The organism is Algibacillus agarilyticus (genome assembly GCF_003286125.1).
GTDB classification, from domain to species: domain Bacteria; phylum Pseudomonadota; class Gammaproteobacteria; order Enterobacterales; family Alteromonadaceae; genus Algibacillus; species Algibacillus agarilyticus.
In genome coordinates this window covers 1-57,671 of sequence record NZ_QMED01000020.1, presented here as the reverse complement: position 1 = coordinate 57,671, position 57,671 = coordinate 1, and the positions used below count along the sequence as shown (strand labels likewise).

The 57,671-nt window shown below is 38.2% G+C and carries 42 protein-coding genes; 9 read left to right on the top strand and 33 right to left on the bottom strand.

Features of this window, described 5'->3' with window-relative positions; genetic code table 11:
* Window position 1: 1 nt before the first annotated feature.
* Window positions 2-820, bottom strand: a complete 819-nt coding sequence (locus DPX34_RS14985) for a LytR/AlgR family response regulator transcription factor (protein ID WP_111979264.1) — start codon at window positions 818-820, stop codon at window positions 2-4.
* Complete coding sequence (locus DPX34_RS14980; protein ID WP_111979263.1) at window positions 813-1,904, bottom strand: sensor histidine kinase; 1,092 nt, start codon at window positions 1,902-1,904, stop codon at window positions 813-815. The genes DPX34_RS14985 and DPX34_RS14980 overlap by 8 nt, the downstream gene beginning before the upstream one ends.
* Before the next feature lie 208 nt (window positions 1,905-2,112).
* On the opposite strand from DPX34_RS14980, the gene DPX34_RS14975 reads away from it, so the two are divergent.
* The 4 genes from DPX34_RS14975 to DPX34_RS14960 all read left to right on the top strand — a co-directional run bounded on the left by DPX34_RS14975 (window position 2,113) and on the right by DPX34_RS14960 (window position 8,671).
* A complete protein-coding gene (locus tag DPX34_RS14975) occupies window positions 2,113-3,828 on the top strand; it encodes a DUF4856 domain-containing protein (RefSeq protein WP_111979262.1) in 1,716 nt (571 codons plus the stop codon).
* 396 nt (window positions 3,829-4,224) lie between these two features.
* Window positions 4,225-5,481, top strand: coding sequence for an imelysin family protein (locus DPX34_RS14970; protein WP_111979261.1), 1,257 nt, complete (start codon window positions 4,225-4,227; stop codon window positions 5,479-5,481).
* Window positions 5,481-7,679 carry a TonB-dependent receptor family protein gene (locus DPX34_RS14965; protein WP_111979260.1) on the top strand — a complete coding sequence of 733 codons (2,199 nt, stop codon included), beginning with the start codon at window positions 5,481-5,483 and terminating at the stop codon, window positions 7,677-7,679. The genes DPX34_RS14970 and DPX34_RS14965 overlap by 1 nt, the downstream gene beginning before the upstream one ends.
* A 41-nt stretch (window positions 7,680-7,720) precedes the next feature.
* On the top strand, window positions 7,721-8,671 hold the full coding sequence (locus DPX34_RS14960; RefSeq protein WP_111979294.1) for a sterol desaturase family protein: 951 nt from the start codon (window positions 7,721-7,723) through the stop codon (window positions 8,669-8,671).
* Between the two features lie 28 nt (window positions 8,672-8,699).
* Here DPX34_RS14960 and DPX34_RS14955 read toward each other — a convergent pair whose 3' ends face one another.
* Both DPX34_RS14955 and DPX34_RS14950 read right to left on the bottom strand, forming a co-directional pair.
* The gene (locus DPX34_RS14955; RefSeq protein WP_111979259.1) at window positions 8,700-9,692 is read right to left on the bottom strand and encodes a CobW family GTP-binding protein; all 993 of its coding nucleotides are present in this window, start codon (window positions 9,690-9,692) and stop codon (window positions 8,700-8,702) included.
* Window positions 9,693-9,698: 6 nt separating this feature from the next.
* Window positions 9,699-11,672 (bottom strand): monovalent cation:proton antiporter family protein, encoded by a 1,974-nt coding sequence (locus tag DPX34_RS14950; protein WP_111979258.1) that lies wholly within the window; start codon window positions 11,670-11,672, stop codon window positions 9,699-9,701.
* A 165-nt stretch (window positions 11,673-11,837) separates the two neighbouring features.
* Between DPX34_RS14950 and DPX34_RS14945 the strand changes: the two genes are divergently transcribed.
* On the top strand, window positions 11,838-12,737 hold the full coding sequence (locus DPX34_RS14945) for a GGDEF domain-containing protein (protein WP_111979257.1): 900 nt from the start codon (window positions 11,838-11,840) through the stop codon (window positions 12,735-12,737).
* A 512-nt stretch (window positions 12,738-13,249) separates the two neighbouring features.
* Here the strand turns inward: DPX34_RS14945 and DPX34_RS14940 are convergent.
* The 6 genes from DPX34_RS14940 to DPX34_RS14915 form a co-directional block, all read right to left on the bottom strand.
* Complete coding sequence (locus DPX34_RS14940) at window positions 13,250-15,655, bottom strand: beta-galactosidase (protein ID WP_111979256.1); 2,406 nt, start codon at window positions 15,653-15,655, stop codon at window positions 13,250-13,252.
* A gap of 148 nt (window positions 15,656-15,803) precedes the next feature.
* Window positions 15,804-16,517: a SapC family protein gene (locus DPX34_RS14935; protein WP_111979255.1), complete on the bottom strand. Its 714-nt coding sequence runs from the start codon at window positions 16,515-16,517 to the stop codon at window positions 15,804-15,806.
* Between the two features lie 14 nt (window positions 16,518-16,531).
* Window positions 16,532-18,082, bottom strand: coding sequence for a tryptophan halogenase family protein (locus DPX34_RS14930; protein ID WP_111979254.1), 1,551 nt, complete (start codon window positions 18,080-18,082; stop codon window positions 16,532-16,534).
* 134 nt (window positions 18,083-18,216) lie between these two features.
* Complete coding sequence (locus DPX34_RS14925) at window positions 18,217-20,301, bottom strand: hypothetical protein (protein ID WP_111979253.1); 2,085 nt, start codon at window positions 20,299-20,301, stop codon at window positions 18,217-18,219.
* A gap of 64 nt (window positions 20,302-20,365) precedes the next feature.
* Complete coding sequence (locus DPX34_RS14920) at window positions 20,366-24,058, bottom strand: TonB-dependent receptor domain-containing protein (RefSeq protein ID WP_111979252.1); 3,693 nt, start codon at window positions 24,056-24,058, stop codon at window positions 20,366-20,368.
* Window positions 24,059-24,281: 223 nt separating this feature from the next.
* Window positions 24,282-24,890, bottom strand: coding sequence for a GntR family transcriptional regulator (locus DPX34_RS14915; protein WP_111979251.1), 609 nt, complete (start codon window positions 24,888-24,890; stop codon window positions 24,282-24,284).
* A 256-nt stretch (window positions 24,891-25,146) separates the two neighbouring features.
* On the opposite strand from DPX34_RS14915, the gene DPX34_RS14910 reads away from it, so the two are divergent.
* Complete coding sequence (locus DPX34_RS14910; RefSeq protein WP_111979250.1) at window positions 25,147-26,016, top strand: hypothetical protein; 870 nt, start codon at window positions 25,147-25,149, stop codon at window positions 26,014-26,016.
* 368 nt (window positions 26,017-26,384) lie between these two features.
* On the opposite strand, the gene DPX34_RS14905 is transcribed toward DPX34_RS14910, so the two are convergent.
* From DPX34_RS14905 to DPX34_RS14830, 16 genes are all read right to left on the bottom strand, one after another.
* The gene (locus DPX34_RS14905; RefSeq protein WP_111979249.1) at window positions 26,385-26,942 is read right to left on the bottom strand and encodes a hypothetical protein; all 558 of its coding nucleotides are present in this window, start codon (window positions 26,940-26,942) and stop codon (window positions 26,385-26,387) included.
* A gap of 286 nt (window positions 26,943-27,228) precedes the next feature.
* Window positions 27,229-28,131: an AgmX/PglI C-terminal domain-containing protein gene (locus DPX34_RS21770; protein ID WP_157964742.1), complete on the bottom strand. Its 903-nt coding sequence runs from the start codon at window positions 28,129-28,131 to the stop codon at window positions 27,229-27,231.
* A complete protein-coding gene (locus DPX34_RS14895) occupies window positions 28,131-28,658 on the bottom strand; it encodes an ExbD/TolR family protein (protein WP_111979247.1) in 528 nt (175 codons plus the stop codon). The genes DPX34_RS21770 and DPX34_RS14895 overlap by 1 nt, the downstream gene beginning before the upstream one ends.
* Entirely contained in the window at window positions 28,655-29,188 is a 534-nt protein-coding gene (locus DPX34_RS14890; protein ID WP_111979246.1) for a biopolymer transporter ExbD, read from the bottom strand. The genes DPX34_RS14895 and DPX34_RS14890 overlap by 4 nt, the downstream gene beginning before the upstream one ends.
* Before the next feature lie 5 nt (window positions 29,189-29,193).
* Window positions 29,194-29,847, bottom strand: coding sequence for a MotA/TolQ/ExbB proton channel family protein (locus tag DPX34_RS14885; RefSeq protein ID WP_111979245.1), 654 nt, complete (start codon window positions 29,845-29,847; stop codon window positions 29,194-29,196).
* A 38-nt stretch (window positions 29,848-29,885) separates the two neighbouring features.
* Window positions 29,886-30,266: a hypothetical protein gene (locus tag DPX34_RS14880; RefSeq protein WP_111979244.1), complete on the bottom strand. Its 381-nt coding sequence runs from the start codon at window positions 30,264-30,266 to the stop codon at window positions 29,886-29,888.
* Window positions 30,263-31,090 (bottom strand): tetratricopeptide repeat protein, encoded by an 828-nt coding sequence (locus DPX34_RS14875; protein ID WP_111979243.1) that lies wholly within the window; start codon window positions 31,088-31,090, stop codon window positions 30,263-30,265. Before DPX34_RS14875 ends, DPX34_RS14880 begins: the two co-directional genes overlap by 4 nt.
* Window positions 31,068-34,109, bottom strand: a complete 3,042-nt coding sequence (locus DPX34_RS14870; RefSeq protein WP_111979242.1) for a tetratricopeptide repeat protein — start codon at window positions 34,107-34,109, stop codon at window positions 31,068-31,070. Before DPX34_RS14870 ends, DPX34_RS14875 begins: the two co-directional genes overlap by 23 nt.
* Window positions 34,106-36,286, bottom strand: coding sequence for a tetratricopeptide repeat protein (locus DPX34_RS14865; RefSeq protein WP_111979241.1), 2,181 nt, complete (start codon window positions 36,284-36,286; stop codon window positions 34,106-34,108). The genes DPX34_RS14870 and DPX34_RS14865 overlap by 4 nt, the downstream gene beginning before the upstream one ends.
* Before the next feature lie 6 nt (window positions 36,287-36,292).
* Window positions 36,293-36,868: an AraC family transcriptional regulator gene (locus tag DPX34_RS14860; RefSeq protein ID WP_111979240.1), complete on the bottom strand. Its 576-nt coding sequence runs from the start codon at window positions 36,866-36,868 to the stop codon at window positions 36,293-36,295.
* Window positions 36,869-36,879: 11 nt separating this feature from the next.
* Entirely contained in the window at window positions 36,880-38,022 is a 1,143-nt protein-coding gene (locus DPX34_RS14855) for a DUF3570 domain-containing protein (protein ID WP_232824759.1), read from the bottom strand.
* Window positions 38,009-38,236 (bottom strand): DUF4266 domain-containing protein, encoded by a 228-nt coding sequence (locus tag DPX34_RS14850; protein WP_232824758.1) that lies wholly within the window; start codon window positions 38,234-38,236, stop codon window positions 38,009-38,011. The genes DPX34_RS14855 and DPX34_RS14850 overlap by 14 nt, the downstream gene beginning before the upstream one ends.
* The gene (locus tag DPX34_RS14845; protein ID WP_111979237.1) at window positions 38,229-38,711 is read right to left on the bottom strand and encodes a TlpA family protein disulfide reductase; all 483 of its coding nucleotides are present in this window, start codon (window positions 38,709-38,711) and stop codon (window positions 38,229-38,231) included. The genes DPX34_RS14850 and DPX34_RS14845 overlap by 8 nt, the downstream gene beginning before the upstream one ends.
* 30 nt (window positions 38,712-38,741) lie before the next feature.
* On the bottom strand, window positions 38,742-39,404 hold the full coding sequence (locus DPX34_RS14840) for an outer membrane beta-barrel domain-containing protein (protein WP_111979236.1): 663 nt from the start codon (window positions 39,402-39,404) through the stop codon (window positions 38,742-38,744).
* Window positions 39,374-40,150, bottom strand: coding sequence for an SH3 domain-containing protein (locus DPX34_RS14835; protein ID WP_111979235.1), 777 nt, complete (start codon window positions 40,148-40,150; stop codon window positions 39,374-39,376). Before DPX34_RS14835 ends, DPX34_RS14840 begins: the two co-directional genes overlap by 31 nt.
* A 9-nt stretch (window positions 40,151-40,159) precedes the next feature.
* Entirely contained in the window at window positions 40,160-42,847 is a 2,688-nt protein-coding gene (locus DPX34_RS14830) for an HzsA-related protein (protein ID WP_111979234.1), read from the bottom strand.
* Between the two features lie 263 nt (window positions 42,848-43,110).
* Between DPX34_RS14830 and DPX34_RS14825 the strand changes: the two genes are divergently transcribed.
* From DPX34_RS14825 to DPX34_RS14815, 3 genes are read left to right on the top strand one after another with little or no spacing between them, the layout of a single operon-like run.
* The gene (locus DPX34_RS14825) at window positions 43,111-44,319 is read left to right on the top strand and encodes a hypothetical protein (RefSeq protein WP_232824757.1); all 1,209 of its coding nucleotides are present in this window, start codon (window positions 43,111-43,113) and stop codon (window positions 44,317-44,319) included.
* A gap of 2 nt (window positions 44,320-44,321) precedes the next feature.
* Complete coding sequence (locus tag DPX34_RS14820) at window positions 44,322-46,766, top strand: LamG domain-containing protein (RefSeq protein ID WP_111979233.1); 2,445 nt, start codon at window positions 44,322-44,324, stop codon at window positions 46,764-46,766.
* Between the two features lie 9 nt (window positions 46,767-46,775).
* A complete protein-coding gene (locus DPX34_RS14815; RefSeq protein ID WP_111979232.1) occupies window positions 46,776-48,386 on the top strand; it encodes a general secretion pathway protein GspF in 1,611 nt (536 codons plus the stop codon).
* A 107-nt stretch (window positions 48,387-48,493) separates the two neighbouring features.
* Here the strand turns inward: DPX34_RS14815 and DPX34_RS14810 are convergent, their stop codons facing one another.
* The 7 genes from DPX34_RS14810 to DPX34_RS14785 all read right to left on the bottom strand — a co-directional run bounded on the left by DPX34_RS14810 (window position 48,494) and on the right by DPX34_RS14785 (window position 57,328).
* Complete coding sequence (locus DPX34_RS14810) at window positions 48,494-50,053, bottom strand: sulfatase family protein (RefSeq protein ID WP_111979231.1); 1,560 nt, start codon at window positions 50,051-50,053, stop codon at window positions 48,494-48,496.
* Window positions 50,053-52,059, bottom strand: a complete 2,007-nt coding sequence (locus DPX34_RS14805; RefSeq protein ID WP_232824756.1) for an arylsulfatase — start codon at window positions 52,057-52,059, stop codon at window positions 50,053-50,055. Before DPX34_RS14805 ends, DPX34_RS14810 begins: the two co-directional genes overlap by 1 nt.
* A gap of 1 nt (window position 52,060) precedes the next feature.
* Complete coding sequence (locus DPX34_RS14800; RefSeq protein WP_111979230.1) at window positions 52,061-53,743, bottom strand: sulfatase family protein; 1,683 nt, start codon at window positions 53,741-53,743, stop codon at window positions 52,061-52,063.
* A gap of 384 nt (window positions 53,744-54,127) precedes the next feature.
* Window positions 54,128-54,259, bottom strand: a complete 132-nt coding sequence (locus DPX34_RS22320; RefSeq protein ID WP_269815532.1) for a hypothetical protein — start codon at window positions 54,257-54,259, stop codon at window positions 54,128-54,130.
* A gap of 90 nt (window positions 54,260-54,349) precedes the next feature.
* The gene (locus tag DPX34_RS14795; RefSeq protein ID WP_111979229.1) at window positions 54,350-55,351 is read right to left on the bottom strand and encodes a cytochrome d ubiquinol oxidase subunit II; all 1,002 of its coding nucleotides are present in this window, start codon (window positions 55,349-55,351) and stop codon (window positions 54,350-54,352) included.
* Window positions 55,348-56,727 carry a cytochrome ubiquinol oxidase subunit I gene (locus tag DPX34_RS14790; protein ID WP_111979228.1) on the bottom strand — a complete coding sequence of 460 codons (1,380 nt, stop codon included), beginning with the start codon at window positions 56,725-56,727 and terminating at the stop codon, window positions 55,348-55,350. The genes DPX34_RS14795 and DPX34_RS14790 overlap by 4 nt, the downstream gene beginning before the upstream one ends.
* A gap of 61 nt (window positions 56,728-56,788) precedes the next feature.
* Entirely contained in the window at window positions 56,789-57,328 is a 540-nt protein-coding gene (locus DPX34_RS14785) for a GbsR/MarR family transcriptional regulator (RefSeq protein ID WP_111979227.1), read from the bottom strand.
* Window positions 57,329-57,671 lie beyond the last annotated feature (343 nt).

Sequence of the window (57,671 nt, the reverse complement as noted above, 5' to 3'; positions counted from 1 at the left end):
TTTATTTTATCGCTTGCTTAATGCGATCACGATAACTTCGACTCACTTTAAGCTCTTTGTTATTTTCTAACACGATATAATAGTCGCCATTTTCATGGGTATATAATTTTACAACCTGATTAATATTAACAATAGCAGAGCGATGAATACGGATAAACGTTTTAGGATTAAGTTCAATTTCTAACTCTTTCATCGTTTTACGTAATATATGAGTTTTATCCGCTTCATGAACACACATATAATCACCCGCAGCATCTATCCATTCTATATTTCGAACCTTAACGCGTGTAATTTCACCGCCATCTTTTATCGCTAACACATCGGAATATTCACGTGCCGTGAGTGGTTTGCCTTCTGCAAGTTGGCGTAGTATTTCTTCACTGTTTTCACCGGTCACCTCTGAGATTAACTTAACCAGATCAGCTTTGTGTTGTGCGTCTTCTTGTTGCTCGATATACCCACGTACTTTAACAAGGGTTTCTTCTAATCTGACTTCATCTAATGGCTTAAGTAAATAATCAAGTGCATGAACTTCAAATGCTTTTAAAGCGTAATGATCAAAAGCCGTAACAAATACAACTAACGGTAAAGGTTGATCAAGCTCTTCCATTTTTTTAAGAATATCAAAACCGCTTAATTCGGGCATTTGAATATCAAGAAACAGTAAGTCAGGCTCATGTTCTTGAACTGCGACCAATGCTTCACGTCCATTACGGCATTCGGCAATCAGCTCGATATCTTCAAAGGCTTGTAAACGAATACTCAACCCTTTTCGAGCAAGCGGTTCATCATCAACCAATATGGTTTTAATCTTATTCATCTGAATTCCTTGTGTATTCTAAAGGCATTTTTATCGTTACTTTAACGCCTGTCGGTTTATTATTTTCAATTTCAAAACTGTGATCATTATCATACAGTGACAATAATCGATCACGGATATTCGGTATCCCCACCCCACCTTGCCTAACAAACTGGCCTTTACTTATCGGCGTGCCAGGGCCGTTATCCATTAATTCTAACCAAAGTTGGTTTTGATGTTGTTTAGCAGAAACCGTTATCGTTCCTCCATCAATTAATTGTGATACACCGTATTTAATTGAGTTTTCAATTAATGGCTGTAATAACAAGCTAGGCACTAAAGCGTCTTTGCAAGATGGCTCAATATCCCAATTAACTTGTAGACGATCTTCAAATCTCACTTTTTCAATATCTAAATAAAGTTTTAGGGCCTGTACTTCTTGAGAAAGTTCAACTTTTTTAATCGGGTCACTATCGAGTGAATATCTTAAAAAGTCGCTTAATCGCGTGACCATGTTATTCGCTGTTTTATTTTCTTGCATTAACACTAACGTTGAAATTGCATTTAGCGTGTTAAATAAAAAATGAGGATTTAATTGGTATCGTAACATTTTAAGTTGTGCCTGATGCGCCATCGTTGTGGCTTGCAACGCCTTTTGCCGCTCTAGCTGCAGCAGTTGATAATATTTAATACCAAAATATAATCCAGACCAACACAAAATATTGTAAAAAGACCACGTTGCATTACTAAAATAATGCACCCAAGCATCGGGACGATATCCATATTTATAAATTTCCCAGTACCAGAAATTTTTTACGACCGCCCAAATCGAACCAATAACATAAGAAGATAACAAGATAGTCAGGATTATTTTCCACGGGGCTTTATTCCACACTGATTGGAAAATATAACGAAGAGGCAGTGTTAAAAACCAACCCGCCCCAGCACTCATCATGATCACGACCCAAAATATATCGCGCATTTCATGCAATAAAGAACCCAAATAATGAACTAAGCAGTAACCGACCCAACCCGATGTTTGTAAAAACCAAAACAAACGTTCTCGGTCATCTATGAAGTTATGCCATTTATCAGCCCAGCTCAAATTATTAAACCCTTTAATGCAATAAAATATAATTCTAGAAACTATAACCCTGTTTTTAAGCTTAATCACTGCTTTCGGCCAGTTACATTTGGTTATTCATCTCACTTATAATAAGGATACAATAAATAATGATATTGATTCTCATTAATATATGGATATAATACAAACATTAAATAAAAACTATTCTCACTTCGTTTAAGGTTTACTGATGTTATTCATTAAAAATCAAAAAAATATTTTATCATTAGCAGTTGCGGCTGCATTAACAGCAAATTTAGTTGCCTGTGGTGGCGGTAGTGATTCGCCTACCGTTGAAAATACAGCGCCAAGTAATATCGAACTTTCGGCTACCGCCGTTAAAGAAAACATGGCTGGTGTTGATGTAGCGACTATTACGGTGACAGATAGTGACGCCAATGATACTTTTTCTATCACGGTTGATAATGCCGATTTTACCGTTTCAGGTACGACTTTAAAGTTAGCGACTAACGCTGCTTTATCATTTGCCGATGATGCGGTTGAGCAAATTAATTTAACCGTTACTGATAAAGCCGGTGCTACCTTTACAAAAGCATTTGATATTACCGTTTTAGTTGAAGCACCAACAACTTATACATTTGAAAGCCAGCTAACAACGGGCTCAAGTGTTTCTTATAGTGGGCAAGTCGCTCGTCATGCGTTAATTCAAGAATTAACTAATTTTATTGGTTCGATGAATGTTGATGATTATTTAACAAAACAAGCGGCTGTTGACGCCTTAAATGTTTATTTTATCGATACCGATGATGCTGCAAGTGATAAACCGCTTACAATCTCAACAACACCAGGGGTTTTACAAGCAACAGTTAGAGAGATCTCTGATGGTAAAAACATCGTTGGTAAAATTGCAGGTAATGACACGGCGGGTCAATATAAAGATTGGTCTACTGACCTTATTGGTTGGGGCGCTAAAGGTTCAGTAACACCTCAAGGTTTAGTTGAAGAATTTATCGGTTTAATTGCTGACCAAATTGTTAATAAAAATGGCGTTAATGATCGAGTTGATCCAGCCGGTAATCCAATTACTTCACACTATGTAACCACTAGCGGTTTAGACTTAAAGCAATTAACTCAAAAATTCTTATTAGGTTCTGTCGCGTACTCGCAAGGTATTGATGATTACCTCGACAGCGATTTAGCCGGTAAAGGTTTATTATCTGATAATGTTCAAGACGGAACGAAACCTTATACTAAACTAGAACATCAAGTTGATGAAGGGTTTGGTTACTTTGGCGCTGCACGTGATTATGCTAGTTATACTGATTCAGATTTAGCGGGTAAATCAACAGGTGATAATGCACGTAGTTTTTATCATGACACCGATACAGACGGTTCAATTGATTTAAATTCAGAGTATAATTTTGGTAACTCAACCAATGCCGGTAAACGTGATTTAGGGGCGACGGTCGCTACTGACTTTTCTCAAGATGCTTTTGATGCGTTTTTAACATTAAGAACGATGGCTAATAATCTTGCAAAAAATGCTGGTGAGCCAGCCAGTGATGAGCAAATTGCAGCCATGCAAGCTGAGTCTTTAAAAGCATCAAACGCGTGGGAATTAGCTATAGCGTCTACTGTTGTACATTATATCAATGATGTTGTGAATGACGATTTACCTTTAATCAAAGCCGGTGCATATAGTGCAACTGATTTTGCTAACTTAGCAAAACATTGGTCAGAACTTAAAGGTTTTGCGTTAGGTTTACAATTTAATCGCTTCTCACCGCTTAGCGAGGCTGACTTCACACAGTTCCATAGTTTAGTGGGTGATGCACCTGTTATTGAAAGTGCTAACGTAGATGCTTATATTGCCGACTTAAAAACAGCTCGCGGCTTGTTAGCAACCGCTTATGCATTTGATTCACAAAATGTTGAAAACTGGTAAATATAGTCTTCTCGCTCAGGTTTTATGGTTCATTGTCTGCGCTTACTCGCCCCAATCACATAGTAGAGCATATGCTCATGGCGTCTCGAAGCTTGACGGCTTCCCCTAAAACCCGATCGCTTTGACTATAGTAAATGACAAATTGAGTACTCCTTAAAAGGCTTGGTTATATAACCAAGTCTTTTTATATGCTTTCTTTATATTGTTACCCCTAAAAAACCACGCAAACTCATACCCAATTTAAACCACTATTAAGTAATCATCTTTCTTATAATAAGCCGATCTGTCTAGCCTCTCTTTCAACAAGGTTTCAGCTAGATTGTTTAACTTGTTTAGGTATATAATCAAATGAGTATTTAAATAGTAATTATTATCAATAACTGGAATATCAAACCCATGAATTTACACCAATCGTCTTTAGCTGTCGTATTTGCTATTTCGATCTTATCTGGCTGTGGAGAGAAAAGTAGCAGCACTTGTGGCAGTGCTTTTAATCATTGTTCATCCACAACGTCGACAACACCGGTTGCAGACTCCAATACCCATCGTGAATTTATGACTAATGTTGTTGATAATATCATTTTACCCAACCAAACAAATTTCGTTAATTCACTGGCGACAACTCAACAAGCCGTTAATCATTATTGCGACGCTTTAACCAATAATACGGCTGATATTGAGAGCAATCTAAAGAGTGCGCAAACAGCATGGCGTGATTCAATGGCAACCTGGCAGCAAATTGAAGCTATTCAGCTCACGCCTTTATTGCAGAACGACCAAGAATTGCGAAACTTAATTTACTCATGGCCAACAACTAGCTCATGTGGTGTTGATCAAGATGTGATATATCATAAAAACGGTTTTATTAATTCGACACCTTATAACATCGATAATCGTTCTATTTCACGCCGTGGTTTAGATGCGCTTGAATATTTACTTTTTTCAACCGATTTAAATCATAGTTGTAGTGCTAATTCTGGGATCGTGGCTGATTGGAATAACCAGAGTGAGGCAGATAAAACCATTGCACGTTGTGAATATGCAGCTACCGTTACCGCCGATTTAACAACGCACGCCAATACCCTCTCACAACACTGGTTAGGCACTGATTCAGTTGTCGGTTTTGCCAGCCAATTTAAAACAGCCGGTTTAGAAAATAGTCCCTTTTCCACCACAACTGAAGCCGTTAATTTAATAAGTGATGCCCTTTTTTATATTGATTCAATGACCAAAGATTTAAAAATTGCTAGCCCTCTTGGTTATTTTGGTAGTTGTGGCACCGTAAACTGTGAACTCACGGTTGAATCTCTTCATAGCCAAAATTCATTATCAAATATAGAAAATAACCTAATTACATTACAAGCTGTTTTCTTAGGCACCGGTAGTGATACGGCCAGTACTGTTGGCTTTGATGATTTGCTACTCGGTTTAACTGATCAAGAAACGGTCGACTCAATGACGGCTAATATTGCACAAGCGCTTCAAACAACCCAACAATTACAAGGCTCATTAAGCGATAAAATATTGACTGATAATTCGGCCATTATTGCTTTACATGCCGACATCAAACAAATTACCGATATCATGAAAACACAATTTATTGCCAGTTTAGCCCTTGATTTACCCGCCACGTCTGCAGGAGATAACGATTAATGCAACATTCTTTGATCTCTCTCTCGATATTAGCGGCATTAGCAAGCTCAGCGGTTTTTGCGCAAGAACAAAAAGAAGATGAAGCCAACGACAAATATACAGATCGCATTCGAATTTTAGGTTCAAGTGACAAACTTAGAACGTTAGGCGGAGCCGCGAGTTTAATTGGTGAACTAGAATTAGAATCTTTTGAATTTGACGATATTAACCGAGTATTATCAACCGTCCCTGGCGTTAATATACGCGAGGAAGACGGTTACGGTTTACGCCCTAATATTGGTTTACGCGGTTCAACACCTGAGCGCAGTAAAAAAATCACGTTAATGGAAGATGGCGTATTAATTGGCCCATCACCTTATTCTGCACCCGCAGCTTATTATTTTCCGATGATCAGTAAAATGACGGCGGTAGAGGTTTTTAAAGGCCCTGCCGCTATCAAGTATGGCCCGAATACGGTTTCGGGTGCTATTAATTTAGTCACCCGCGAAATACCTGAAGACTTTGATATGGGCATTGATCTAGCTTACGGTAGTGATAATTATACTAAGGCGCATGCTTTTCATGGCGAAACGGCAGGTAAATGGGGTTATCTTGTTGAAGGCTTATTAACCCAAGCTGATGGCTTTAAAACGATTGATAATAGTGATGCCGATACTGGCTTTGATAAAACCGATTTAATGGCCAAACTTAAATATGATTTATCGAGCACAAACACCGATCAATTTATTGAACTCAAAGTGTCTAAAACAGCCGAAACATCAAATGAAACCTATCTAGGTTTAAGTGATGATGACTTCAACCAAAATCCGTATCGCCGTTACGCCGCATCACAAGTTGGCTTAATGGATTGGGATCACGATACAATCCAATTAACCCACTTTATCGACTTTCAATCAGTTGATGTGACAACAAGAGTATATCGACATAAATTCAGCCGCTCGTGGCAAAAAGTGAAAGGGTTTGGTAATAATGCGCCGTCCATTCAAACCGTTTTACTCGACCCCGATGCATCCGGTAACCAAGACTATTATTTACGCTTATCCGGCCAAGAAGACGGTAAAATAGTCGTCGGCAATAACGATCGTCGTTATGTCTCGCAAGGCATACAATCAGATTTTGGTTTTAAATTTAATACCGCTCATATTGAACACATAATTGATGCTGGTATCAGAGTTCATCAAGACGAGATATTGCGTGACCATTTTGAACAAGACTTCAATATGCTTGCTGGCACGATGCAAAATCCGCAAAATAAAATATTTACAACGGTTGATCAAGAAAAATCAACCACCTTGGCGTTGTATATTCAAGACACCATAAAATTAGATAATTTAACACTCACAACCGGGGTTAGACGCGAATATATAAAAACCCACTATCAAAATAGATCGGATAATGCTAACGCCAAAGACGATTGGTTAGATAAAGAGTTTAGTATTATTTTACCAAGTGTCAGTGCATTTTATGCAATGAATAACGATTGGGGTCTATTTGCCGGTGTACACCAAGGCTTTGTGCCTAGTAGCCCTAAACAAAATGATGTTGATGTAGACGCTGAAAAAAGTGTTAATTATGAACTTGGCTTACGATTCGCCATGCAAAACACCAGTGGCGAGTTTGTCACGTTTTTTAATGATTATAGTAATTTAAAAGAAAGTTGCTCTTTCTCTAATGCGTCAGCTAGTCAATGTCCTATTGATACCGATTTTAATGGCGGTAATGTTGATGTATACGGTTTAGAAGCCAACCTTAAACATAACTTTGCATTAACAACAGATTTAGAATTACCGATTGTCTTTACCTATAGTTACACTCACTCCGCATTTAAAGAAAGTTTTAATTCTGATTTCCCGCAATGGGGCAACATCACCGCCGGTGACGAAGTGCCTTATATGCCAAATCATCAATTATCGGTATTAGCCAGTATAGTACATGGCCAATGGCAGCTTAATTTATTGGCTAAGTATACGGGTGAAATGCAAGAAGCCGCTGGGAGTGGTGTTGAATTATCAGATAAAGTAATAGAAGCCCATACTACATTTGATTTATCAGCCAATTATTCGTTATCAGCACAACATTCGCTATATGCCAAAATTGACAACTTAACCGATGAAGATCACTTAGTGAGTCGTCGTCCTGACGGTGCACGCCCAACTAAACCTCGCCAAGGTGTTATTGGCTATAAGTTTAGATTTTAACTATTTAAACGTAGCACTCAGTGCTACGTTTATTTTATTTTATGATATTTGAATTCTTACAAAGCCAATTTTTGTCGTTAGCACAATACGTTACTGATGCTAACAAGCGTTTATATTTTGGTTATGTATTTAGTGCCTTTATTATTGCCCTTGTTTTATATCTTCGGGACTATTCTTTTACACAAACACTGCAAAAATTGTTTAATCAACGGATTTGGCTAAGCCATACAGCAAAACAAGATTATGCTATTTTAATTTTAAACAAATTATGTAGAGCCTTATTCATAACGCCTTTCTTATTTGCCATGTTACCCATTGCCTTAACGGTAACAGATGGATTAACTTTTATTTTTGGTCACCTACGAGCAATACAATTACCAAGAGAAACTATATGGTTCGTTTTCACGTTTGTACTGTTTATTATTGATGATTTAACTCGATTTTTATTACACTTAGCTCTACACAAAGTGCCCGTTTTATGGGTATTTCATCAAGTTCATCATTCAGCTGAAACACTCACCCCGTTTACTGTTTATCGGAGTCATCCTATTGAAAACGCACTTTATGCAGCCAGAATGATATTGGCACAAGGCTTAGCTGTGGGTATTTGTTATTATGGCTTTGGACCCAAACTAAAAATGGTCGATATATTAGGTGCAAATTTATTCATTTTTATTTTTAATATGTTGGGCTCTAACTTAAGGCATTCACATGTATGGTGGCATTGGGGGGTTCTAGAAAACATCTTTATCAGCCCCGCTCAACACCAGTTACACCATAGTGACAATAAAATGCACATTGATTGTAATTTAGGCACCGCATTATCTATTTGGGACAAGTTTTGCGGTACAAGCATAAAATCGACTCAGAAAAAACCGACCGATTTAGCCTTTGGCTTACATAACAATACGATTAAACGCAGTCTGTTTGCGCTATATACCCAACCCTTTACTGATTTAATCAAGCGTTTGTTTAATACCAATTCGAATTAATAAGTGATCGCTGAGTGGGCACTGATTATTACGAATGGGTATAAACCAGACAACGTTGAAAACGTTGTTTTAGATCAGGTGGAATAAATAGCGCAATAATTTCTATAGATGTATCGTTAGGCTTATTTGAGTCTAATTTGTGACCTAAACTTTCTTTGTTTTTAGTTAAATTAAAAAGGTATACACCTTTATCTGTCTGGATAATGCCTTTAAAACGTTCGAAAGAGAGGTTATTAATTAAAGCCGTTATCTTTTCGAAATCAAAAACACATTGGTGTTCAAACTCAAAAGGCTGAGTGATAAAATCAAAATTAAGCTTATTGCCTTCTGCAATGACTATTTCACTAGATGTTATGTCTAACACCTGTTCATTAACCAGTTTATCAGACGGCAAGTTTACGGAGACTTTGTCTAACCAAGCGGATTCTACCTTACCATGTGCAATAGCTGAGATCGGAATATTAGGTAAATGATAAGTGTTACATAAAGTATCGTATTCGATTGGCATATTATGTTGATCAAGTTTATTAATGATTAATCTATCGGCAACTTGTATTTGCTGCTGATAGAGCTCGTGATTTTGGTAGCGTGGTTCTTTTAAATGAGCCATATCGATTAAAGTTAAAACGCTTTCAACTTGAAGTACGCCTGAATATAAATCGTCATTTAGAATGTCTAAAACGTTTTTGGGGTGACCTAAACCACTAGGCTCAATTAAGAGACGGTCAGGTTTAGCCGATTTTAATAATGCGTTAAGTTGTGTGCGCATAACCACATTTGCAGCGCAACACATGCAACCTCCCGCAATTTGCTTGATAACAATTTTTGTTGACGATTCATCATCAAGCTTTTGCCGGATAATATCAGCGTCTAACCCAACATCGCCAAACTCGTTAACTAAAACGGCCCAAGTTTCGTTTTTGGGCTTAGTTTTAAGTAAATGCAAAATAGCGGTCGTTTTACCCGTACCTAAAAAACCGGTAATAAGGTTAGTTTTGACATGACTAATGGTTGATAACAAAACGAATTAACCTTCTAACAAAAATCGTTCAGCACGCTCTACTCTACTCGGCTTAGAGCGAATAATTAATACATCATCATCAATAAGTTCCATATGCGGATCTGGGTTTTCGATTTCTTCGTTATTACGTCTAACACCAACGATCTCAACCTTAAGAGATGTAAAGTCTAATTCACTTAATGTTTTACCAATTGCGTAGGCTTTTTGATGTAATGCAATCGCATGTAAAAATTCAATTTGGTCACGTTTATCATTTCTAAAATCTAAATTTTCACCCGGAAAAAAGCCATGCATAAAATTGTATTGGTTGCGACGTTCACGTCGGATCCGACTGAATATACGTTTAATGGGTACACCTGAACGATGAAGTACATGCAGTACTAACATTAAACTCCCTTCAAGTTTCTCAGGTACCACTTCTGTTGCACCCACCTCTTTTAATTGAACTAGATGTTCATCATCAGAGGTACGGACGACTATATTGGCATCAGGATTTAATACCTTAACTTGTTGCACGACGGTTTTAGATTTAATCGCATCATCTAACGTAATAATAATAAGGTTGGCTGATTCAATATTAGCGGCCTTTAAAATAGTGGTATTACGCACATCACCAAAGTGGACTCGTTCACCCGCAACCTGTGATTCTTGTACACGTACAGGATCAAAATCTAATGCAACATAGGGTATCGCTTCATCTTTCAAAAATCGTGCAACCGTTTGCCCTACTCGGCCAAAACCACAAATGATCACATGGTCACTCTGTTCAAATTGAAAACCTGGCATCTTATCTTCTTGGTTAAATTGTAAATGACCAAATAAAATAAGGTTGCAGATTTTTTCAACATTACTCACTAAGAATGGCGTTATCGCCATACTCACAACACCAATACCGATTAATAATGACGCAGTTGCCGTATCAATTAACTGATTCTCCAAAGCAAGCGATGACAAAACAAAACCAAATTCACCCATTTGACATAACATGATCGCAGCGGCTAATGCATCTGTTGGTTTTTCTTTTGTTAGCTTGCACGTAAAGTATATGACACTCGCTTTAACCAATATCAAGCCGGTCACGGCCAATATTAGCCAATGCAGAGACATCCAGAGTTCATAAATATCTAATCGCATACCAACGGTGGTAAAGAAAAGCCCCATTAAAATATCTTTAAATGGTCGAATATCGGCTTCTAATTGATGTTTATATTGGCTTTCGCCTAACATCATGCCCGCTAAAAATGCGCCTAAAGCCATTGATAAGCCAAACAAATGCGTTACACCACCGGCTAATAAAGCAACCAATAATGTGGTTAACACAAAAAGCTCATCACTACGCGCTTGTCCAATTTCAGCAAATACCCTGGGCAATAACCATTTACCAGCGCCAATTAATAAAACAAATACACCGATGCCTTTAAGTAATGCCATTAATAAAGCCAATGCAATTTCTGAATCACCGCCTTGACTTAAGATCGGAAAGGTAATTAAAAATGGTACAACCGCAATATCTTGAAATAACAACACAGAAACTGCTAGTTGCCCTTTCCTACTTTTTAAACCGTTTGACTTTTCAGCGAGCTGTTTAATAACAATGGCGGTGGAGGACAAAGCTAAAATAGCGCCAATAGCAAAGGCTGTTGTTGTGGGTAAGCCTAACGTTAAACAAAGCAACATGATGACAATCAAAGTAACAGATACTTGAACAGAGCCTGTTCCTAATACCATCTTGCGCATCGCAATTAATTTGGGAAAAGAAAACTCTAAACCGAGTGAGAAAAGTAACAGTACAATACCTAATTCCGCAAGGTGGCTAATTTCATCAGACGTAGAAATCCAACCAAGAACTGAAGGTCCAGCAACTAAGCCTGCGGCTAAATACGCCAATATAGGTGTTAAATTTATACGCCTGAAAAGCGAAATCATAAATACCGAAGTGGCGAGCAATAATAACATTTCTTGAAAAATTGAGTCTTCCATACATTCTTATTTTTTAATTAAAATTTTGACAGTGGTTAAAACACTATCGAGTCAGCGTCAATAATAAAACACATTACACATTAAAATATTGTTTTAATTGGTTTTTTTAATATTGGTACGATTCTAGCTTTGTAAAGTTCAATAGTTAAACGAAAAGGTGACAATGTGGAAAACAGCAACCATTTCAATTTGAATTGTACAGACAATGTAATGCACTTGCCTACTTCAAGTGTAGCAGCACTTCGCACTGAATTTGAACCTAATTTCAATCATTTAGTTGAAAGACTGCATACTAGCTTGTTAGTTAATGACATACTACAGATGTATGCCGAAGAAGCGGCAAAATATGTAGCTATTAGCGGCATACATTTTCAAACGACGGATGAAACCTATCAAACACCTGATTACAAAATGGGTGTTGTGAGTCACCTTTCAGAAATTACTTTATTTGACGATCGTTTAGGTTTAATGACCTATGCATGTAATGAACCGTTAGATGAAGAAAACCAGCAAATATTAAATTTAATTCAAACTAAATTAGCTTACCCGATCAGAAACGCGTTAGCCGTTGCCGAATTGAAAAAGCAAGCATTAAATGACCACTTAACCGGTTTAGGTAATCGTGGATTTTTTGATGAAAAATTTGATAAGTCAGTCTATAAAGCGAGAGCGAGCAACACGGATTATACGTTGATTTTATTAGATTTAGATAACTTTAAAAAAGCCAATGATAATTGGGGGCATGCGCAAGGCGATCAAGTGTTGATGCATTTTGCGAGAATTTTAGAGCAATCAATCCGTAAAACCGATTTAGCCTTTCGATTTGGCGGTGACGAATTTGCCATTATTCTTGAAGGCGCAAATGAACTAGCGGCAACCCGTGTAGCAAAGTTAATTAAAAAAGCGACTAATACATCTGAACTCATGAATAAAATGGGCGTATCAGTCTCAATTGGTTACAGTCAGTTACTTGAAAACACTGAGCCTAAAGCGTTATTTAATAAAGCTGACAAAGCGCTCTACTTAGCTAAAAGAGCCGGTAGAAACTGTGCACGGTCGGCTTAAAAACGCTTTTCAAACTTAACCACGACATTAATCAACTCCCCCCTTTAGCGACTTAATTTGAGTCGCTAGATTTTTTAACGTTATCATTTAGCTATTCACGCTCAATATATACCTGTTATCTACTTATACTTAGCGTAAATATAGTCAAAGCGATCGGGTTTTAGGGGCAGGTTTCTAGTTCCAGACGAAACCTAAGTACTTACATCCATGTAATCAAAGCCGTCAAGCTTCGAGACGCCATGAGCATATGCTCTACTATGTGATTGGGGCCGCCTAAATGGATTTAGGTGTTAGAACGACGCAGGAGCCAAAGTCGAGAGTAAGCGCTGACAATGAACCATAAAACCTGAGCGAGAAGACTATAACTTCAAACACGTGCGGAATGTCGATTCTAGTCTGAACAACTTTACCTAAACCACAGACAATAAAAAATCGCTTTTCAAATTAATGAAAAGCGATTTTTATAAAACAACTTTATAATTTATTTTTTAATTAAAGCATTATAAACCGTTTTATTTTTTCTCTAAGTCACCAAAGCGTCGTGTATAAACGTCTTCGTGAACTTCTTTGGCACGTTTAACCATCGCGTTATATGGTACATCGGTTACAGATACAAAACCAACATTGTAGTTTTCACCATCATATGCTCGACCTGTAATAGGTGAATCTAAATATTGGAACCAATGAGCGCCAATAAAGTAGTCATTATCAATGATCGAATGCATATAATCTTTATACATTTTTGCGCGATCTTCTTGATTCGCTGCATGTACAAGCCCCGGGTGGAAGAATCCAGATGCAGTTGTACCCATATGGAATTCACCGATAATGGTCGGCATATCAAGCTTTTCTAAGAACTTCCATTTGTTCTTTGTTAAACCTTCTTTATATAAGTTAAAGCTAACAACATCGGCATATTTAGCTGAAGCTTGTACCACTTCTTTAGGCATACCCCAATCAGCAAAACGAACACCTAAATACATATGGTTTGGCATATATTTATTTAGTGCGCCATCAACAATGCGGAAGTATTCAGACGCGTATTCACCTAAAAGGAAGCCATAGTCAGCGGCTTGCTCGTCATTAACAATTTTAGAATCAAAACCACCTTTTTGGAATGCATCCCAAGACGCAATTGAGGTTCCCCAAACCGCGTTAAGTTTTTCAATCTTTTTGTACTTAGCTTTCATACGTTGTGTGAACATATTCTTGGTCGGTACATCCGCGCCATCACGTGTTAAGGTATGAATAACAATACCGTATTCAGTTGATTTAGATTCTGGACGGCCCCAGCTCTTTTCGTTATCAATAAACACCCCTACACACCAAGGGTTATTTTTAACTTCACTAGCAACTTGTTTTGCTGTTGCTAAGGCGCGTTCTTCAAATAATGGGTCAAATACATCAGGTAATCCTCCCCAAAAATCATTACCACTCGAAACCGTTTTATAATCCCCGTTAATCCAACCATTAGCAAAATAAGGAATACGGTTATTCGCGTAATACATTGGGTCAGTCCAATTACCTAAAGACGTAAAGCCCCAATTAAGCATACGATTGACGGTGGTTTCTTGCCAATCTTTCATAAATGAAAATGGCGTTGTTTCTCCGTATTTACGCTCAAGATTAGCACTGTAAAAACTATAAACTTCACCACGTTGTAAAGGCCCTGAATGCGCCGAACGTCGATACCCATAGTGGTTAGCTAGTGGATCGTTATAATCTTTTGGTAACCATTCAAACATATCCGCACGCGTTTTTGATACTAAATGACGGGTAGGATGCGCGGCTCTAGGGGCGGTGTTTAAACCTTGTGAATCTTCAGGGACTAATTCATCGCTTGAACGTTGATTGATTGCTGTTTGATCAAAATCATAACCCGTTAATGTGGTTGAATTTGCTAAGCGAATAATATCGATACCCGTGGCAAAGTATAAATACCCTTCTGGATCAACTAATGACCATTTATCACCTACTTTTTCGGTACGAAAATAACCGGTTGCTTTTAATTTGGGACCATTTTTCCAACCGCTGTATTTTGAACGGTCATCCATTGGCTTGCCACCATTGAGCTCTTTGGCTTCTCGATCTCGCTGAGCAATCAATTCAGCTTCTGAGTGGATCTTTTCTTCAAAATCTAGTTTTGTGCTTTGACCAAATTTATCAACAATATGGGTTAAATATTCTTCATTCATTTTGGGGTGTGGCATTAAGCGAATGTTATCAAGCGTGACTTCTTTATTATGCAAATTAAATTGCACACTTAGCGATACTTTAGCAATACCTTTTGTATCAAGGTGTTTTGCTCCCCACATCCAGACAAACTGAGTGTCATCTGAGTCCCAGGTTGCCGGGTTTGAGCGTAATCCTGAACTTAAATTCAGTTCAACTTTGTCATCACCACCTGGGCTACCTAAATCATGCCCTTCTAATTTTGAATAATAGGTTTTTGAGCCGCCAACAGGTACCGATACACTGCGGGTATAAACCTTACCATTATGATCAAAAACGTTTAAGAATAACTGAGTTGAATGCTCACCTTCATTGGCTATATCAAATGCAATACTAAAATCGTCTAAATTGCTCCAGTCCCATGGATTTTCAGGTTTGAAATCTATCGCAGCGTACTCATGGGCTTTAGAGTTCATTTTAACACGTAAAGCTTGTTTACCTTCTGTTACACCTTTTGAACTTGTAACCAATTCACCGGTTGAATTTATAAACTTGACGGTTGTTGGAATGGTTGCCGTTTCAAAATTATAGATAGAAACTTCGTTATCTGTTGCATCAGCCGCTGTGTTTTCAACCGTTGATTCATTATTAACACCTTGGCAAGCCGTTAAGGCTAAAGCAGAAAGTGTAGCTGCGAGCAGGGTCTGTATTTTAAACTCTCTTTTACTATTATGAATAATTTGCATTATATAAACCTTTTTGAGCGTTGTTATCATTTAGAAAGCATTGATATATGTATCTTTCTACAATCGATTAACATTGTAAACAATTTACAAATAAAATATAGAACAGAATCGCATTGCAAGCAATAAAAAAACGGTTAAAGTCTATTTTTTATTGCTCGTTTACCCAATTGACTAATTTATCTAAATGAATAACCGAGCTGAGTAGTGCATAACACACTTGCAAGCAACCTGACTGGTGGCACTCTTCAAGATCTTGACCGCTTAATTCACCTAAGGTTTTTCGATTAATCGAATACAAGCCATTTAAACCGGGAGTGGATTGACCTTTAAGTTCGAAATCGATACTGACAGGTTCTATTAAATTCAATTCGTTGGCTTTTTGTAAAATAGCCTTAGATTGTTGAGTCCCAGCATATAGCTGAGCGAAATTTTGATTAATTCGATTAAGGTAAGCACTCGGTTTTCCGTCATCTTCAAACAACGCTTCACCTTTTTCTGTTTGCACGAGTTCACTTGCAATATCCAGCGCTATTCGAGATGTTGTATTCTCGCCCTCACCCGCAAGTGCCGCCTGAAAAGGTCTTCTTAATATATCTGTTGGTATAAAACGTGCGTTCCACTTTCCATTTTGCAAAAACAGGTTTTCACCCGATTTGAACCCCATTATCGCACTCAATTGAAATTGCCCATCTCGTGGATTTTTAGTGATAAACACCGGGTATTCATTAACTAATGTGCTCAATTCAATAACAGTAACATAAGCCGCATTAATTCGATTGTGAGCAACATCATAATTGGTCACATCTACTTTAAGATTTCGGTGTTTATTTATATCTACTATTTCTACCGTTTCAATTTTCATATTCATCTCTTTTATTAAATTTTAGCTAAACCAAATTCCATAATTTTATTTATTAATTCTCTATTTGTGGGTAACCCGTTAAGCAGTTGAGCCGTTTTAGCCTGATTATCTTTAATTTGTTTATCTATAAGTTGATCGAGTCTAGGGTCAAGCTGATAGGTAGGCCGGCTTCGAAAAGCGCTACCGTATAATACAAATTGGTAACTTGCCGCTTGGAATAACTCTCCACCTTGTTCAAAGTCAGAGTATTTAGGTACATCATATTGCCAAAGTTGCATTAACTCTTTTAGACGTTCTGGGACAGAAGCCTCAGCCCGGTTATCTTGCCAAAATGAAGTGCTGCGTTCGCTGACTAAATAATGAAGTTTCAAAAATTCAATCGCTCGCGACCAATGATAATTAAATTTTTGATTAAATCGCTTTGCTCTAATCGGTAATTCGTCATGTGTATTCGGTAATTGTTCAGCAATCATGGCAGCAGATAATTCAACTAGCACAATCGCAGAGGCTTCTAACGGCTCTAAAAAACCGGCAGATAAACCGACGGCAACACAATTTTCTTTCCAAAACAATTCACGGTGCCCAGCGGTAAACTTTATTTCTCGAGTTTCAATATTTTTTACATTTGAACTGCTAGATTTTATATATTGGTGAAGGTCCTGTGTCGCCGTTTGATGATCGGTGTACTGACTTGAATAGACATAGCCGACACCCCGCCGACACGGCAAACCAATATCCCATATCCACCCAGCTCGTTGTGCGGTGGAAAGAGTAAATGAGGCAATAGGTGATTGGTTATTTGTATAATCTACATGAGTCGCCAAAGCCGTATCTGCAAATAAGATGTCATCAACTTTTTTAAATTTAACGCCGAGAGACTCGCCTAATAGTAACGATTTAAATCCGGTGCAATCTATAAATAAATCACCGGTTAGATCCCCTTTTCCAGCTAAATAAACAGACGTTATTTGCCCCGATGTCGCTAATTTAACGTCTTCAACTTCAGCTAAAATATGTTTAATATTTAGATGTTTAACGCAGTGTTTTTGTAAAAAAGTTGAAAATTTTGTGGCATTGAGGTGATAACCATAATTGGCATATTTGGCATATTCAGCCGTTGAAATAGTTTTAGGTGCCAAGCCTGCATCACCTAAATTTTCTTGTGTTGTAAATGTTTGAGCAAAAGAGTGCGGGTATAAATTTGAGTTCCATTGATGGGCTAAAAATCCATCAAGGCCAAATTCAGGAAGATCAAATGGATGAACATATGAACCCGATGATTGCTCATTGCCCCAACCAACAAATTTCGAACCTTGCTTAAAAGAAACGTCACACTCTCGAATAAAATCAGTTTCCGAAATACCCAAACTGCGCAACGTTTCAGGCATTGTGGGCCATGTGCCTTCCCCTACGCCTACAATTGGAATATTCGGTGATTCGCACAACGTAATACTCAATTCACCACTTTGAACTCGAGATTTTAGTTTAGAAGATAAAATACCGGCAGTTAACCAGCCAGCAGTTCCCCCGCCAATAATAACAATGTCTTTAATTAATTTACTCATATACTATTCCACTAAAACAGGACAAATTAAGTATGTGATAAATATGATATAAATCAATCATATATACTAAAACTTTAAAATAAAAAAGCCCCATATGTTTATGAGGCTTTTAAGTTTTATTTAGTTAAAGTTAACTATTCAACTTCAACCAACATCACGTTGTCGATGATTAACTCACCCTTACCAGTCCATGAGCTTGGGCTAATATTAATTCTAACTGCTTTAGTATCCCAATCAGCTACGTCATTAAATTTAGCTGTATCAATAAAACGTTCTTCACGGAATGTTTCACCTAAACCAACTTTAATAATATTACGACCTCTTGGAAAAGCTTTAGTACTGATAGGCGAACCTAAAACTGAGCTTGCGCCGTCTGCCGTTTCGATATCAACACGAATTGGGCTCTGACCGTCGCCATCAAATGCTGAATGACGCGCATCAAACGCTAATAAGTATTTTTTATCATTTTTAAGTGTACCAGCTGGTAATGCTAAAGTGCCGCCCCATGCAGAAACAACCGCACTGGTTGTACCCGATAATATTTGATCAGCATCCGTTGTAACGGCAAAACTGCCACTCCAGCTACCCACAGTACCATCTTCAAAATCAACACTATTTTGACCGGCTTGCATCACTAAGTTATTCGCAGGATCTGTTGAATATTTGTAAGCAAACACACTATCTAATTCAATTGCACTCACAGTATAAGTGATCGTTTTAGAACCATTCTCTGTTGCAGTGAATGAAGACGCTTGATACTTATAATCACTCCAAGGTTGGGCTATATTGTCAGCATTATATGAAGGATGAAAATTAAATGGGCGTGCTTTATCATCTAAAACAGCTGAATAACTACCCGCCCAAACACCGGCTGCCAATGTACTTCTATCTGTTTGTCTTACGTAGTAGCCTGCATTCGCTTCTACATTGAAAGAAGTGCTTGCTGTGCTATCGGCCGCTGTAGAAACAAGCATGTGACCGCCTTCAAACGCGTCGCCTACCGCTTGCACATTAATAAGGGTATCATCGTTAACTGTCCAGCCTGTTAAATCTCCTGTTTCAAAACCGCCGTTAGCAATTAAGTTAACCGGTGTTGCTTTAGTTACGGTTACACTAAAGTTAACATCAACATTATGGCCGCCTTGTCCTTCGGTTGCTGCTGCACCATCATCGACTGGGTACGTATAAGTAAAAGTTTTTGTCTCGCCCGCGGTTAAATAACTCGAAAAATCAATCGGGTCAACCGCAAGTGTTGCACCTGAAGATTTATTAAATTTAAGGGCTGGCGCGTCACCAACGGCAGAAATATTTGATAAATCAATATTAATTGTATCGCCATTCCAATCGATGATGTAATCAACACCAGAAAGGTCAACATACTGAATAGAATCATTTGTATTGACTACAGCTTCATAGTTTTTAACAACTTCTGGCGCACGTGGTTCGGTTAATACATTGCGTAATATAAATGTCGAAGTCCGTGTTAAAGCATTATTATGGTCATTAACTTTATAGGTAAATACATAGGTTTCTTCCGCCCCAACTGCTAAACCTGCCGTTGTTGCATCAACATCAAGGGTCAGCGTTGAGCCACTCATTGTATAAATCGCTTTGTCACTATCAACCGTAACATCAGTGATAAAAAGCGTTTCGCCATCTTCGTCAACAACACCTTCTAATAAATCAACCACAACTGAACTTTGGCTTGTTCTATGAGATGTTTTTGAATCAACAAAAACAGGGGCGAAATCTTCACCTTCTATATTTATTGTCATTTTACGTGATGTCGACTTCTTTCCATCACTAATTTCATAATTATATTCAATGGTGCGTGTTTGACCTGAATCTAACTCATCCATGAGCATCATCGGTGCGACACCCACTTGAACACCTGAAACTAATTTATGGCCAACCGTTTCAGATAATTCACCTAGTGTGCTATCAGTGATTTTAGTTGTCACATTTTGTATGAAAACGGGATCGCTTTCATAATCTATAACCACGCCTTCACCTGTATTACCTTCACCGTACTCACCTTTAATTGAGCCTAATAAATGTAAATAAGTCCCCGCATCTTTCTCGCTTAAAGTCACTTCAATATCACCACCATGAACTGGGGCATTGTTAAAACTTGTATCTTCGGGTTTATAATCATCAGTACAACCTGCTAAGCCAGCTACAATTGCACTCACTAAAAGTGTTTTGTTAAAATTTTTCATATGTTTACACCAATAATTCGTTAGTTGAGGTACGAAATATATTTCGTACCCACTCAATAATTGCTTAGAAGTTTACGCGAACACCAAGACGGTAATTTGTACCCACTTTGTAGTTGTTGTAAGTACGTGATTTCGTTGCTTCACCTTCTAATGGGTTACCTTCAACTAAATCCACGTAGTCATAACCTGTGTTATCTGCATTGGCTACCGGTACAACACTCAACGTACGACTGGTGTAATACATTCTGTAATCTTCATTTGTTAGGTTATTAACTTGGAATGAGAAACTCACGTTATCATTAAGTTGATAGTTAGCTGATAAATCAAGCGTATCTCGACCTTCGTTCCAAAGTGTACCTTGGTTCCAAGTACGACCGCGTAAACCGGTATCCCAATCCATGCCAACTAACGAATCAGTCGACCCGCGATAACTTAAGCGAACTTGATGACCTTCTTGTTCCCAATATAAACTTGCGTTATATGAATGCTCTGGTGTATCAGCAACTGGGAATGTAGGTAAAAATTCACCCGCAACTAACGTAGATTCTTGGCTACCATACTCACTATCTTGATAGGTATAGTTTGCCACTAAACCTAAACCACTTAAGAAGCCTGGCAAGAAATCATAGGTTTGTTGATAGCCTAACTCAATACCTTTAATTTTTGCAGATTGACCATTAATTACTTTATTTACATTAAATATGTGACATAAGTCGCGATAATCTTCCGATACAAGCAATGGATCTCCGGCACCAAAACCTAAATCCGTTGTGGTACGCACTGGCATACAACCGTCTAAACCATAGTTTGAAGCCGCATCGCCTGTATCTGGTTTTAATAACGTATCTGCATCAAATGTGCCTTCGATATAACGCATATCGCTTACATAACTTTGCACTGATTCAGTATCAACGAAATTACTCATATCTTTAGAGAATACAGCCACACTAATCATCGACAGCTCATTGAAATACCATTCAACAGATAAATCTAAGTTATTCGATTCTAACGGTTCAAGTTTTGTATTAAACATATCAAGATCACCAGGCGCAACATTTATACGGTTACCCCCCCCCCAGTATGTTTTCCATAATTCGTTAACGCTGAAACCTGAACGGATATCTTCAATTTCTGGTCGTGTCATGGTTTTTGAAATTGCAAAACGACCAATTAATTCATCTGAAAATGCATAGTTTAAATTCAAGCTAGGTAATAAATTTGAATATTCATGTGTACCTGATGTGGCAAAAGCAGAAGTCGCTTTATTCACTTGGTCGCTAACCGTGTAATTAGACCATTGTGTACCTTGACCGTCCCAAGTAACATTAGGTGTAGTTAAGTCGGCGTTCCAACCATGGTTTCTACTGGTGCTCACATCAGCATAACGCCACAAACTGACCCAACCTGGGCCTGCAAAGCCAGGTAAACCAGCAAATTCAGTACCTGCTTTTTGTGCATCAGCCCATGCTGCATATTCTGGATCATGACAGGCATCTTGAACACCATCGCCATTTGGATCGAACATCTCGATACGAGACCAAGTTGATGGATCTGGGCCTGCTGACGTATCCCAACCTGTACCATCTATACGGTTGAATTTTTGCTCATATGCTTGACGATCAGTTGGATCGCTCCAGTTAGGTTGAGGACAAGCCGGTAAACTGGTATCACGTAAATCACGTAAGCTTAACCAATCAAACTCTGATTCATCTGAGTTACCAGGGAAATCATGCCAAGTACCACCCGAATAACCATTTGTAGCGACTTCAGTTTTAACATAACGCATACCGATATCACCGGTTAAACGATCGTCAAATAATGAGAAGTTAGCTTTTAAATATAACGCTTGGGTATCGATATCAGCATCACGAGATTCACTGTTATCAATATCACGTTGTAATCGACCGTCACCTTGAACTAAATCGAGTGCTTTCCAAACATCAATTGTGGTAATTTGTGACGTTGCATAAGATTCGCTATAACCTAATGATTGCATAAAGTCATCGTATTCTTGCCCTGATTCATCAAGAACGGCTGATGCTCTAATTTGCGTTAATGGGCCTGCAGGACGTCCAATTTGCTCACCATTTTCAGCAATAATCGCTTCGCTTTGTACGATTGAGCTAAAGGTGTAGTTTTGATCATCGACTAACTTACTACGACTAGTGATTTTGCCACCAAACTCAATAGTCGTAATACCTAATGCATCTAAATCAAAATCGAAATCGACTTGTGCTGATTTAATCGTATCTTCTACTGTCGTATCTTTTTGAGAAATAGAACCTAAATGGAAACTTTCGTTATCGCGAGGGTTAAAACCGGTTAATACGTTAGTATTATCTTCCCAAGCTGGGTGGAATGTCCCATCTGCATCTGTCCATTCAGCCCCATGATCACCTAAACCAATAAAGGCTGTACCGGTAACCATTTGGCAGTTTGATGAGCCTGTCGTACAGTCATAACCCACTTCTTGAATATCTGAGCCCGCATCGTGTAATAAAGCAGCCGGTGATTGGTTATAGTTTTGCAGGTTAGCGAATAAGCTAGGTAAGCTTTCAGATTGGCTGGCTGATATACCTAACTGTGCTTCCATTCTAAAGGTATCAGTAAAGGCATATTTTAAGTTTAAACTAGAGCTTAAGTTTGTGTTTTCAGAACCGCCTACTGAATTTGTGATATCACCGGCACCAAAACGTTGTAAACGTTTTACTAACGTATGGGTATCAGTATCAACAGTAAACCAATCTTCTTGCGGGTCAGTTAATGTCGCCACACCTTCTCTGCTTGGTATTTTAGGATCAATACCTTCAACAAAGTTATTTTGGCCAGCAAAACGTGCGGTAACCTGATCATAGTTACGTTCTTGAGTTTGTTTGCTGTAAGTAAGATTATACATAACTTCTGAATCATCATTAGGTATAAATTGTAAACCTAAAGAACCACCATGACGGTCACTCGTATTGGTGTTAGAAATAAAGTTAATACTTTGCTGTTGGATGGCACGAAAATTAGAAATAACATTGCCATCTAAATCTTTAGCAACTCTTATGATGTCTGATTCTTCAAAGCCACCTACTCGATATTGATCTTTACGATAGGCATTGGTTTCATCATAAACTGTTAAAGCAACACCTAATGTTTCATCTAAGAATTTTTTAGTGCCTGAGAATTGTAATTTATAATTTGATTTTTCAGAGAAGTCATTATAACGGCCTTGTAGTGTACCGGTTATAACTTCATTTTGAATATCTAAAGGCTTAGTGGTTACTAAGTTTACATTTGCGCCTAAAGAACCTTCTTCGTGATCAGCACTTGGTGATTTTACAACTTCTAATTTAGATAGAATATCTGCAGAGAATGAACTCAAATCAACCGCTTGGTTAAAGTCAGTTGACGAAAGTTGTTGACCATTTAATGAAATGTTATTTTGATTTGCTGATGCCCCACGAACGGTAATTTGCGAACCTTCACCATCACGACTAACAATTGACACACCCGTTACTCGACCCAAGGCATCGGCAATATTTTGGTCTGTTGTTTTACCTACGTCTTCTGCATTGATGGTATCAACGATGTTACCAGCAAACTTTTTATCATTGATAGATTTAATTAAGCTACCACGGAAACCTTGTACTTCAATGACTTCGACTTCATCTTCAGCATTAGCTTCGTCTGCCGCATAAGCTGACATATTTAAGCTAGCTAATACCGCTAAAGAAAGGGAACTCAATTTAAACGTATTACGTGTAATTGACATGTTAATTGTCTCCTCAGAGATTTATTTAGACTCAATTTAGATTGTTAACAATCTTCGATTGGTTGTTTATTATGATGTAAATAACTTATTTATTATTTTTATTAAGTTCAAACTAGAACTTGAGTTAAATATCGCACTTCACTTTATGTATGTCAATAGTATATTGTTAACAATGAGCTGTTTATTTAACTTTTTTTTTACATAAACACTCTTTGTTAACTTTTTAGCGAATATTTTCTTTTAAACCTGTTACTGCCTGACTTATATTTCCGGCCGCTAAACTGTCAACAATCACTTTATGTTCGTCAACACACTCCTGACCATGCGCTATTCGGTCGTAATTTAATCTCAGCCTTAACATGATTGGATACCAGATATTGACCAACTGTTCTCCTCCAGCGGCCGAAATTAAATAGCGATGAAACTCGACATCTTTTTGCGTTACACCTATAAAGTCTTCTTTTTCAAAAGCGAGCTCTAAATCCAACAGAATATTGTTCAATTCATTAATATCATCGTCAGATAATTTATTTTTTAATTTTCTAACTGCATGTATTTCTATTTTTTCTCTTAAGCTAGACATTAATATTTGTAACTCTGGATCTAGCGCATTACTGACCGTAACCCCGCAATTACTCTTGGACGAGAGCAAACCCTCTTTTGTTAATTGCAGTAAAACATCTCGTATGGGGCCTCTAGAAACACCAAATCGAGTGGCTAAATCTTGCTCGTTTAATTTAGAAGTAGGCGCAAGCTCGCCACTTATAATATCTAACCTTATTTGCTCAGCGATCTGATCCCTGACCGTCAAAATAGGTGTCATTTTCTTCATGTTTTTCACCTCAATATTCCACAACATTGTTAACAATATAGATATAATGTTAACAATATACAAGAATAATATTTACAATTGTAGTCAATAAATCAAGATCATGACTAATATTTATAAAAATAAATCCACTTAATATATTTTTGTCCTACAATTCAGGTACTTAGATATTAGTTATATATATTTTACATTCACCACTTGATATTGTAGACAATATACAATAACATTTTAGTTACAAAGTCGGTTCTAGGAATACAAAATGAAAATGAAATACATTACGTTCTTATTTTTATTAACGGTTGCATACTCAACTGTCGCTAAAACAGTGATTACTTTTGCAACTGGTGCACCAGGCGATCCCACCGATTTATACGAATATAAAGTATTAAAATTAGCGCTTGATAAGACAATTGATACCCATGGCAACTATCGTTTAGATATAAGACCAGGCTCTGTATTACCTACTTTTACGCGCCTTAGAATGGAAGCGGAGAATAATGAATATAAAAACCTGGTTTATAAAGATTCAGTTTCTAACGAAATAATGGAATCGTTAAAAGGCATTGAGTTTCCTGTTGAATTAGGCGCCATTGGCTACCGACTCGGTTTAATCTCAAAAGAATCTAAGGCGAAAATCAGACAAATAAATACGAAACAACAAGCCACCAATTTAACCATGATCCAAGGTCGAGGTTGGCTTGATGGCGATATATTAAAATCTCAAGGCTTTAATGTCGTATTTGGTCGTAATATAGAAGGATTATTTTATATGGCAGCTAATAATCGTGCAGACATGTTTCCTGTTGGCTCATCTGAATTAAAAAGTGCTTGGGATCAGTTTAAGTATGTAGAAGGCTTAGATTACGACAGAGAAATTTGTATTTATTACCCATTACCAAAATTTTTCTTTACTCATCCTAGCAATTTACCTGCCGCTAACCGAATACAATCAGGTCTTGTGGCGGCTTATGAATCCGGTGAGTTATTTGACTTATGGAAGTCGTTCTATGCCGAGAAAATGGCGTTTGCTAATTTAAAAGATCGAAAAATATTTAAATATAAAAACCCGATGATCAGCCAAATTGATGATAGTTATGAGCAATATATATTAGACCCTAAATTACTGTAACCATTTCATGTTCGACCCTTACACTGTGTTGTGTGTTCATCTGTTGTGTGTGCAGATGTTTGGCCGCTTCTTTATGAAGCGGCTTTTTTTATGCTAAGTAACTAATAATCATATATTGTTATTTTATTAACTTATTAATTAACGGGTGTTGTGGGCAAGCATTGTTGTATTGCTTAGCTTGTCTCTCTTAGCTTTCTGTAAATTAAGTTTTATAATGCCGTTACCGAGTTTATTTAAATGCTAACGTGAGCAGTAAGTGATGTGGATGGGAATAATTGATAACTAAATAGACAGAGTGTTATCTCATCGTGCTTAAAAAATATAAATGACTATAAATAACTGCCAATAAAAATAATCAATAATACGGGTTACAACCCAGGCATTTGACGACAGTACGCAATGTTATTATTACAAATTTCAAGTCGACGTAAAAACTGATGCCAAAGTTCTAACTGCTCAGGCTGCATATTTTTATTAAAAATTCGCTCAAAAATATACAACGCGTATCGCCCCTCTAAAACCTTGTGTAACGTATTAATTTCTTGGTCAAAAGCCATAATACACTGGGTAAACAAGCTAAGTTCAGCATCCGTTTGGCTTAATATTTCTTGATCATGTTGAGCACATGTATATTGTTGAAAGCGTGAAACGTCCGTCAAATAATTTGTGATCCGTTTATTCTCTATCGGAAAAACGCGCAAACGAACGGTACCGCTGTCATTTTCAGTATCAACCCATTGTCTCACACGCCGAGTTTCTTGGCGTTTAAGTGTATCTAAATCCGTTAATTCTTTAAAATGATCTTCTGGAAATGCCGTCATGGCAATCAGCTTTTCACTTTTTTCAAATACATAACTTGTTTCATGAGTCTGAGCTTGCAATAAAACACACGTTATCGTTAATAAAAAAAATATCATTATTTTCATTTTATACTCCGGTGTTTACACCAAACTCCGTTAATACATGATCACGTTTTTAATTCACTAAGGTGATCAGATACTATAGTCAAAGCGATCGGGTTTTAGGGGCAGGTTTCTAGTTCCAGACGAAACCGAAGTACTTACATCCATGTAAGCAAAGCCGTCAAGCTTCGAGACCCCATGAGCATATGATGAACCATAAAACCTGAGCGAGAAGACTATAACGAAGATTGGTATGACTTCAAGTACAACAAGCTCAGCGCATCAATTCAGTATAGTTGAAAGGCTAGGGCTAACTAGGTAAAAATTCAATTGCCCAAATAGTTGTCATTGCATCTACGTCTTCAGCACCAAAATTAATGGCTTTTAAACGTAAAAGTAAGCGACGTTCTAGTTTCTCATCACCTAATTCACTCGACGTTATTGCAACATGACTAATAGAACCATTTGGTTGGATTTCAATTTCAAATACCACTTTACCCTGCAAAGTTGGGTCTTTACGTAACGCTCGATTATATAAAGCATACAAACTCGCTTTATTTGATTCGATAGTTCGACGTACGCCCATCTCAGATCGCTGCCCTTCTAAACTTGCGTATTCATCATCTGACACTAATGCATCACCATCTGCAATAACTTCTTCTTCAGATAAACGAACTTGCTGTGTTTGTTTAGTGCTTAGCTCGGCACTGACCACGGTATCAGTTGTTTGTGCGGCATTAATGCCTGTACTTTGTGTATTCGCCTTGGCTGAAAGTAATTTACGCTGAACTTTTGTCTCAACACTTTTTGTTTTATTGAGTTTCGTTTTGGGTGCATCTTCCATTTTGAATGCATCCCGCATAGAAAACAGTTCATCTTTCATTGCGGCTAAACCAGATGTTTGGGCTTTTTCACGCGCGGCTTCTCGTTTCGTTTTAGGAGGTTCCTTATCTTCTTTTGGCTTATCTTCCGGTTCTACAGGCTTTGGTTTTTCTTTTTCTATCTTTTTCTCTTCAATCATTATTTTTGCTAACTGAGCGGGGATTTGTTCCTTGATCTCTCTCGGGATCTCTACACGCTCCATTGCCGGTACAACAATACCTACAATCAAATAAAGAACAAATAAGCTAGCGAGAATTAGCCTAAAAACCTTATCCTGCTTAGTTGTTTCAAACATCGCATTTTCAATTGGCGCAACAGCAGATGAGGTCATTATTTATCTCCTGCTTTTTTGCTTAATTGTTCGACTGCCAATGATAGATCACGATAATCACTTTGAGCGCAAGCCGCCATTATCTGTTTTAAAATTGAATAAGGAATAGAAGCATCACCAATAATGGTAACCGCTCTGCCCTTTTTCATTTCAGATTCAGACATGTCAGGTCGTTTTTTGGTTTGATAATCAAGCTCTACTTTTAAGGCTTCAATTAAATCGGCCGTATTAGCTTCGGTGATCGAGGCTTGATCTTGTGGTTTATGCCAAACTGCACGTTCTTGCACCAAAACAACATCACTAAATACAGAAATTAATAAATTCTCTTTAGGTAGCTCTTCAGCAACAGAAACGGGCAAACTTATCTCTTTTATGTTTTGTAATACACGAACTTCAGATTGATTAACAATTAAGAAAAAAACTAAAATGGTAAAAATATCCATCAGCGAAACAAGGTTTAACTTGCTCCCTGAACCAAAACGTTTATGGTGCTTGGCGAGCCTTTTAGCCCTAGCTGATTGCCTCACGGTGACTCCCCTTCTTCTGTTATCGGTTCATCTACAGGTGCATCACCCAATGAGATCCGTGGAAAGAGTTCAGCATCAACTAAGTTTGCAGCCACAACAGCCTTAAAAGAACGAACCGTATCCATCGCACTCACAATTGTTTGATAATTAACATCTGCAGCTAACAAAATAAGAATGTCATCTTTTTCTATTTCGTTTTGTTGAAACGTCATTTTCAGGTCTTGTAAATAAGTTGATAGCGCTTTGAAATCGTAACCTGATTCCGTAATAGCAAATTGTTTTAATAAAACACCCGCCGGATAATTTACATCAAAACCAGAATTCGTTATGACTAATTCTAAAATTTTAGGCTCTTCATCAGGTGCAGGTTGATCACTTGAAGCGGCAACAGGCAGCTGTAAATTTAAAATTCGGACTTGAGAAAAAACTAAACTCAATAACAGCACAGGCACTAAAACAATCATCAAGTTCATGAATGATGTGATATCAAGTTCTGCATCTTCTGTGGGTTTTCGACGAAGCCGTCTCATAACTATTAGCCTCGTTTTTCGTCAGATGAAGCGCCATATGAAAGAGAGTTAAGTAATTTGATACCCGCCATTTCGAGTGAATCAACAATGGCAGCGGTTTTTGTTTGCAAACTCGTGTGGAATAAAATAAGCGGAATAGCCGTGATTAAACCAAATGCCGTTGTATTCATCGCGACTGAAATACTAGAAGAGAGTAGATTGGCTTTTTCGGCCGGGTCAGCATTGGCAACCGCAGAGAATGCGGCAATAAGGCCCATAATTGTGCCTAACAAACCTAATAACGTAGCAATGTTCGCTAACGTCGCTAAAAATGGAGTGCGCTTTTCTAACCGTAACATATATTCCATTACCGTTTCTTCCATCGCATATTCAACATCTTCACGTCTCTTAACTTGTGATAAACGCGCAATTCCCGAGTTTAATACTTGTAACACGGGTGCATTACTGCCTTGTGCGGCTTGTTTAATTTTATCAACATCACCTTTTTTAAGTGCCTCTTGAATTAACGTTATTGCTTTTTTGTTATTGCTATAAGCTGAGCTTAAAAATAACCAGCGCTCTAGCGCAATCGCCAAACCAATGATTAACACTAATGCAATCGGATAAATAAATGGACCGCCATCTTGTAAAAATGCCACTAAAATATCTGTAAAACTCATGGTTAATTCCTTAATTTAAAAACGTAATGTTTAGCTTATTAATTAGTTGTTGTATTTATTTGATAAAACACTTGAACTTGTTGTTTAAAACGCTTGGGGTCAAGGGGTTTAAATTCAGGCATTTTTATTTTTATCTTTTTTGATTCAATTTGTATCGGCTCATTTACATTTTGCCAAGGCATAATATAAATCACATTAGGCTGCTCTTGGCTACCTTGCACACGACTCTCAATAATCAACGGCGTTGATTTATTGCGTTCTGGTTTGCTCGTATTTGTATTCAAACGGGTAACTGTAGTCTGTGTTTCTTGTTTTGTTATATTAGTTTCAGTTACGGTTTTTTTATCAACTGAATTAGGTTCAGCTGATACTAGCGTAGTTGATAATAGTGTCAAGATCACACACATTGGTTTAATCATGGTTGTGCCCGTTTAATTTTTATATTCAATGCCGCTAGCCATTTATTAACGACTTTATCATCAGGGTTATAATCTAAATATGCTTGATAAAACGATTGTGCATCTAATAATCGACCTCGATATAAATCCAATAGCACGGCTAAATTTAAATAGGCATCGGCATAATCTGGCCAAATGTCAATCGCAATTAAATAATGCGATTCGGCTTTATCGAACTCTCCTTTTAAGCGATATATCTGGCCTAACAAATTATGGCCGTAGGGGTTCTTATCATTGATCGTGACTGCCTGTTTAGCCCAGTTTAAAGCCTGTTCAACATCATCTTGTTTAAAAGCAATGATCGCTTTGTTAATGTAGGCCCCTGAAAGTTCAGGGTTAGATTTAATAACTTGATCAAACGCGGCAATAGCCGCAGGCCAGTCTTGTTTGGCCATTAAATTAATCGCTAGCTGATAAGCCGCTTTAGTTTCGGCTGTGACCTTCTGCATTTTCAGTGATTGTTGCGCTAAATATGCATTGGCTAAAACACTGGGTTCTATTAATTCATTTTCACCTGAAGTAGATGTTAGATCAGGTTCTAGTCGTTTTGCGGTTAGCCCATTAGTATTAATCGAGTTTTGCTCATTTGTGCCAGCTAAATCGAGTAGCGATTGACTTATTTTTTTTAATTCATCCGTGTTATTAACAGACGCTTGTGTATTGTCGGCATTTTGTCTTTTATTATCTTGCTCACTCATATTTTGCGGTAATGATGAGCAGCCCGCAAACAAACTAATTAATAAGCCGATCGTTATATAACGACTAATGCATAAAGGTAACAACATCTTGCCCTCTTTCGTGTTTAGCGTAATGCGCAGGTTCAATTTTTGCTAAAGCCGCAAAACTTAATTTTACCCATTCATCGTATACATCTTGCCAAGCACTTTGTGCGTTGCGCGTGTGTATTTCAATTGATTTCTCTTCGAAAGGATAAGCGAGTTCTTCCAAGAGAATGTCGTATTCTTCAAGAGCTAATTCATCTAACCCTTCGGGTTTTTCTGATTTCATCACATCCACGGCCAGTTGACGGTACATTTCGGCCAAATGATAAGTCGCTTTAGGCACAAATTCAGCTAACGCTAAATTTAATACTGTTTGATAATAATTAATGGCCTCTTTCATTGCTTTTTGTTTGCGCTTCAAGGTTTTATTAAGCGGGGCTTTTAATTTAGTCCACTTAAATGTGCGATGGTGTGCTTGCCCTAATTCATACCCGGCAAAAGACGCTAAATACGCAGAACGAATTTGTACTGTTTCATTTTGTTTTTTTGCAGAGCGTTTATGTTCAGCAATTATTTTTCGATACCAAAAATATTGTTTATTAGGCTCTTTACTGACTTTATAAAATTCACTCATCTTGAGACGGACTTCTTGAGCTACATCAAAAGGTTCTGGGTATGCGTGTGAATAGGTTCTAAATGCGAGTAAAGCCTTGTGATTATCACCCGCTTTTAAATAATACTCAGCGGCAGTGTATTGAGCTTCACGCTTTAAATCTTCATCCGTCTCTGATTCAATCATCACGAGTAATTGTTTAGCGGCTAGATCCCATTGATTCGTTTTTTCGTAGGTCATTGCTAATTTGGCCGGAATAGAAGCCGTATATTCATGTTTAGGGTAACGTTGTTGAAAATCAACCAATACATCAATCGCCCGCGACCACATTTCGTGTTTAAGTAAGAGGTTAGCTGCATCAAATTCGGCTGTGCTTCGGTACGTTGATGTGGGTATAACCAAGCCTAAGCGTAAAAAATGATCGACTGCTAACATGGGCTCAGTATTGGCTAGTTCATCGGCTTGTAAATAAATACAAGAAGCAATGAGTTCTTCAAGCTCTTTAATTTTAGCCTTTTCTTTATTGGCCGGTAAATACACGAGTGCTAATTGATAAGCGGTTTCGGCTTTTGCATATTGCTCTTGTGTGTAATAACTATTGGCAATTAATTGGGTAACAACTTCAACCTGGTTGCTCGCTTTGTGACTTAAATCAGGCTTAAGCAACGGTTTATTATTTATATCAATATCGGCATTAAGTGTTTGTAAAACAAAATCGGAATAATGAAAGACTAATTTAAAATCATCACGCTTAAATGCATATTGGGCAGCTTGTGTTGCAATATCTAACGCTCGTATATCATCAGAAAAATTTTCGACAAATAACGAATCAAAGCGATCACGCGCCATAATCATTTGATCATATAAAGTCGAATTTGTATCAAGAGACTTTATTATTTCACGAGTAGTTAATGTCGTTGCATACCCGGCTTCTAAAATCCAATAATCACGACTTTTAGTTTCATGACTGACTTTAACATCGACATCAACACTTTGGGTATATACCGGCAGTAACGCATGTTTATAGGCGACTTCTTCATAAGTCGATAAGGCTTGATAATAGGCTCCCGCTTCAAAACTAGCATCTGCATATAGATAAAGTTCATTAATAAATGGGCTAGTCAGTTTATCATTAGCAATAGGTAAACGAGCGAGATCTAAATAACGTTTTAACCACGTAGCCGATAAAGAAAATTGGGTTTGACGCTCAGCTAACAAATCTTGTTTATTTGGTATGGCTTGGGCTTTAACATACAAACTGCGCGCATGCGCTAAGCTAAAAGACAATAAGTGTGGCAATAGTTCGACTTTGGTTGTTTCACTGCTTGATAACCAAAAATCACTTTCGTGACCATAAGTTAAAACATAGTTTTCTTTTAACTCACGTACAGATGGAAAATCCCCGCGTTTTAACCATAAATCCATCAGTTTTAAATTAAAACGAGCGGCCCAAATGCTGTGCGTATTAAGATCAATATAATCTTCATAAGTTAATTCAGCATCAAGCTTTAGATCTTTTTTAATCAAAAACTGGGCTAGATTATCAAATAATATATGCTGATATTTGCTCAACATTTTTGATTCATGCTGTTTAATTAACGTAAGCAAAGTCGCCGATTGATTTTGTTGGCTTAAGGAAATACTCAAAACGCGTAATGCATCATTAGCCATACTAGCGGCAGCACCTGAAAGCCAAGTAAAATCAAAATATTCATGTTTGTTTAATTGTTCGTTAGCTTGTACTAAAGCATCAATCACTTTTATAAACATTAAATCGGCTTGCGCTAATTCATTCATTTTAAAATGAGCCCAGCCTGCCATATACAAACTATTTAAACGATATTTGTCTTGTTCATCTGTTGTTAATACGGCGTTATAGGCATCAAGTGCCGCGGTATAATCTTGTAAATTATAATAAATATCACCGCGTCTAAAATACAATTCTGATCGATATTGTGTATCTGGAAATTCACTTAATAAGGTTTCAATTTCTTTTAAGCTTTCATCGGTGCGCCCTTGCAGATCAAGCGCTTTTGCAAGTTGATATTGAATAAATTCATTGTCTTCACGTTCAGGATAACGTTCTAACAAATCTTGATATTCAGTAATTAACTGCGCTAGTGCTTGGTCACTTGACGAGTCTTCTATTTCAATTTGTTCATAATTTTGTATATTCAGCTGAACTAAACGATATTCAACCTTTGCCCGCACATTGGGATCAGGTTCAAGTTGTAAAATTTGTTGATATATGTGACCCAATTTTTCATTTTTTTGCGTTGGTGTCATATCACGTAAACTAACGGGTTTTAAATCAGGTTCAAAATTTAAGTCAGCTAACGTTTTACGGGCGTTAATTTGTTGCTTAAAGGCCTCTGTTTTATTTGGTTTAGTTAACACACAGCTCGTTAAAAAACTGAATGTGAGCACCACAAATAATAAATTAGGGCTTAGATTGATTATTGAACTCATAAAGCCTCTATTTCGTTAAGTACAGTAGTTGAAGCTTGGTTTTGCGCTTCAATTATACGTGCCAGTTCGCGACGTGCTTTTAATATAAAATCAGACAGCATCGCTTTGTCATCTAACGTTTTATTGATCACCGTTTGTCTTATATTAGTGGTATTAATAACTCTAACTTTGCCTAATGTAATTAAAAGATTACGGACGGTTTCATTGGCTTGATTAAACCGGCTTGTTAATCGTTCAAGTCGAGTATTTTGTTTGCTTACTTTACGAAAGGTTTGAACTTGTTGCTGAGCTAAACTAAGCGCCTGATCTATTTGCTTAATCGCTTTATTATATTGCCAATAACGTTCTGGTTTATTTTGCAAAACATCCCAAGTTAAAACGCCTTTAACGCGTGCTAGGCGTTCAGTATAATCATCTGTATTTTTATTATGCTGATTAAGGTTCGTTATAATACCTTCACTTTTTGCCAAACGGGTTAATAATGCTTTTTCATCGGCATTAGCAAAAACAGACAACGAATTATGTTTATTAGCCGAAATCAATAAACTTGCTAATTGATCTCGTTGTTTTATTAATTGCTTGATCCGTGATTCTGTATTTTGTGTGGCTTCTGCTTTCTTTATTGCTTCAATGCGTTTTACATTGAGTACCAATATTTCGTTTATCCAATTTAATTTGGCTTGTAATGCAAGAAGCTGTTCTGTTAACAAGTCGAGCTGAATAAGATTTTGATACCAAGAAGCCAATTCAGGATCGCGTAAAGCTTGATTAAGCCATACAGAATCAGTTTGGTATACCTTATCAGATGTTAACTCAAATTTATGTTTGCTAACCTGAGCAACAGATTGGTTATTTTTGTTGGCCAAATCAGGTACTTTGAAATTCAGTAAATCGGTGGTGTCAGTGAATTCATTAGCAAACACGGTTAATTCTTTTAACCGTGTTAGAAAATGTTTTTCCGCAAAATCATAATAGGTATAGGCTTCATCAACGTGATTTTCTGTTAATAAGACTTCAGCATGCATTAAAGCAGACTGCCAAGCTAAAGTAGAATAAGGATATTTTTCAACAAAAATTTGCCAAACTAGATGGGCTTGTTGAGTATTTTTAACCTCTAATGCTGAATTAGCAAATAAGAACATAGCAGATTCACTAAAAGGGGTTTCTTGCGGAAACGCTTTTAATTCAGCAAAGGCTAAATCAAACCTTTCTTGTTTAAAGTATACATTGGCTTTGAGTAATTGAGCGTAATCTTTTAACGCTTGGAGTTGTTCGTCAGAATTAACTTGATAATTAACAACAGAACTAGCTGAGATTTTGTTTTCACCCGAACCAGAAGTAAATAAACGCTGCCAAAAATTAGGTTCAGTTTTGTGCCATGTTGCTGAATCTAGCGTGGCTAATAATGACAGAGCTTTTGAATAGTGTTTATCTTCTAACGCTTTGATGGCTTGATTAATAATTATAAACAACGAAGGTTTATATTCACCAGCTTCTATTTCACTAACCGGCAGTAATGTGGGCGTGTTAGGCCAATAAGCAAGTTGGTTTAACACATGATATTGATCATAATAAATTGCCGGTACATGCCTAATTTTAGCTAAAGCTTGTTGCGCTTGTTTATAGTCGGCTTGACTTACTTTTTGTTCTGCAAGTTGCAATAAAGCGATTAACAATAATTCTTTTTGAGCCGCATTTACCGTTTGCTGACTCTGAATTTTAGCCGTTTTGCGATAATCATATTTATCATCAAGTTCTTGTTGCATAACAAAGCGGATTAAAGCGCGTTGAGCTTCATACTGTAAACCCAGTGAAACTTGTAAACCCGCCTCAAATAAACTGGCCTTTTCATCTAAAAAGCCGAGTCGTTGTTTTGTTTGATTAAGAAAACTCAACGCTTGGCTATTTTCGCCTTGAAAATAATAAAATAAAGCCTGGCGATAAGCTTTGTCTTGTAAATCCGTTTTAATTTTTTCTTGTTTATTTTCAAGTAAATCGGCTAATTCAATACCTGTTGTACGGTTTGATTTAAAGTTTTCATTAACGGCGACAGTATCGGTATTCGCCCAAGAATGAATAGGAAGGCAAAGTAACAATATACAAAAAACACCTCTTAAATCGAGGTTTTTACTTAATGAGCCTAACACCAGAGTACGCAAAATAAACTTAGATAACATAGGCGATTATAAAACCCACTCGTCAACAACCACTTCTGCACGATAATCACTTTCATTATCGAGTAATTTCAATTCAAGCATAATTGCTTCATCGGTCTTTTCAAACTGATAAACAACGGCTCGTTTCGCCGCTCGATTTTCATGATCAACACCGGTAAATATAGCTGTTAATTCATGCTCTCCCATTTTTAAATTACCTTGATAAATACGTTGTATACCCCCTTGAATTAACGCATTACGTTGGTTATCGGTGTATAAAAAACCCGCTATATTTTTGTCATCAATTTTTATTTCAACACTATCAAGTGTAAAAAACTGGCCAATATCAACCGATACAAATACCGACACTTGCGTATTAGCCGGAAACAGCAAATCTTCTTCTAGCACAAACAAATCACGATTTAACTGAATCACTTGTTGCTTTATTTTTTCAAGTTCACTCGCCAGTTCAGGCTCTTCAGTGGTTTTTAATTTTACATTATCTTGATCTACAGCATAAAGCGAGAAAGGCACAGACAAGCTCGTTAATCCTATTATGATTAACATCATAATTTGTTTTGAAAAATAAACGGGTAAACGCATTAGATTAAATCCTAAAAATTAATGCTGACAAATGCTCTAATAACATTGGCAGAAAATGTATATAGCGGTTCTTCACCCACTGCAGCGTCCGCCGTGGGGTCTCGAAAATTATTATATGCAAACACAATATGATCCCACTGAAGTGAAAATTCAGAATGCCAACCTTCGAATGAATATTTTTCAGGTAGGATATAGGTCAATGACATGCCGATTGTTTTATCATTGAAATCACTTAACTCTTTATCACGAGCTAAAAAATTTTGTGCGTTGCGATATGGAAATAAATCTTGATAAAAATCAGCTTGCGTTTGCTGATAATGACGGCCTTTAATTTCAAGTTCTAAATCGAAAATTGGTTGTCGATAAACTAACTCAATATCTCGGGCATTTATTGCCCAACTGTCAGTAAATTGCCGATAATGTCCTAATAATGCGGCATGCCAAGGCAAAAAATAACTAGCCGACAGTTTAGCTGCAAATGAATTACGTGTATTTGGATAAACTTCTGCTTGATAACCAACGCCGGAGCCGATGTCTTCATCAATAAAACGAACGGTTCGATAAGGGTTGTTTAAATACCCTTGATCTGCAACACCTTCGATATTAATAGATGCCGTTAAGTTTCGCGTTAATATTTGACTTATACTCGCACGGATTCGGTATTGCTCGCTTTGTTCTAAAAATGTTTCATCACCGTTGCGGCGAATTTCATTATCACCATAAGTTAACCCTATCGCTAGATTGGTTAAGTCGCCAAAAGTATCATGACTCACATCAAAACTAACGGATGACGCTAAGAAATCACTTTCTTCACTTTGGCGATAATTTAAAGCCATAATCGTTTTATCATTAAGCAATTCAATACCTAATTGACCTTCTTTTCTTTCTTCAATATAGGGGCTAGCCGTGCTCATCACATCAACAGATGCTGAAGAAATAGTATCAACATAATAATAAGCCGATAAAGCGACAGATTCTCCGGCTTTTTTTCTAACCAGCACCGCGGGACCATCAATTTTCATTCCGCCGCCTTCATAGCTGTGATAAAGCACATCGGCTCTATCGTCATCTAAAACAGCCGCTTGGCTAGCCGGTAAAAACAATAAAAAAAGACAACACGTAATTAAGCTCAACACACGGTTAATTACACCCACAACCGCCTCCACCAACACCTTCTGCCCCACGCGCTGATTCACGCGCTTCATAAACATGCGCTACATGACTACTAGCAATAGCATGTCGGCTTGCTTTCATTATGGGGTTAGACAAATTTTGACGTTCATAAGGTTTAACCCAAGGTTCAATGCTGGCACACCCACTCAAGCTACCCCATAAAATAACGAGACCTAAAATGTTGAGCTTATTCACGAATAAGTTTCTTAATTGCTTTAGCATACTTTTTCTCGTAGCCTGATTTGTAGCCTTTAAATACATAACGCACTTTTCCATCGCGATCGATAACAACCGTGGTCGGCATGGCTTTTACATCATAATTTGCTGATATTGTATTGGTTTCATCAAAAAAGATAGGTAAGTTAACACCGATATCAGCGATGAATTTGCGTCCGGCTTCACTTTCTTGTTCAACATTTACCGCCCAAACCGCAACGCCCAAATCGGTATATTTATTGTGTAGTGTTTCTAAAATTGGCATTTCTTTACGGCACGGACCACACCAAGAAGCCCAAAAATTTAAAACAATTATTTGGCCTTTTTGCTCGGCTAAACGTTGATTTTTACCTTCAAGATTTTTTAAAGTAAAATCGGGGGCCATGTCACCTACAGATAATGCGTTAGCTGATAAAGAAAAAACAAACCCAATAACTAATAATAAATATTTCATTTTAAAACCCTTTGTAAAACGTCATTCAATTTAGAAAAAGACCGAAATGCCCGTCGTTAAATTTAAGTTATGCGTTGTTTTAGTTTCGCCCGTAATTTGGGTATCAAAAACATAATCAGACATTGCCAGATCCCACGCTAACCAATCAGTAAAAAAGATTCTAAAATTGGTGGTTAAATTAACGGTAAATTTATCATCGCCCGCAAATTCTGTTGTACCGGCCCCGACTTCAAATGAAATAGCACTATTAAACGCACTTCCACGCCCAACAAAAATTTCACCTGGAAACAAATTGTAACCCACGTTTAAACCATAATAAGTTAACTCTCGCTCTTCTTCTGTTAACAAAGGCGCGGATGTCACTAGTTTTTCAAAACTAGTTAACCCAGCTTCAGCTTTAGCATAACGTGCTTTTAGATAAAAATATTCAGTCATATGATAAGCTAAATGCCCACTTTGCCAAGTAGAAGAGCCAAAATCTTCTATGCTGATCATGCCGACTTGAACACCTAGTTCAAAATTCTCGTTATCAAGCACATCTTCTAATATTTCTCTTCGCTCAACACTCGGTTTAACAGGCACGCCATCGGCTAACCCCACGTTGTTATTAGCTAAAGCAGATGATGTGGTTAATGCTAACCCTAAGCAGACGCTAGCAGAGATTAAAAGAATACGCTGAAACCTATTTTCCATGTTTGGATCTCTTCATTTTCATCACGCTCAGTTAAAACCAGCGCATTTTTAAATTCTAATCGTACTAAAAAGTTACGAGCTACATGATATTTCATGCCTATCGCGCCACTAATTAATGTATTTTCTCTATTCTCAGCTTTAGCCAGTACACTATGTGGTGTCGTTTTGATTACCCCAGCGCCAATTCCCATATAAGGCGTTACCCACCAATCTGGGAAAGGTTGAGCAACTAACATCAATTCAGCGACATCACTATCAGAAATATCACCAAGCGCTTTACCTAGCATTAGCTCAGCACTCATCACCGAAGAAAAGGCATACGCAGCATAAATATTAAAAAAGTTAGCCCCTTCTAAATCGCCGTATAAAACACCACCTTCCCAGTGACGAGCTTGATAATCATCAAAGCCATAATCTTGTTCTGAATCAACTTGTTGGCCACTTTTAGACAGCTTTAATAAGGAAGCTTGTGGTAACCAACCTATATTTCCTCGTTTATCCGCAACCTTCAACCAAGATGTGCGTTTTAAAAGGATGCTAATCTTTTCACCTTTTTCAACGACATATAAAATGGGGTAGCCAACACCGGGGCCTGAATGTAACTCAACAAAAGGCGATTCGATGAGTAACTCTACGGTTTCATCTGCCAGAGTCCAAAACGACACTGAGCATAATAAGCTGATACTTAAAAAAGTAAATAGCCCTTTTATTGATTGATTTATATACATAATTTTTTTAATAAGCATGCTAGCAACCTAATCCGTTAGATAAAATGGCGTATTATAATATTGAGCACCAATATCTAACCATTCAGCGATTAACCGTAATTCATCAGCAGACAATCTATTAACATGACTGCCCGTTGCCGAGAATAAGTCAAAAAACGCGCGACTAGAATTCGCTCCGCCGGTTCTTAATATATTGTTTACTCTAACCGTTGTTAACACGGGGATGGGTTGTTCAAACTCATCTAAAATGAGTTCACCTTCTTCATCTAATTCAAAAACCGGATCACCATTGGCATCCACGACTTCAATTAATCTATCAACCAATAACCCATCAATAACTTCTTGTTCTAAATCCGTAAAAAATAATTCTCTATAACCGATGAGATGAGCCGGTTGCTCTGGCGATGGGGCGTTAGTTAAATCTAACTGTGCTGCAGGGGGTATAGCCGCGCCGGTTTCATCAATTGTGCTATGACAAGCGGTGCAGGTATTGTCTTCAAGCACTTCACCTGTTATTTCATCAGATATTTTACGTGATAAACTAAAAATCGGTTGAATGTGTTCAGCATAATTTATTTGTATACGACAATAAGCATTCCACTGTATATAGCAACTACTCCCATTTGGCGGTAGTGTAAGTAAATTGTCATAAGATAAATTGATGTCGGCATTAGGTGTCGATATTGCAGGGTCGGTCCAAATATCGACGTAGTGTAAATCTTTATTCAGCTCTTTTAAGCCATTTACACTCGCATCAGCTTCAGCCATGGTTTGACCAAATGCAGGCAATATCGAATCGGCTGTGTTAGGAAAAGCCACGCCATCAGATAGCGCTCCGATATTAATAGTCGGTACGTTACTGTCTAACCTCCCATGTGGCGAATGGCTATTTTGGTTATGACAGCCGGCACATTCAAGATGCTCACCCGGTAACAACGAAATCCATTGGCGATGTCGCCCCCCGATACGTTCCCCTTGAGCATTTAATACACTCAAAGCAATCGGTATATTAGCCGGCACTTTAAATTTAACAGAACCATCTGGCTGGATTGGCACATAACCTAATATTTCGCGCATGCGCTGACCACTGCTGCGGCCAAAATCAGTTCCTCTTACCCGTTTAACATCACGAGGTGGCATTGGAACACCACGCACCACACGTAAAAAACGAGCGGATAGCTCATCTGCCGATGTTTGCAAGGGATCTTTTAACGCATGAATACCTTGCGACGTTGAATCAATGCCATCAAAATCATAAACACTGCGAATATGAATAGCAGCGGCTTGTTCATTTGCCAAATTAGCATCTAATTCATTGCCCACCACTTTATTAGGAATAAAAGCGGGGGGCGTTAAACTGGGTTGTAAAACAATAGCTTGGCTAATCACATGACCAGATTCTGGCGAAGCCACTTTTTGTTGTGTACCACTTGTTTGACTAAAAATCCAAAGTTCATAAATAGGCTCAGATAATGTTGTCGACTCGGCCGCTAATTGCTCAGCGGTTAATTGACCACAGACATAATTAACATCAGCAACAGTAGCTCGACATAACGCCCAAGAAACTAATAATCTATCACTACCATCTTCTAAAGGAAAAATAGACGCGATTTTACCTTGCGCCGCAATCGCATTAGAAAAATCAAAAATAGGTAAATTAAGTAACGCAAAATCAGACAATGCATTGGTCGTGGTATCAGTTAAATCGGTTCCGTCAATTTGACGCTGCGATTCATTAAAATCATCGATATTGATAATCACCGGGCGTTTTTGTAACGCATTTTCGTTAGATGAGTTAACCAGTAATAATATTTTTCCGTCTGGAAGTTGTTGTGGTTTTATATATTCAATATTCTGATCTTCATTATCAAAAGTAACCGAATGTGAATGCCAACCATATACAAAATGGTTATCAGTGCCATCAGGTTGCATTTTATAAAGGTTAATTTTGTTATGGCCGCCCATGGTATCCCAGCGACTATAGAGTATTTCTCCACTTTGTAACACTAACGGGTAAAAGTCATGACTTAAGTTAAAGGTGAGTTGTTTAATATTACTGCCATCATCATCCATTACGTGAAGGTTAAGAGCCGAGAAACTCATTCTTTCATCTAATGCCGTATATTGCGGTTTTCCTTCATCTAGCAAAATAGCACGCGAGGTACGTTGTCGAGTAGACACGAAAATAATACGCCCATCAGGTAAATACCCTGGCATTAGATCATGGCCTAACCCGGCGACTTGCTCATTATTTATTATCGGTGCAAATGACTTATCAAGGTGTTTGTATCGCCATATATTCCATTTAGGTTGTTCATCGTCATCTAATTCGGGGTCAAGAGGTGCATGAAGTGCAACTAAAAATTCATCGCCCTTTGGTGAAACCACTAAATCTCGAATATCGATTCGCGCGCCTTCATCAAATAAGTTCGAGGTTAAATCTACTTTTTGTGATTCAGAAAAGGCATTAGCTTGTAAAACAAGGCGTGCACCTGGATTAAAGATAAAAGGGTTGCGCGCAGAAAAAGTGACGCGTTCAACATCGTCGCCTTCTTCTCTGTCGGGGTTGGTAATGAGTTGACGCTCTATATAAACAACCGGAAACTCAACTAAGACGGGATCTTTTTTCTCATCATTTATAGAAGAGCCTGTTCCACAACTTAATAATAAGCATGAAAATAACAAAACTCCGATACAGCGTAAATTCGGAATCATAGAATTCTTTTTCCAAACGGTTAATATATATGGTAAAACTGTCGATAAACACAAAGGATTCGACCCGACTTTCGATCCATGTCGCATTAGCGTTCTTTTAGCTCACATTGAAAGACTAGACCATATCTGGCACTAGATAAAAATAAAATGATAAATAAATACATTATAAAGTTGCCTAAATTGGCAATTAAGAGCCATTCTTTAGTGTGTTATGTGAATAAATATAACACTCAAATAACCCTAAACATCTTCAAGGAGGTAGTATGAGGATGTTCTATCACAATGTAAAGCAAGGCTTTTTTACATTTATATTCTTATTCATTTTTTCTAATTTTCAGGCTGCGCATGCGGGCAGTTTAGAACAAGCTAAGCAACTGCACGACCGAATTGCCGGTGTGCCTGCCGATGCACAAACCTTAACCGAATTATCCGAGCTAATAACGGCAGGCGATCCAATTGCGGCTGCCTATCAAGTGATGGAATCACCTGATTTTTATAACACCACGTTAAAATTATTTGCTTCACCTTGGACCAATGAAGATGAAGATATTTTTGTTCCATTAAATGATTATTCAGCCACGGTCATTGGAATCGTCAGAGATGACATAGATTTTCGCCAATTATTACAAGCGGATATAGCTTATGTTGGTTCATCTGAACTTACACTGCCCGCTTATAGCATGACTAATAATGCACATTACGAAGCGCTAGAAAACCAAGCGATAAACTTAAAAGAACACTTAACACAAGTTAGTCAATCTAGTTTAAATGGCCTCCCCCCTACGGCAACTGCCGGTGTACTAACAAGCCGAGCCGCGGCGCGCGCCTTCTTTTACCTCGGCACAAATAGAGCCATGTTTAGATTCACATTAATGAATCACCTTTGTACCGATTTAGAACCTTTGAAAGATAATACCCGTTCGCCCGATCGAATTCGTCAAGATGTGAGTCGTAGTCCTGGAGGAGACAGTCGATTGTTTTTAAATAATTGTCTTGCTTGCCACAGCGGCATGGATCCAATGGCGCAAGCATTTGCCTATTATGATTTCGATTTTACAGATGATGCAGACACAGGCTCTCTTGTTTATAACAATGTAGGTACTATTGCGGCGACAGGGAGCCGAGTTCAAGCCAAGTATCATTTAAATGCAACTAATTTTCCTTATGGGTTTATTACACCTGACGATGAGTGGAATAACTATTGGCGACAAGGTCCAAATCAAAAGTTAGGTTGGGATCAAGGTTTAACGGGTAAAGGGGCTGGTGCTAAGTCACTTGGTGAAGAGCTATCTCATAGTCAAGCCTTTGCCCAATGCCAAGTTAAAAAAGTTTTTGAAAATGTGTGTTTACGGTCTCCTGAATCTCAAGACGATCTTAATCAAGTTACTTCGACGACCGCCTCGTTTGCAACCCATGATTATAAACTTAAACGCGTATTTGCCGAAATTGGCACATACTGTATGGGAGAATAATCATGTTTAAAACGATCAAATTAAATCTATCCCTACTAATCGGTTTGTTATGTTTAGTCAGTTGTGGTGAAAGCGAAGTTGAGTCCATTCCACCCGTGCAAGAAGATGAAGTCGCAACCGAATATACTGGGCCAGGACCACAAACCGAAGATATACAAAAATTTAAAACCGCTTTATGGGACAATATATCAGCCTTAGATAAATGTGGCGCTTGTCACACTGAAGGCTTACAAGCCCCCTATTTCGCCAGTAGAGAAAACGTTAATGATGCTTATGCGGTATCAAACACATTAGTCACCTTATCAAAACCTGCGGATTCAAGGTTAGTGACTAAAGTTGCCAATGGTCATAACTGTTGGTTGGGCAGTGACCAAGCCTGTGGCGAAACCATGACACAATGGATTAAAATTTGGGCCGATGATCGTGTTAGCGTGGCTAATACCATTGAATTTAAGCCGCCTACTCTGCGCGAAGCCGGTGCGAGCAAAACAATCCCAACCGACAGCACATTGTTTGCTGAACATATCTACCCAATCGTCCAAGATCATTGTGCTGACTGTCATAATCAATCGGCACAATTCTCTCAATCTCCTTTTTTTGCAAGTGATGATGTTGATGAGGCTTATCAAGCCGCTACACGTGTAATGAATATTGATGACCCAGCTTTATCTAGACTGGTAATGCGCTTACGTAACGAGTTTCATAACTGTTGGAGCATATCGTGCACCCAAGATGGTAACGAGATGTTTGCTGCCATTAGTGCATTTAGCGAGAATATTAGCATTGATGAAATTGCAGATGATCTAGTGGTCTCTAAAGCGTTACGACTAAATGATGGTGTTGTGGCCTCGGCTGGCGGTCGGTTTGAATCAGATATCATCGCATTATATCAATTTAAAACCGGCTCAGGTTCAGTAGCTTATGATACATCGGGTATCAGCCCTGCCGCTAACTTAAACTTGAGTGGCAATATTGAATGGTTAGGCAGTTGGGGAATACAAATAAATAATGGTAAAGCACAAGCGAGTACCGCAACCAGTAAAAAAATACATGATTTAATACTGTCAACTAACGAATTCACGCTAGAAGCTTGGTTAACACCGGGTAATGTTGTGCAAGAAGGACCTGCTCGTATCATTACTTATTCAGCGGGCGACAACGACCGAAATTTCACCTTGGGACAAACTCAATATAATTACGACTTTATGCTGCGCACTCAAAATAGCTCAACTAATGGCCAACCCGCTTTAAGCACGCCAGATGCAGATGAAGTATTACAAGCAACGTTGCAACACGTGGTATTAACCTACAATGCGCAAGAAGGCCGTAAACTATATGTCAATGGTAACTTAATTGACGTTAACGATGATGAAGTGTCTCCGCTTGCGTTGTGGGATAATAGCTTTGCCCTTATTTTAGGTAATGAAGCCTCTAATAACCATCAATGGCGAGGCAGTATTCGCTTATTAGCGTTATTTAATCGCACACTCACTCCTGAGCAAATACAGCAGAATTATGATGTTGGCGTGGGTGAAAAATTCTTTTTACTCTTTTCAATAACCGACTTAGTTAATACCCCCAACACTTATATCGTGTTTGAAGTTAGCCAATATGACAATTATAGCTATCTATTTGCTGAGCCGAGTTTAATCAATCTAGATGGGCTTACGCTTAATCAAACCACAGCATTACGCGGGATGCGTTTAGGTATTAACGGTAAAGAATCGACAATCAGCCAAGCATTCGCTAATTTAGACATCAGCATTAATAGTGATACGTCTCTCAGTGAACCGCAACTTTTGTCAAGGTTGGGCACATTAATCAGCATGGAAAAAGGCGTGACAGATGATGAGTTTTTCTTAACCTTTGATCAATTAGGTGATAAACAATTCACTCGAGTAGAAGGTATATTTACCCAGACATTACCAAGCCCCAGTTCAAGCCGTAGCCCTCAAATAGGGATCCGTAATTTTGCTGAAATCAATGCCACCATGAGCAAGTTAACAGGTGTTGCCGCCAATACACCCAAAGTATTCGATACCTTTCAATTAGTGCAACGCCAGCTGCCGAGTATTGAAAATGTTGAAACCTTTATTTCAGCCCAACAAATGGCAGTTACCCAATTAGGGATAGCCTATTGCGACGCGGTTATTGAAAATACAACATTGCGAAGCAATTGGTTTCCGTTGACCAATTTTAATGCCTTACCACATGTTGCATTTGCGACAAATACTGAACGGCTTGATTTTATAACGCCGTTAGTTGAGCAATTAACCCCGTTAAGTGTCTCAACTCAGCCTGATAAACAAATTGTAACTGATGAGCTCAATCAGTTGATTCAACGTTTATCTATTTGCGACGGGAGTTGCCCCATTGATAGGTCTAAAACTATCGCTAAATCTAGTTGCGCAGCTCTGTTAGCAAGCGCTGTAACCTTGCTTCAGTAGAGAAATATTATGACACGTAAAAGACATTTACATCCAGATACCCCATTATTGTTTGCTGATCACAAACGTCCAATGACACGTCGTGATTTTATAACGTCAGGATTAAAAACCGGCGCGCATGTTGTAGGCGGAATGTCACTCTTTAGTTTGTTTGCGAATCCCAATCAAGCTCAAGCCGCTTTATCTAGTGATATCCAAGCGCTAAGAGAATCATGTGGTATCAATGTACAAGGTGCCGGTAAAATCCCTTTCATCGCTTTTGACTTAGCCGGTGGCGCCAACATTGCAGGCTCTAATGTTTTAGTGGGCGGCCCAGGTGGACAGCAAGATTTTTTATCAACAGCGGGTTACAGTAAATTGGGCTTACCCGGCGATATGACGCCGGCAATTGCGAATCCAAATGCCGAGCAATCTGACTTTATAAATACCGACTTAGGATTGGCTTTTCATTCAGACTCTGCTTTTTTACGCGGTATATTAGAAAAAGTCAGCCCCGAAACAGCGGCTGCGGTTAATGGCGCGGTTATCGCCGCCCGCTCAGATAATGATACAGGGAACAACCCACACAACCCTATGTATGCAATCGCACAAGCAGGAGCGGATGGGTCGCTTATGCCGCTCATCGGCTCACGTAATACCGATTCAGGTGCTAATTCAATGGCACCCAATAATTTTATTGATTTAAGTAAACGCCCAACAAAAATAGACCGACCAACCGATGTGACAGGTTTAGTTGATACCGGTGATTTATTTAATTTGTTATCGCAATCTGATGCCGTGGCCGTGATGGAAAGTATTGAACGTATCAGTGCCAATAAAATAGCCAATGTAAATTCAGGCATTAGTCGAGATGCGGTCATTAAAGACTTATTACAATGCGGTTATGTGAAAAGTGCCGATTTAACCGATAGATTTGGTAATCCTGCGACATTAGATCCTCGACTCGATGTAAATATTGTAGGACCAAGTGGTATTTTTTCATCTGAAGAATTTAACAGCGAAAATGAGTTCCAAAAAACGGCATCGGTTATGAAATTAGTGGTTAATGGTTTTGCTGGGGCTGGCACCGTCACTATGGGTGGGTTTGATTACCATACTGGTGATCGAGGTACCGGGGAGTTACGAGATTTACGCGCCGGACGGTGCATGGGCGCTTGCATAGAATATGCAGCAAGGCAAAACATGCCACTCATGTTGTATGTATACAGTGATGGTTCGGTTGCCAGTAATGGGCGCATTGATGATTCTGAAATGGGCAGAGGCAAAACGGAATGGACGGGGGATAACTCTTCTACGGGGGCCGCCTTCTTTTTAGTTTATAATCCGACTGGCCGCCCTGTTTTGATGGGTAGTGATGCTAATGCGATGGCAATGCATCAACAGCTCGGCTTTATGCGCGCAGATGCTTCAGTTGAAACCACTTCTTCACCCGCTGCCAATAATGTAAACTTACTTGTACAATCCGTTTTGTTAAATTATATGGCTTTACATGGGGAGCAAGGACAGTTTGGTAATATTGTCACTGGCCAAGGTTTAGGTAATTCTGTGATGCTGGATAGTTTAACCGCTTTTCAGCCTATCGTGAATGGGACCATAGGCACCCCTTTTGCAACGGTATAACAACTTTTATAATTTAAGTTATGTCGATTAAACGAAAAAGGCATGCCAAAGCATGCCTTAAAATGTTTTCAATCAACTCAGGTTAATCAATTTTTCTTTTTAATTGACTAGCGTGTTTGCTTGTTTATTAACGCTTGTAACTGTGCATCCATTTGCGCGGATTTTTGCGGATTTTTAGCCGCTAAATTAGTCAATTCGCTTGGATCAGCGGCTAAATTATAGAGCTGGGGTACTGGTGCTAAACCACTTTCTATCTTTTTATCGTTTGTAACCCATTCTGCTTTTTTGTTGCTCGGTCTAATATATTTCCAATCACCGTCACGGATAGATAACGTATAAGACTCTTCAATTAATACCGATCGGCCTTTAGCACTAGCATCCGTTAAAGCTGATAAATAGTTTTGGCTATCAACCGCTTCTCTATCGTCAAGTTTTACACCCACTAATTCAGCGATCGATGCGTAAACATCAATTTGACTCACTAATTCATCACTGACACCCGGTTCAACTTTTGCAGGAAAATGCACAATGGTCGGTACTCGTGTACCCGCTTCAAATGCACTGTATTTTCCGCCTCGGTATATCCCAGCAGGCTTATGATCGCCAAGTAATTCTTCTGCTTGATCGTCATAGCCATCATTTAAAACAGGTCCATTATCACTGGTAAAAATAATAAGAGTATTATCTAGCAAACCTAATTTTTCGAGCTGTTTTGTTACTTGTCCTGTAATCCAATCCATTTGAACAATGGCATCCCCTCTTACACCCATTTCACTTTGACCTTTAAATTTGTCATGTGGTAATCGCGGTACGTGAATGTCGTGAAATGAAAAGAATAAGAAGAACGGATCGGCTTGGTTTTGCTCAATAAATTCATTCGCTTTATTAGTGAACACAGTATAAAAATCTTCATCTTTCCATTCTGCCGACTTTCCACCTTGCATCCAACCGATACGTCCAATACCGTTGATCAAGGTTTTATTATGTTGATGATCAGCTGATTGTCGTTCTAACTCTGGATTTTCATACCCGGTTGGTCGATCACCTATTTTTTTATCGTAGTTAATATACAAAGGATCAGACTTATCAAGGTTTATTACATGGTGATTCTCTAAATAAACGGTTGGAACTCGATCACCTGTCGCCGGTAATAAAAAGCTATAATCAAAACCAATTTCTAATGGACCCGGTTTAATCGCTTTATTCCAATCTATTGGCGTAATACCATCACCTAATCCCAAGTGCCATTTTCCAACAACCGCTGTTTTATACCCTACTTTTTTTAGCATTTTAGGTAACGTAGGCTTATTGGGCTTAATAATCATCGCTGCATCGCCTTTAAGCACAGCGGCATTATTTCTAAACGCATATTCGCCCGTTAATAATGAATATCTTGATGGCGTGCACGTCGCAGACGAACTATGCGCATCGGTAAACCGAATTCCATTAGCGGCCAACGCATCTACGTTGGGCGTTTTAACGCCTTTTGCGCCATACGAGCTTAAATCGCCATAACCTAAATCATCAACATAAAAAACAACGACGTTTGGTTTTTTTGCTGACGGGGTCATTGTTGTTTTTTCTTGTAAATAACTACAAGCCGTTAAACTGAGTGCAACGGCAGTAGCCGCAAATAATGTAATGCTTTTTCGATTTTTTAGGATCATTATATTTTCTCTTCATTTGTTAAAATGGTCATTAGGCTGGTTTTATCTTTGATGGGTACAAGCTCAAATTGCGGTGTTAAATAAACATAAAATGCCGCTTTATTTTTTGTTTGAGTTTTATTATTAATATTACGTTTAGCTTCAGGTGTATCAGTAAACCACGCGGTTATTTTTTGTTGACCTAACTTAAGGTCTATATTCACCTCACAATGCGAAGCCCGGCCATACACTTTGCCAATAACCTTGCGCTCATTAATTTGCACCACACAGTATTTTTTTAAAATAGGAGTCGCCGCGGGTTTATCATGAAAATAAGGTTTAATTTGGTATATACCCGCTTGTTCAACATTGATATACCAAGGCAAGGCTTTATATTTATCTTCTTCTGTTAACCAATGGACATAATCATATTCATCTGCAGCCGCTTGATGTCCTATAAACCAAGGCACCGCTTGACCATTGGGTACTTCCATCCAATCCATTGCATTAAGTCTAACCGTGTGTTCAGCCGCATTACCAACATGGATATACCGATCTTTAAAACCTTTAGCGGCTAAATCACTAAACCAATTCTGTATTTTAGCTTCCATGTATTCAGCGACTCGCGGGTAATCGGCTATCACATTGTGTTTTTGTGCTGGATCAACGTTAATATTAAATAAAGCTTTGGTGTTTTGGTTATATCGTAAGTAACGCCAATGATTATGTGCCAATACCGTTGGACGATCGACACTTGGGTCAAAAACACGTTGATTCGTAATAAACACATCACGCGTATTTAATGAATTGTCTTTGCCTTGCTTTAACAATTTAACTAAACTTTTACCATCAAGATTCGGCTCATTAATTTTAATATCAGCAAGCTCTAATAGTGTGGGTAATAAATCGTAGTGAGCACTTAATGCATTAAGCGCGCCGGACTGTAACTGACCATCGGGGTAAGAAATAACAAAAGGCACTTTATGACCACCTTCCAAAATATCACCTTTAAAGCCGCTTAGACCTGCATTAGGTTGCCAAGTCGGGTATTGATCTCTTAAGCCTTGCGTATCGGGGGTTAATTTACCGTGATAACTTGAGCGATATGAACTCCCGTTATCGGTCATAAAGATAAAGATCGTATTATCTGTTTGACCTAATTTATCAATTTCTGCTCTTAACCTTGCGACTTGATCATCAATATAAGTGATCATGGCATAAAAACGCGCAAGCTCGCCTGTGATCCCGCGGTCTTCATAGGGTTTAATATAATTTTTTGGCGCACGATAAGGGCCATGTGGTGCATTTAGCGCAATATACGTTAGATGCGGTGTATCGCCCTGCTCTTTTATGTGTTCAATGGCTTCATCAAACCAAACTTTTGTCGCATAATCAGAAAATTTTTCAGGCTCTCCATTACGGTAATAGGTGTCATTAAACTGGGTATTACCCCAATAATCAGGCGTTTGACCAACTCCGCCACCTCCATGGATCACCACATTATCGAAGCCTTGATCTTGAGGGCGGTATGGATAATTATCACCTAAATGCCATTTACCAAAAATACCCGTGTGGTAGCCGGCCTCGGATAAATACTCTGCCAGCGTTTTATGTTCTGGCCCCAACATGTATCGACCTAAAATGGTATGCCAAACCCCAGCTTTTAATGAATGTTTACCTGTTAACAAAGCTGCACGAGTCGGCGAACAGGTTGGATCAACATGAAAATTAGTTAACCGCGTAGAAACTTGTGCTAAGGCATCCAAATTGGGCGTTTGCACAATCGGGTTCGCGTTAAAACCGATATCACCATAACCTTGATCATCTGTTACCACCATCACGATATTTGGCTTTTTTGTTGGTTTAGTCGCCGTGGGTAACTTATTTTTTTGTGCCGTATGTTCAGATCCACTTGTGTATTCAGTTAATAATTCAGTTGTTTGATTTGCTAATTTACAACCTGAAAACAGTAGCAATCCCGTCAACAAAGGTATTAGCATTTTTTGTTTTTTTAATAACAGCTTCATTTTATACTTCATTTTTTTGTGAATTACTTTCTGAATTATTTTGTAAATTGTCCATTGGGTTCAACGCGCGTTTAACGGTGGGTATGCCACTATTACGAATTGTTAAATACTCAGCGAGCATCGCGTCTACTTTTTGCGGCTGACTTAATAACAAATTAAATTTTTCATCTTCGACAACATTTGTGTTCAGGTTGAATAAAGCCGTAGGTTCAAATTTTGTGAGTTTGTGATCCGTATCAATAATCAATTTCCAGCCGTTTTTAACAAAAATAACTTCGGTACGACTACCCGCTTGTAACATTAAAAACTCGCGAGGGTGATAGGCTGTTGTTGTTATTTGATTAGTTACTTGATTAGCTAATAACGGTAAGAGATCATTACTGTCTAAACCTTCATTGTCTTGTAAGGGCTTGCCACTAACCGCGGCCACGGTAGCTAAAATATCTTGTACCATGATGGATTCGTTTTTAAATTGCCCAGATGGAATATGATTAGGCCATACCGCAATAAAAGGCACACGATGTCCGCCTTCATGGGCTGCATTTTTACCGCCACGGTATATGCCACTTTGTTTATGACCCGCTTTTAAACTTGCGGGTACATTAGCTAAGCCGCCATTGTCAGAAGTAAAAATGATCAAAGTATTGTCATACACGCCTTGATCTTTTAATGCGTTAATAATTCGGGCAACTTGTAAATCAAGCTCAACCACCATGTCTAAATGCGCACTTGGGGCTGCACCGGCAACTGCAACACCATCAAACGTGGCAGGCGGAATATGGGGTCTATGCGCCATTGGGCTGGCATAATAAAGTAAGAAAGGCTTATTGGTTGTTTGTTGATTAACAAAATCGACAGCCTTTTGAGAGATAACGTGACCAATATTTTTAGTATCCCAATGCGAGTCACCCATTCCAGGTCCTTTGTCTGAAATGATGCGAGGGTCAAGAACGTTATTTTCATTAATATGTACAATGCTAGAATCAGCGGTTAACGGATACCATTTTTCATTTTCATAAGCTAGATACGTAGGACCTTGGATCCCCGCTGGCAACATAAAGCTATACTCAAACCCCATATCAGCCGGACCGCCTCCAGCGACATGAGTTAAATCAACTTGATTTAACAGGCCTCGGTCGTCACCCCGATAAATTTTGTCACGATTTTTTAATTTAAAATCGCCGCCTAAATGCCATTTACCAACAAAACCTGTTTTATAGCCCGCACGCTTAGCCACTCGACCTAACGTTAATTCAGATCTCGAGATAGCATTAGGTTTAAATGCCCCCCACACACCCCATGGCGCATATGAACGATAATTATTGTTACCACTCATTACCGCATATCGTGTTGGTGCACACAAAGCCGTTGCCGAATGGGCATCATTAAACCAAACACCGTCTGCTGCTAATTGATCTAAGTTGGGTGTTCTAACAACAGCTGATTTATCCATAAATCTATCGGTGTAATAACTAATATCACCAACACCAATATCATCAGCTAAAATCACAACAACATTAGGCGTTTTGTATACATTTTTGTCGACTTGAACATCATCCATTAACATAGATGGGAGATATTCACCTGAACGATAACCTCCTGAATTACACCCCGTATTACAACTTACAACAAAAAACATAACTAAAATGGTTTTAAATGAATTTTTCTTAAAATTAAATCTCATTACAAAATACTCTGTTATTTTAATTTATATCGAAGTTACGATGAGAAGTGATAGTTCGTTACAGTGTAGCGCCCCAATCGAATACATTAACATGTTAACAAAGAACAATTAATATCAAAACGAATCATAACACATCTTAAAAACGACTTCATTGCATCAACTATAAATTTAAATATAACACAATAATTTTACTAGTAAATGTAATTTATATAATACAACCTATTATTATTGATTTATTTTCTCACTTTAATTAACTTTTCAAATCGTGATTTCTTAATTTTAATAACGAATAATGAAAATTTTTAAATATAAGTTCACTCCAAACTCACGAATAAAACCCAAAATTAGTATTGTCTTTAATGGCCGTTTTTAAACTCAATATTGTTATGCTCGGCTATACCGCATGAAGCATATGCCACCATATAAAGGTGAAAAATATTCACCACCTCGCTTAACGTGATGATCTAATGCATCATCTGGGATCAAATCGGGATCAATTTCAAACCGATAATACATTTTCTCTTGTGGCGGACAATGAATGTGGTATCCCTATAAACTGGGAGAATGAATAAGGTGATCGTTATATGTATTCTGTTTATGTCATTATTAATGATATTTCAAATCTGATACCTTGCCGTTGAAAACACGGTAAGCGTAAAAGGTATAAGCCAAAATAACGGGTATCACGATAACGGCTCCGTTAAATATAAAGTTTAGAGATTCAGGTGCACTCGCTGCTTGCCAAATTGTTAATTGATTAGGTACGATATAAGGATAAAAACTAAAAGCGAGCGCGCTAAAACACAGTATAAAAATGCCAACCGCTAACACAAAGGGCAACCAACAATGTCGATCATGTGGTTTAGGTAAACGTTTGATAATAATCTCAAGCGCAATAAATAAAACCACACACGTTATCGGTATAAATAACACAAACATCACAAGCGGAAATTCAAACCATTTATCAAATACACGGGGATTTACATACACGTTAACGACAGAAATTAGAATCACATTCAAAAAAGCCAAACGAGCCATTATTTGAGTCGTCTTTATCGCAAATTTTTGTAATTCCCCTTCTGTTTTCATCACCAGCCAAGCCGCACCAATAAAACCGTAGGCCGCAATAACCCCAATCCCGGTGAGCACCGAAAATAAATAGCCTGCAAAGCTGTTGTCAAAACCGGTTATATACATGCCTAACATATAACCTTGCATAAAACTGCTGATGACTGAACCCGATTTAAACAATCGATCCCAATTTCTCTTATAATCGATAGCCGCTTTTGCTCTAAAATCAAATGCGACACCACGCATAATTAAACCGATCAATAAAATTGCCGCTGGTAAATATAATTCAAATAAAATAACACTGTGTGCCGCGGGAAAAGCAATCAGTAATAATCCGACTGCCAATACCAGCCAAGTTTCATTCGCATCCCAAAAAGGGCCAATAGATGCAATCATTTTATCTCGTGTTGCTTCATCTTGATCCATCGGTAATAAAATACCAACACCTAAATCATAACCATCTAAAATGGCGTACATTAAAACAGAAAATGCAGTTAACCCCGCAAACACGGCGGGTAATAAGTCATAACTGATCATAATTTTATTCCCTCTTCTATATTATTCACGTGTGTTAAATTACCATCGGCTTGTGGATCATGAGTTTCAAATTCATCTACTTTTATCGCGCGACCGGCCATCACAAACAGTGTGTGCAAGTAAGCCACAATCAAAAAACCGTACACCAATAAATACAGCGCTAACGATATTGCGACATGATCACGCGCTATGGTTGTAACCGCCTCCGCTGTTTTTAATACGCCATAAACTAAGTAAGGCTGACGCCCAATTTCAGTTACGTACCACCCTGCTAATACCGCAATCCAACCGGCAAAAGTCATCCCAACAAACAGCTTCAACATAAACGGTTTTACTGCTCCTTTTTTGAATAGTTGATAACAACCTATCCAAGCTGAAAATAGCATTAATAAGCCCGTCGCCAGCATTATTCTAAAACTCCAAAATATAGGGGCAACTGGCGGCGCATTTTCTCCGAATTCATTAATCCCTTTAATTTCACCTTTAAGATCATGCGTCAGTATTAAACTGGCTAAATTAGGAATACCCACTTCAAAATGGTTGGTTTTATTTTCAGCATCCGGAATCGCAAATAAAAGCAAAGGCGCTCCTTTTTCGGTATGCCACACGCCTTCAATAGCGGCAATTTTTGCCGGTTGATGTGTTAACGTATTTAAACCGTGCATATCTCCGACAACCGCTTGTATTGGCGCTAAAATTGCCGCGACAATTAAGGCGGTTTTTAAGGTGACTTTGGGGGCGAGCTTAATATCACCTTTAAGTAATCGATACGCCGATACACCCATAATAAAAAATGATGCGGTTAGACCCGATGCAATAACAACATGTAAGAAGCGATACGGAAACGAAGGATTAAATATAATAGCAAACCAATCTAACGGAAACGCAACACCCTCGCGCATTTCAAACCCGGCAGGGGTATGCATCCAAGAATTAAGCGCGAGTATCCAAAAAGCCGATAAACTCGTGCCAATAGCCACCGCTAATGTCGCAAACGTGTGCACTTTACTTGATACGCGTTTTAAGCCAAAAAGCATGATGCCTAAAAATGTCGCTTCTAAAAAGAAGGCGGTCAGCACCTCATAACCTAATAAAGGCCCCGCTATATTGCCTACTTTTTCCATAAAACCAGGCCAGTTAGTGCCAAACTGAAAAGACATCGTAATACCACTAACGACCCCCAGTGCAAACGTCAGGGCGAACACCTTTACCCAAAAGCGGTATGCACGCATCCAGACCGGATGACCTGAAATATCAAAACGAACTTTGAAATAAACGAGAAACCAACATAACGCGATGGTTATGCTCGGAAATAAAATATGAAAACTGATATTCGTTGCAAATTGGATACGAGAGAGCATTAAGGTATCTAACATACTTGCCACCTATTGCATTAAGTTGTATTAAATAACCATTAACGTTTATTTTTAATAAACGTTAATTAGTCAGTTTATTTTTAAAATCTAAAATTTTTGTTACACCTGCACCGAGTTTCATCACCGATTGTAAGGTTTCAGGTTTTAATGTATTTAAGCTGGCACTCCATTGCGTAAGCATTTCGATTAATTCTAAGATCTCTTGCATTTGCTTCATTGCGTATTCATCTTGATGTGCATCAGAGTCATCCATTAATTGTGTGCGTAACAATGACATGGTGGGTTCAACTTCACGCTTCATTCGCTCTTCAAATACAGTTCGAGCCATATGCCACATATCACCCGCGGTGGTGTAATAATCTTTACGATCACCTGGTATATGCTCAACTTTAACTAACCGCCAAGACTGTAATTCTTTAATACCCATACTGACATTCCCACGGCTAATCGAAAGTGATTCAGCAATTTCATCTGCCGTGAGCGCTTTTTCATTAATTACCATTAATGCAATCATTTGCCCAACCGTACGATTGAACCCCCAACGACTTCCCATTTCGCCAAAATGCATCACAAAGCTTTGAGTTTTATTCGATAATTTCATATTTGCTTGATCTATATTAAAGTTTCAGTAAATTCTGAAACTTTAATAACAATTATGCAAGCTTTTTTATAAAAAATATTTATTAATGTAAATTAGGGGATTTACCTAAACACGCCCTAAGATACGAATAGAATGAATTAGCTATTGATGTCTGTTTTTATAAAGTTCATGCAATCAACGACACTGCCATCGTGGGTATGGACCTTGCCTTATACAAAAGCGCAAGAACAAGGCAAAAATCCATCTAAATCGTGATTGAATATAGTCAAAGCGATCGGGGTTTAGGGGCAGGTTTCTCGTTCCAGACGAAACCTAAGTACTTACATCCATGTAAGCAAAGCCA

What these genes read in the sequence shown, in the direction of transcription:
- DPX34_RS14985 (WP_111979264.1), bottom strand. Translation starts at nt 820, where the DNA reads ATGAATAAGATTAAAACCATATTGGTTGATGATGAACCGCTTGCTCGA.
- DPX34_RS14975 (WP_111979262.1), top strand. Translation starts at nt 2,113, where the DNA reads ATGTTATTCATTAAAAATCAAAAAAATATTTTATCATTAGCAGTTGCG.
- DPX34_RS14970 (WP_111979261.1), top strand. Translation starts at nt 4,225, where the DNA reads ATGAATTTACACCAATCGTCTTTAGCTGTCGTATTTGCTATTTCGATC.
- DPX34_RS14965 (WP_111979260.1), top strand. Translation starts at nt 5,481, where the DNA reads ATGCAACATTCTTTGATCTCTCTCTCGATATTAGCGGCATTAGCAAGC.
- DPX34_RS14960 (WP_111979294.1), top strand. Translation starts at nt 7,721, where the DNA reads ATGATATTTGAATTCTTACAAAGCCAATTTTTGTCGTTAGCACAATAC.
- DPX34_RS14950 (WP_111979258.1), bottom strand. Translation starts at nt 11,672, where the DNA reads ATGGAAGACTCAATTTTTCAAGAAATGTTATTATTGCTCGCCACTTCG.
- DPX34_RS14940 (WP_111979256.1), bottom strand. Translation starts at nt 15,655, where the DNA reads ATGCAAATTATTCATAATAGTAAAAGAGAGTTTAAAATACAGACCCTG.
- DPX34_RS14935 (WP_111979255.1), bottom strand. Translation starts at nt 16,517, where the DNA reads ATGAAAATTGAAACGGTAGAAATAGTAGATATAAATAAACACCGAAAT.
- DPX34_RS14930 (WP_111979254.1), bottom strand. Translation starts at nt 18,082, where the DNA reads ATGAGTAAATTAATTAAAGACATTGTTATTATTGGCGGGGGAACTGCT.
- DPX34_RS14925 (WP_111979253.1), bottom strand. Translation starts at nt 20,301, where the DNA reads ATGAAAAATTTTAACAAAACACTTTTAGTGAGTGCAATTGTAGCTGGC.
- DPX34_RS14920 (WP_111979252.1), bottom strand. Translation starts at nt 24,058, where the DNA reads ATGTCAATTACACGTAATACGTTTAAATTGAGTTCCCTTTCTTTAGCG.
- DPX34_RS14915 (WP_111979251.1), bottom strand. Translation starts at nt 24,890, where the DNA reads ATGAAGAAAATGACACCTATTTTGACGGTCAGGGATCAGATCGCTGAG.
- DPX34_RS14910 (WP_111979250.1), top strand. Translation starts at nt 25,147, where the DNA reads ATGAAAATGAAATACATTACGTTCTTATTTTTATTAACGGTTGCATAC.
- DPX34_RS14905 (WP_111979249.1), bottom strand. Translation starts at nt 26,942, where the DNA reads ATGAAAATAATGATATTTTTTTTATTAACGATAACGTGTGTTTTATTG.
- DPX34_RS21770 (WP_157964742.1), bottom strand. Translation starts at nt 28,131, where the DNA reads ATGACCTCATCTGCTGTTGCGCCAATTGAAAATGCGATGTTTGAAACA.
- DPX34_RS14890 (WP_111979246.1), bottom strand. Translation starts at nt 29,188, where the DNA reads ATGAGACGGCTTCGTCGAAAACCCACAGAAGATGCAGAACTTGATATC.
- DPX34_RS14885 (WP_111979245.1), bottom strand. Translation starts at nt 29,847, where the DNA reads ATGAGTTTTACAGATATTTTAGTGGCATTTTTACAAGATGGCGGTCCA.
- DPX34_RS14880 (WP_111979244.1), bottom strand. Translation starts at nt 30,266, where the DNA reads ATGATTAAACCAATGTGTGTGATCTTGACACTATTATCAACTACGCTA.
- DPX34_RS14875 (WP_111979243.1), bottom strand. Translation starts at nt 31,090, where the DNA reads ATGTTGTTACCTTTATGCATTAGTCGTTATATAACGATCGGCTTATTA.
- DPX34_RS14870 (WP_111979242.1), bottom strand. Translation starts at nt 34,109, where the DNA reads ATGAGTTCAATAATCAATCTAAGCCCTAATTTATTATTTGTGGTGCTC.
- DPX34_RS14865 (WP_111979241.1), bottom strand. Translation starts at nt 36,286, where the DNA reads ATGTTATCTAAGTTTATTTTGCGTACTCTGGTGTTAGGCTCATTAAGT.
- DPX34_RS14860 (WP_111979240.1), bottom strand. Translation starts at nt 36,868, where the DNA reads ATGCGTTTACCCGTTTATTTTTCAAAACAAATTATGATGTTAATCATA.
- DPX34_RS14845 (WP_111979237.1), bottom strand. Translation starts at nt 38,711, where the DNA reads ATGAAATATTTATTATTAGTTATTGGGTTTGTTTTTTCTTTATCAGCT.
- DPX34_RS14840 (WP_111979236.1), bottom strand. Translation starts at nt 39,404, where the DNA reads ATGGAAAATAGGTTTCAGCGTATTCTTTTAATCTCTGCTAGCGTCTGC.
- DPX34_RS14835 (WP_111979235.1), bottom strand. Translation starts at nt 40,150, where the DNA reads ATGCTTATTAAAAAAATTATGTATATAAATCAATCAATAAAAGGGCTA.
- DPX34_RS14830 (WP_111979234.1), bottom strand. Translation starts at nt 42,847, where the DNA reads ATGATTCCGAATTTACGCTGTATCGGAGTTTTGTTATTTTCATGCTTA.
- DPX34_RS14825 (WP_232824757.1), top strand. Translation starts at nt 43,111, where the DNA reads ATGAGGATGTTCTATCACAATGTAAAGCAAGGCTTTTTTACATTTATA.
- DPX34_RS14820 (WP_111979233.1), top strand. Translation starts at nt 44,322, where the DNA reads ATGTTTAAAACGATCAAATTAAATCTATCCCTACTAATCGGTTTGTTA.
- DPX34_RS14815 (WP_111979232.1), top strand. Translation starts at nt 46,776, where the DNA reads ATGACACGTAAAAGACATTTACATCCAGATACCCCATTATTGTTTGCT.
- DPX34_RS14810 (WP_111979231.1), bottom strand. Translation starts at nt 50,053, where the DNA reads ATGATCCTAAAAAATCGAAAAAGCATTACATTATTTGCGGCTACTGCC.
- DPX34_RS14805 (WP_232824756.1), bottom strand. Translation starts at nt 52,059, where the DNA reads ATGAAGCTGTTATTAAAAAAACAAAAAATGCTAATACCTTTGTTGACG.
- DPX34_RS14800 (WP_111979230.1), bottom strand. Translation starts at nt 53,743, where the DNA reads ATGAGATTTAATTTTAAGAAAAATTCATTTAAAACCATTTTAGTTATG.
- DPX34_RS22320 (WP_269815532.1), bottom strand. Translation starts at nt 54,259, where the DNA reads ATGTATTATCGGTTTGAAATTGATCCCGATTTGATCCCAGATGATGCA.
- DPX34_RS14795 (WP_111979229.1), bottom strand. Translation starts at nt 55,351, where the DNA reads ATGATCAGTTATGACTTATTACCCGCCGTGTTTGCGGGGTTAACTGCA.
- DPX34_RS14790 (WP_111979228.1), bottom strand. Translation starts at nt 56,727, where the DNA reads ATGTTAGATACCTTAATGCTCTCTCGTATCCAATTTGCAACGAATATC.
- DPX34_RS14785 (WP_111979227.1), bottom strand. Translation starts at nt 57,328, where the DNA reads ATGAAATTATCGAATAAAACTCAAAGCTTTGTGATGCATTTTGGCGAA.